This is a genomic window from Variovorax boronicumulans (genome assembly GCF_040544675.1).
In the GTDB taxonomy this organism is placed as follows: Bacteria; Pseudomonadota; Gammaproteobacteria; order Burkholderiales; family Burkholderiaceae_C; genus Variovorax; species Variovorax boronicumulans_D.
On sequence record NZ_JBEPKK010000001.1, the window covers coordinates 669,492 to 715,560 of the forward strand.

The window sequence follows — 46,069 nt, forward strand, 5'->3', positions numbered from 1 at the left end:
CGCCGTAGCCCTGGTAGAACGGCGTCTCTTCCTGCGGCTGGTTCCAGACGTGGCCCACGCCGCCGCCGATGAACATCAGGTCGCGCTCCTTCGGCGCGAGCATCAAGGTGTCCCAGTCGACGATGGCGATCTGCCCGTCGTTGCCGACGAGCACATTGCCCGCGTGAATGTCGGCGTGGCACAAGACCTGTGGCAACGCCTTCTCCAGCAGGATCGATGCGAGCTGCTCGCTGCGGTAGACGAGGGTCTCGATCTCCTCGTCGTGCGCGCCCCAGAAGGCATGAAACCGTTGGACGATGGCATCGCCCACGAAGCCGTTGATGAAGCGGCGCTGGTAGCGCCTGACGCCTTCGCGCCATTGGTGCGCGTAGCTTTCCTTGGGGACGCCTGCGAGCAGTTCGGGCGGCAACTCGGTGCGATGAATGATGCCCAGCGCTGCGCCGAGGGCCGTCCATTGCGCGGCGGTGAGGGCACGCTCGAATCCGTTCCGGCCTTCAAAGAAGGGATAGAGCATCCACTCGAAGCCGTGGCGCTGCACGCTGAGCTGATGGTCCGTTGTCGGCAGGGGTGCCATCACTGCGGCGATGCCCTTGTCGCGATGGAGAAAGGCTGGCACCGCAACGGCCGACTTCTCGAAATCGCCGCTGCGCAGCTTCAGGAAGTACGCCGTGCCGTCGTTCGCCTGCACGCGGAACACAGCGGAATGGACGTCTGCACCCAGTGGGAGAAATTCGATGCGTGTCGCTTGAAGGCCGTAGGTTTCGGCGAGGCACGCTTGAATGGCGTCGTGGGTGATATCGGGTGGTGTCAGCATGCGGCGGTGATGGCGTTCGTTCGATGGGCGCCGAAAATTGTCTCACCCGATAAGGCCACGAAAGCTGACTGCCCCGTGTCAGACGCCGTCTTTTTTGTCTTCTCTGCCGGCCTCGAAAGTGGCCAGCACCTGGTGCTCCACGGGATGCGAAGTGAACGAGCGCACCAGCACGAATTTCCTCACACGCCACGGGATCGGCGGCAGGCTCATCGGATAGGCCGCGCCCTCGGTCCGCCGGGCGATGGTGATGTGCGGCGTGAATGTCGGCGTTTCAGTGACGATGCCTGCCTTCTGCACCGCGCGGCCGATGCCGGCATGCAAGGTGCGCAAGGCGCTGTGCTCGGCGGGCTGCAGCACAGCGATGTCGTTGCGCCATGTACGTGAGCTGTCCAGCACGAGGTCCATGGGTTGCACACGAACCTGGGCGAGCGCTTCGCGCAGGCGTTTCTCCACGGCCCTGGGCTGGTCGCCGAAGCAGTGGAGCGTCAGGTGCAGTCGCGGGCTGCGAGGAAAGTAGTGGCCCCTTGGCCAGATCCAATCCTTTCGGTGTTCTTCGATCGCCGCTTGCACGTCGGGCTCGGGAAACAGCGCGATGAGAAGGTGCCGTTGCCTCTCGAAAGAAGGGGCGTCCCAGTCGGGCTCCGGCTCGTCCGGAAGATGGTCGCCACGCTTGAAGTCGTCCATTGCAGTTCTCCTGGAGAAAGAAGGATGAAAGGCGGTTCAGCTCTCCGACGGCCACCAATGCTCGGCCGTTGTCCGGATGACGCGCGCCGCCTGAACGCGGACGTCATCCTTCGCATCGATGTCGTCGTGGCCCTGCTCGCGGCCCACGCGGAAGGGCCAGGTCGAGATGCGGCCTGTGCGCTGGCGAGGTTGCAGCGGCTGCACTGCATGCAGCCGGGAGAAAAAGGGAATCTGCGCTGCCGGCGCGGAGGGCGCCGGCGGATTGGCGGTGGTCATGGAGTCGCCTCGAATGTTGCTCTAGGAGACGATCTATTCTAGAGAAAAGACTGTATTTATGTACAGTATATTTGCGGCCTATCGAGGGTGGCCGAGCAGGGCGTCGAGGTCGATCGCGGCCGCCATCGCCTTGTAGCCCGCATCGCCCGGATGCAGGTGGTCGCCCGAATCCATCGCCGCCTTCAGGCGGATCGGGCGGGCGGGGTCGCGCAGCAGGGCGTCGAAATCGACCACCGCATCGAAGGCGCCGCTTTCGCGGATCCAGCGGTTCACGGCCTGGCGCACCTTGTCTTTTTCGGGCGAGTGGTGGCCTTCGAGGCCGGTGCCTTCCAGCGCGCGCTCGTTGGGCGTGAGCGTGCCGGCCACGATGCGCACGTTGTGGGCGTGGGCCATCTCGATCAGCTGGCGGAACCCCTGAATCAGTTCTTCCGCGCGCATCGCCGGCTCCTGCGGCGCGAAAGGCCCGCCAGGCCAGCCGATGTCGTTGGTGCCCAGCAGCACGATCACCGCGCGCACGCCAGGCTGCGCGAACACGTCGCGGCCTGCGCGTTCGAGCCCGGCGCGGCCCATGCCGTCTTTCAGCAGCCGGCCGCCCGAGATGCCGGCGTTCAACACACCCACGCCTCGCTCCGCCAGGCGCTCGGCCAGCGCATCGGGCCAGCGGGTGTCGGCGCCGGGCGTCGAGCCGTTGCCGTCGGTGATCGAATCGCCCAGCGCGACGACGGTGACTGGCGGCTTGGGGGTTTCGACGACCAACCCGCTCACATAGACACGGGTGCCCCACTGCGATGCGGCGGCCGGCAGCGCGAGGGCGCCGGTCAGGTCGCCGTCGGCAAGGTACGCGGTTTCGCGCGCATCGAAATGAAAACCCGCGGGCTGGCTGGGCCTGGGCAGGTAGAGCGACACCGCGACTTCGCTGAGCGCCGGCAGCGCCAGGTCCACCGGGTCGCTGACCAGCCGCGCACCGGGCGGCACGGTCACCTCGGCCTGCCCACCGAAGCGCAGCGCGCGATCCGTGCCTTCGACGATGGCCGAGCCTTTGCCATGGCGCGCCACGCGGGCCGCACCGATGTACAGCGGCGTCGTGCCGCCTTCGTTGCTGATCACCACGCGCAGCCTTGCACCGCCGATGCTCAGGCGCGCGACCTGGCGGATCGTCTGCTTGTTGAACTGGAAAGGCAGTCCGCTGGTCAGCACGAAGTCGCCGCCCCAGATCGGCTGGACGCTGGCCATCCAGCTGGGGCTCCAGTACGCGGTTGCGGGTGGCGCGGTCTGGGCCACCGATGCGGCGGCAATGCCGGCGAGGGTCAGTGCCGCACCGCAGTGCTTGAGGATCGATCCGAAGGTCGATGCATTCATGTTCCTGTCCTTGAAAGTGAAGCGAGGCCTTCACTTTCTTCCATGCCGATGCAGATGGGTAGCTGGCAAGATCGCATCCACCACATTCCATATTCGAATACATCCATGGACACCCTTCGTGCACTCTCGGCCTTCGTTCATAGCGTGGAATCGGGCAGCCTCTCGGGCGCGGCCCGCGCGCTGGACACCACGCAGCCCACCGTCAGCAAGCTGGTCGCGGGCCTGGAGCGTTCGCTGGGCGTGCGCCTGCTGCGCCGCGCAGCCACGGGCCTGAGCCTCACCGAGGAAGGCCAGCGCTTTCACGAGCGCGCCCGCCGCGTGCTGGAGGACTACGGCGATGCGGTGGCCGACGCGCGCGAGCAGGTGCAGCAGCCGCAGGGCCTGTTGCGCGTGAGCGCGCCGGTCACCATGGGGCAGCGGCACCTCAATGCGATGGCGGTGGAGTTTCTGCGGCTGTACCCCGACATCGAACTCGAGCTGGTGCTCGACGACCGCTTCGTCGATCCGCGCGAAGAGCGCATCGATGTGTCGCTGCGCGTGGGCGGCACGCTGCCGCCCGATCTGGTTGCGAAGCACCTGGGCACCTGGCCGCGCGTGCTCGTCGCGTCGCCGGACTACCTAGCCTCACGCGGCAAGCCGCGCAAGCCGCAGGACCTCGTCGCGCACGACTACATCCGCTACGCAGCAGGCGACGACGACGGCGTGCTGCTGCAAGGTCCGGAAGGCACGGTGACCGTGCCGGTGCGTAGCCGCTACCGGGTGAACAACGCGGTGGCCATGCGCGATGCCGTGCTCGGCGGCGCCGGCATTTCGCTGCAACCTACATGGATGGTGGCCGACCATCTGGCCGATGGCCGCCTGGTGCGCGTGCTCGCGCGCCACACGGGGCCGGCGCAGGAAGTGCACCTTCTCTACGCCCCGCGCCGCCACCAGCCGCTGCGCGTGCGCGTGCTGGTGGACTTTCTGGCAGAGCGCGTGGCGCAACTGCCAGGGGCCAATCGTCAGCTGAGCGGCAGGCGCAAATAGGTGCCGCGCAGCGGCTCCTGGCCGGCGCCCGGCTTGCTCCAGTCGCACACGCCGTTCGGAAAGATCGTCTGCAGCCGCGCGAGGTCGGCGCCGGCGATGGTCACCGCATAGTCCGCGGCGTTGACGGGCTTCCGCTGGCACTTGAGCACGTCGTTCACCATCGGCGAGCCGGCCTGCAGGCGCGGCGTGGTGAAGCGCGGGTACACCACGTTGCAGCTGGCTGCCGGGTCCATCGATGCGGGTTCGTCGATGCGCGTGCCGGTCTTGTTCCAGCATGCGTCGTTGGCACCGGCGGGCTTGTTGCGCACCACCTTGTCGATCGAGGCAGGCGCGGGGTCGGCCGCCATGTTGTCCAGCCACTTGTTCATCAGGTCGATCGAGGCGGACATGTAGTCGACGCCCGAAGTGCCGCCCAGCGTCCAGATGATCTGGTTGTCGCTGCGTCCGTTGGCGCGCTCCAGGCGGGCCCGGATGATCAGGTCCTGCGTGGTGTCGTGGATGTCGCCCACCGCATCGGCATTGCCGCGCTGCGTGATGATCGGGATGTTCGCCAGGCCCGGACCCCTGAAGCTGTTCTTGAAGCCCCCGGCATAGGTGAGCTTGAGCGCATCGGGGTCGGCTTCGGAGCGCGCGGCCTGCGGGTTGCCGTCGCCGTCGAAGCCGCCGATCTTCTCGTTCAGGTCGAGGAACTCCTTCACCGAGATGTCGCCGCTGTTCAGCGCCGCCAGGCCGTACTGCAGGCCGACGTTGTCCAGCGGACGGCGCGCCTCCTGCGTGCCGGGGCGCTTGCCCAAGAGGTTCACGTTGGTCTGGAACAGGTCGCAGCGGATGCCGGTGGGGTTGGTCGCCCGGTTGAAGACGTTCGCCACGTTGGCCGGCTCGGTCAGGCCGCAACCGGGCGCGTTGTCCGACTTGATGATGCTGGCGAATGCGAAGTCCCACGACACGCAGGTGTTGGTGTTGAAGCCGTTCACCGCGTTCTGCTTGGCCGTGGTCCACGCCGCGTCCAGCTTGTAGACGTTGTTGAGCAGCCGGCACTCCATCACCTCGGGCATCAGCGTCTCGGGGAAGGACACGATGGGCTGGATGCCGTCCAGCAGCCCCGGATAGAGCTGCGCGATCAGGTACTGCTGGATGGCGCCGCCCGAGCCGCCGAAGCCGACGGTCCACTTGGGCACCTCGCCGAATTCCTCGATGACGTGCTCCTTCATCATCATCAGCGTCTCGCCCTGCAGGTGCGGGTTGGCGTGCTGGTTGTTCCAGAGCTCGGTCGAATTCATGAACGCGAAGCCGCGCGAGAGCTGGAAGTCCAGCAGCACCGTGTCGATGGCGTGCACGCCCTGGTTGTATTGCGCCGAGCCGCAGCAATCGAAGTAGGCGACCAGCTTCCTGTTCCAGCCGGGGCCGGGCTTCCACACGGCCGGCGAATCCTTGGCCGGGTTGTCGAGCACCGCGAGGCGGTACACGCCGCGGTTGATGGTGCCCGACTCCACGCGCACGATGTAGGGCACCGTGTTGCCGTCGTTGGTGGTGGTGGTCACCAGGTCGGCCGGGCGCGGGCCGGTGGGGTCGGCCAGCGGCTTGAAGGTGTTGACGTTGGTCCGGTAGAACCACGCCACCTGCGTGGTGGCCGAGCAGTTGGCGTCCAGCGGGGCGCCCAGGCCGTTCTGCACGGTGCGGCATTCGTACGGCGAGATGTGCGGACCCGAAAGGATCGGCCCTGTGATGGGGTAGTTGACCAGCCGGGTCTCGGTGCGCTGCGCGGCCACATCGGCGTTGCTCACCACCAGCGTGTTGACGCTGCCGGTGGTGCTGGCCGCATCGGTCGTGAGCCCGGTGACCAGGCCGCGCAGCGTGCGGGTTGTGGGGTTGACCGCCGGCACCTGCGAGGTCACGTCCTTGCCGTTGAGGCTTACGCGCACCTTGTCCAGCGGCACGCCCACGGGCGCGGTGATCTCGAGCAGCGTGTCGCCGCCGCTGATCATGTCGGGCGCGGAGGACAGCGTCTTCACCTGGAAAGCCGCCGGTGTCTGCGTGGGCGGCGGCGGGTTCGCGCCGGGAATGAACGAGAACCCGGAGCCGCCGCCCGACCCTCCGCCGCAGCCCGCGACCAGCAGGGCGCTGGCGAGTGCGAGCGCGGGCGAGATGCGCAGCCGGGGCCACGGAAAAACCCGCTTGTGCGAGCGGCCAGGTGTAGCGAGCATGGATGTCTCCTTCTGTTATGTGTTCGGGAAGATTAAGGATGGACGTTCCAGGCTGCGGTCGTCGCGACGACACATGAGGCGCCAATCGCTAGAGGTAATCCCTGATTCCGCGCGAGCCCAGCCGGTGCAGGCAATGGACGACATGGTGCGGCGTTCGCTATGGGCCGCGGGCCTGTCGCATGCCGACCTGGAGCATGTGCTGGGCAGCATGCAGGAGCGCCACTTCGCGCGCGGCGCCTGCATCGCGCGGGCAGGCCAACTGGTGGAGCACTGGATGGGGCTGATCGACGGCTTCGCCAAGATGTCGGTGGCCTCCGAGGACGGGCGGGTGTCCACGCTCACCGGTGTGTCGACGGGCGTCTGGTTCGGCGAGGGTTCGCTCTTCAAGCACGAGGACCGGCGCTACGACGTGTTCGCGCTGCGGCCCACGCGCGTTGCGCTGATGCCGCGCCGCACCTTCGAATGGCTGCGCGGCACCAGCGTGCCCTTCAATCACTACCTGCAGAACCTGCTCAATGCGCGCTTGAGTCTTTTCATCGGGGCGCTGGCGCATGAACGGCTGCTGGACACCGATGCGCGCGTCGCCCATTGCCTGGCGAGTCTTTTCAACCCCGACCTGTACCCCGATGCGCCGCGGTTCCTCGAGGTGGGGCAGGTGGAAATCGGATTGCTGGCGAACGTGTCGCGCCAGCGCGTGAACGTGGCGCTGCAGCGCCTGCAGGCGCTGCAATTGATTCGCCTTGAAAAGCGCGGGCTGACGGTGCTGGACCTGTGCGGGCTGGTCAACTACAAGGCCCGCGAAGCAAGGGACGGCACCGGCGACGGCACACCGCCCATCCGCTGCGCCTGATGCGCGCTTACTCCACGCGCACTTCGAAGTACGCCTCGTCGGCTTCGCCCAGCGCGCGAAAGCCCGCGGTCTTGGCCGCTTCGTAGGCCTTGGCCCAGCTGGCGGCCAGGGCGATCTCGTCCTTGGCGAGTTCGTCGGCGCTGGATTCGCTGGCGTTCTCGAACGCCTTCAGCGCGGGCTCGACGTTGTCGCCCAGCAGCTTGTCGAGTTCGCGGCGAAAGCGCGATTCGGCGGTGGCAATGACGTCGGCGGGGGCGTCGGGGAAATCGATCAGGTTCACGGTGTAGCTCATGCGCGGCATGCTACGTGAATGCCGTGAATCCCCGGCGCACTCAGAACGAATGGCCTTCGCTGCTGCGCCGCAGGTCTGCCTCGACCATCATCGTGCACAGCTGCTCCAGGCTGGTCCGGGGCTCCCAGTCCAGCTTTTCCCTGGCGTACGACGCATCCCCGATGAGCAGCTCCACCTCGGCGGGCCTGTAGAACTTGGGGTTGATCTTCACCAGCACCTTGCCGGTCCGGCTGTCGACCGCCACCTCGTCCTGCGCCGTGCCTTCGAAGCGCAGTGCATAGCCCGCGGCCTTGAACGCCATCTCGACGAACTCCCGCACGGTTTCCGTGCGGTTGGTGGCCAGCACGTAGTTGTCGGGCTTTTCGGCCTGCAGCATGCGCCACATGCCGTCCACGTATTCCTTGGCATAGCCCCAGTCGCGCTTGGCGTCCAGGTTGCCCAGCGCGAGCACATCGAGCTTGCCCAGCTTGATCTTCGCCACCGCATCGGTGATCTTGCGCGTGACGAATTCGCGGCCGCGCAGCGGGCTCTCGTGGTTGAAGAGGATGCCGCTGCAACCGAAGATGCCGTAGCTCTCGCGGTAGTTCATCGTCATCCAGTGCGCGAAGAGCTTGGCCACGCCGTAGGGGCTGCGCGGGTAGAAGGGCGTGTCTTCCTTCTGCGGAATGGCCTGCACGTTGCCGAACATCTCCGAGGTCGATGCCTGGTAGAACTTGATGCCGCGGTTCGTCAGGCGAATCGCTTCGAGCAGGTGCAGCGCGCCCATGCCGGTGATCTGCGCCGTGGCTTCGGGCTGGTTGAAGCTCACGCCCACGAAGCTCTGCGCCGCCAGGTTGTAGACCTCGTCGGGCTCGGCATCGCGGATCAGCGTGAGCGAGCTGCCCAGGTCGGTGAGGTCGTACTCCACCAGATGCAGGTCGGGGTGGTCCTGGATGCCCAGCGCCTCGATGCGCCAGAAGTTCACCGAACTGGTCCGGCGGTAGGTTCCGTAGACGGTGTATCCCTTGGCCAGCAGCAGCTCGGCCAGGTAGGCCCCGTCCTGTCCGGTGATGCCTGTGACGACGGCGCGTTTTTTCATGGGTTCGTTCGGGTGAAGAAATGAAGAGGGCTCAGGCCGGCGCGCCGGCGGTGAGCGCAACGGGAGGCTGGGGCACCGGCTGCACCGACGACGCCCAGGCGGGCACCTCGGGCACGTCCAGCACCTCCACCGCCGCGCAGCGGCCGTAGGTGTCGTCGAAGCGCACGATGTCGTCCTCGCCCAGGTAGCTCCCGGTCTGCACCTCGATCACTTCCAACATCGTTTTGCCGGGGTTCTCCAGCCGGTGGATGGCACCGCAGGGCAGGTAGATCGACTCGTTCTCCCGCACCAGCTGCACCGCGCCGCCGCAGGTGGCCTTGGCCGTGCCCCGGACCACGATCCAGTGCTCGGCGCGGTGGTGGTGCATCTGCAGCGACAGCTTGCAGCCGGGCTTGACGGTCAGGTGCTTCACCTGGAAGCGCTCGCCGTTGTCCACGCTGTCGTAGGCGCCCCAGGGCCGCACCACGCGGCGATGCTCGGTGGCCTCGGCCGTCCCTTCGCGCGCCAGCATGCGCACCACCTCGGCCACCTGTTCGGCGCAGTCCGCGCCCGCCACCAGCACCGCGTCGGGCGTGTCCACGATGATGAGGTCCTCGGTGCCCAGCGCCACCACCGGCCGGTGCGGCGCATGGACGAAGGTGTTGCGCGAATTCAGCACGCGCCCCTGGCCGCTCAGGCGGTTGCCCGCGTCGTCGGCCGCGTGCAACTGGGCCACCGCGTTCCAGCTGCCCACGTCGCTCCAGGTGCCCTCGAAGCGGACCACCGCGACATCGGCGTGCTTTTCGAGCACCGCGTAGTCGATGCTGTCGCTCGGGCAGGCCTCGAAGGCTTCGCGGTCCAGCCTGAGGAAGCTGCCGTCCGTGGTCACGCCGGCGGCCGCGCGTTCGCAGGCGGCCAGGATGTCGGGCGCATGCGTGCGCAGCGCCGCGAGCAGCGTGCGCGCCCGGACCAGAAAGATGCCCGCGTTCCAGCAGTAGTTGCCCTGCAGGATGAGTGTCTGCGCCACCGCCGCGGTGGGCTTTTCGACAAAGCGCGCCACCGCGTGGCTCGCGCCATGGCCCGTGGCCCCGGCCGACTCGATGTATCCGTAGGCCGTGCTCGGAAAACTGGGCGCCACGCCGAAGGTGACGATCCTGCCCGCCAGCGCCGCCTCGATGCCGCTGCGCATGGTGGCCGCGAACAGCGCCGCATCGGGAATGTGATGGTCGGCGGGCGCGAACAGCAGCAGATCGTCGGGCTCGGCCAGCAGGGCGGCGGCGGCCATGGCGGCGGCGGTGTTGCGCGGCGTGGGCTCCAGGATCTGCCGACCCTGCACCTGTGCGTTGTCCATCGCTTCGCGCACCAGGAAGCGATGGTCTTCCGATGCGATGCAGGTGATGGTGCGGTTCAGGCCCGACAGCCGTTCCAGCGTCAGTTGCAGCAGGCTCTTGCTGCCGATCAGCGGCGCGAACTGCTTGGGCAGCGCCTTGCGCGACAGCGGCCAAAGCCGCGTGCCGCTGCCGCCGCACAGGATCACGGGATGAATGGTGGGAGCGTTCATGTCGACCAGCCTTTGTGCAGGGGGTTGGAGAGCGATGCGGGGTGCGGCAGCTCGACCGCGCGGTCGGTCTGCGGCAGGGTCAGGCCGACCCGCAGGCCGCCCGTCGAAAGGTTCGCGATGCGGATGCCCGCGCCGATGGCTTCGGCGCGCGCCTGCATGTTGCGCAGGCCCCGGCCCCAGGTGCGCGGTGCTTCGCTGCCCACCGATTCGGGCAGGCCCCAGCCGTCGTCGCTCACCTCCAGCACCATGCGCGCGTTGCCGCGGCCGGGCGCAAGCCGCAGCTGCACGCGGCGCGCGCCGGAATGGCGCAGCGCATTGGCCAGCGCTTCCTGCACGATCTTGCAGAGCTCGCGGTGCATCGGGCCGTCGTCGGGCGTTCCGCCGTCCGGGTCATCCGCCTCCGGCAGCTCGGTCACATCCCATTGAAGTTCGATGCCCGAGCGCCTGAAGGCCGGCTCGAAGCGGTAGCGCAGGTTGCCGAGCATCTCGCCCAGCGACATGCGCTCGCCGCTCAGGCCGTCCACGGTCATCTGCAGCTCGAGCAGGCAGTCCTGCAGGCCGCGCGCGATCTCCGTGTTGGTGTGGTTGCGCACCGGAATGCTGGCCAGCAGCATCACCAGGCGCGAAGCCACGCCGTCGTGCAGGTCGCGCGAGATCCGCTGGCGCTCGGCGAGCGCGGCCGAGAGGGCATCGGGCGCAGGCGCCTGTGCGTTGTCAGGCTGCGCCGCCGCGGGGCGTGCCGGCGTGCGGGCCGCCGCCATCAGCGCGATCAGCGTGACCACGTTGATCGACTGCAGCGCGATCAGCGCAAGCGGCAGTTCCTCGGCCGGGGCGTGATCGGTGAAAAACCTCAGCAGCAGCGCACCGACGGTGGGCGCCGCCTGGATCACCACCGCCAGCAGCATCCAGCGCGTGAGGCTGCCGCCGCGCAGGCCGCCCAGCCGCCAGTTCAACATCAGCAGCGCCCAGGCCACGAAGGACAGCCAGAAGCGCTCGTCGCTCCACATCCGGAGGATGGCGTCGTATGCATCGATTGGCATGGTTTTTCCCTGTTCGTTCATGCACGAAAGACAAGAGCGCGGATTGCCGGCGCTCAGATCAGCCCGCTGTGGACCGCGTAGTTCACCGCCTGCGCGCGCGAATGCACGTGCAGCTTCTTGTAGATGCTCTTGATGTGCACGTTGACCGTCTGCCCGGTGATGCCCAGCCGAGCGCCGATCTCGGCAGACACATGGCCGCAGGCCACGAAGCGCAGGATCTCGCGCTCGCGCGGCGTCAGCGTGGCCTCGCGCGAAGAAGAAGGCGCGGCCAGCGGTGCGCTGCTCGCGGCCGGCGCATTCTGAGCAATGTGATGGTGATTGCCGTTGTGGTTGAGCCGCTGCAGCAGCCGCCGCGCGACCCGGGGCGTGATGGCGGCGCCGCCGTTCACCACCTGCAGCACCGCCTCGGCAAAGCTCTGCAGCCAGGCGTTCTTCAGCAGGTAGCCCGTGGCGCCCAGCTCGAAGGCGCGCAGCACATGCGCGTCGTCCTCCAGCGCCGAGATCACGATGATCTCGCCGTTGCTGTGGTGCCGGCGCGCTTCGTCGATCAGCTCGAAACCCATGCCGTCGCTCAGGCGCAGGTCGACCATGAGCACGTCGAACTCGTGCGTGGCCAAAAGCTTGCGGCCCTCGCGGATGCTGTCGGCCTGGCCTTCCAGCTGGATGCGCATGTCCGACAGCAGCTCCTGCGCGATCACCCGGCGCACGAACTCGTCGTCGTCGATCAGCAGCACCCGCACCGGCGCCGTTTCCTGGCCCGTCAGGAAGTCGGGCCAGGGCATCGGGGAGGGCGTGCAGACACCGGCCGGGTAGCCCGAGCGACGCTCGGCCATCACGCCGGAGGGTTTCTCCGTAGAAGAGTGGAGCGACTTGTCAAGCATTTTGGACAGCCCAGGTTGGAATTTTTTTGAACATTCGGTTTTAGCAACAAAAGGTCAACAAATGTTTACGATTTGAGAGGATTAGCGCTTTAGACCACTCGGCGTTTGGCGTACCCCGTTGGGTGTAGGACTACAAAAGTACTCTTTGTAATCGAAAGTCGTTTTCTTTCCGGTCATGTCGAGGCGCTCACAAAGCCGGCCGGAAGCGCCGGATCGGGGTCGTCGAAGCCGCGCGGATTGCCCAGCTGCCAGCGCCAGCTGTCGGCGCACATCTGGTCCAGGCCGCGGCGGGCATGCCAGCCCAGGCGGTCGCGGGCATGCTGCACATCCGCCCAGTAGGCCGGCGCATCGCCGGGCCGGCGCGGGCCGACGCGCCATGCGACGGTGCGGCCGGAGGCGCGCTCGAACGCCGAGATCACCTCCAGCACCGACGCGCCCCGGCCCGTGCCCAGGTTCACCGTGAGCAGGCCGCGGTGGGTGGTGGCATGCCGCAGGGCCGCCACATGGCCCTCGGCCACGTCCATCACATGCACGTAGTCGCGCACGCCGGTGCCGTCGGGCGTCTCGTAGTCGTCGCCGTGCACCACCACATGGCAGCGTTCGCCCGCCGCCACCTGCGACACATAGGGCAGCAGGTTGTCGGGCGGTCCGTGCGGGAGTTCGCCCAGCAGGCCGCTCTCGTGCGCGCCGATCGGGTTGAAGAAGCGCAGGCAGGCAATGCCCCAGCGCCCGTCGGCCCGGGCCAGGTCCGCGAGCAGGCGCTCCACCATCACCTTGGTGCGGCCGTAGGGGTTGACCGCGGCATAGGGCGCGCTTTCGCGGATGGGCGAGCGCTGGGTGCTGCCGTACACCGTGGCCGAGGACGAGAAGATCAGCGTGCGCACCCCGGCGCGCTCCATGGCGCGCACCAGCGCCAGGCTGCCCGCCACGTTCACGTCGTAGTAGCCGATCGGGTCGCTCACCGACTGGCCGACCGCCTTGAGCCCCGCCAGGTGCAGCACCGCGTCGAAGCCGTGCTCGGCGAAGGCGCGGTCCAGCGCCACCGCGTCGCGCACGTCGCCGCGCACCAGCGGCGGCTCCACCCCGGTGATGCGCGCCACGCGTTGCAGCGAGCGCGGGTCGCTGTTGACCAGCGTGTCCATCACCACCGGCCGCAAACCCGCCGCGATCAACGCCACGCAGACGTGGCTGCCGATGAAGCCCGCGCCGCCCGTCACCAGAATCTTCGGCGCGCTCATGCCTTGGACTCCACGGAAGCCTGTGGCTCCAGGGAGGGACTTGGCGCTTGCGTGCCGACGCCGGCGCCAGTAACGCAGCGCAGCAGTTCCTGCTCGAAGCGCGAGAGGATGGCGTTCTGGTCCAGCTCCGCCTTCGCGAATGCGCGGCCCGCCGCGCCCAGTGCCGCGCGCACGGTGGGCGCCAGCGCCAGCTCCTCGATGGCCCCGGCCAGCGCCTCCGCGTCGCCGGGCGGCACCAGCAGGCCGCGGCCCGACACCGCGCGGGCCAGTTCGGTGCCGGGGTGCGCCGTGGCCACCACGGCCTTGCCGCTTGCGAGCATGCCGGCCAGCTTCGAGGGCATTACCAGGTCGGCGGCATCGGCGCGCTGCGGCAGCACGTGGATGTCGGCCATGCCCAGCAGTTCGTTGAGCCGCTCCATCGGCTGCAGGTCGAGAAAGTGCACGTTGGACAGCCGGACGCAGGCGGCCATCAACGATTCGCGGCTCGGCCCGTTGCCGCAGATGACGAAGTGGATGTCCCGCGCATAGACCAGCAGGCGCGCCGCCTCGGCCAGCAGCTCGATGCCCTGCTTGCTGCCCAGGCTCCCTGAATAGAGCACCACCAGGGCGTTGTCCGGAAGGCCGAGCTCGGCGCGGTAGCCGCCGTTGCCGGCCGGGGCTGCCGCCGGGTTGGAGGGGTTCGTTGGGCTCGCCGGCTCCACCGGATGGATCGCCGACACGTCCACCCAGTTCGGAAACATCACCAGCCGGCTCTCGTCCACGCCCTTGCCGCGGGCCATGTCGAGCATGGCCGTCGAGATGGTCGACACCCGGTCGAAGCGGCTGAACAGCCAGCGCTCGGCCGCGAGGGCCATGCGCCGCGCGCGCGCCCCGCGCAGCCAGCCCAGGCTGAAGGCGGCATCGATCTCGTAGTCGTGAATGTGCAGCCACGACTTGCTGCCCACCACCTTGGAGAAGAGCAGCGCCGCGGGCGTGCAGAACAGCGGCGGCTCCACCACGAACACCACGTCCGGCCGCCAGCGCAGCTGCGTCAGCAGCAGCGGCATGCTCGACAGCATGAAAGAGAACAGGTGCGCCATGCGCGACACCCCCCGGGGCCGCGCGGGCACCCAGGTGGGCGCACGCCAGACCTTGACGCCGTGGTGTTCGCTCTTGCGCCAGGCCCAGGCCGAATACCCCTGAAACACCTTCCAGTGCGGGAACGAGGGCGGCGCGGCAATCACGCGCACCTCATGGCCGCGGGCCGCCAGCCACTCGGCCATCTCGCCGGAGTACTTGCCGATGCCCGTGACCTCGGGCGTGAAGTTCATCGAATACATGAGAATTTTCACGGGGTGACCCTTCAGTCAATGAGCCGGACGCAGCAGGCGAACGAGCGGAAAGAAGCCGAACTGCGCGCGCATGCGCAGCTCGTACAGCAGCAGTTCGGAGAAGAACGCAATGAAGAACACGTAGTGCGGCTTGCCCGGAAAGAGCAGCATCACCACGCCGTAGGCGGCCATCCGCAGCACCACCTCCAGCAGCGCCCAGCGCCCCAGCGAGCCCATCGAGGTGTTGAGCGACAGCAGGATCTCGTGGTGGACCGTGTAGGTGCGCAGAAGGAAGTAGGGCGCGATGCACACGAAGATGTCGCGCGCCTGCTCGCCCACCTTGAGCAGCGGCGCCGCAACCGCCAGCAGCGCCGCCAGCGCCGCAAAGAGCACGCAGCCCAGCAGGAACGCATGCCGCGCCAGGCGCAGCTTCTCGGTGCCGAAGTTGCTTGCGTTGGCGTCCAGCATCGCCGGCGTCTTGGTGACCAGGAAGGCCTGCACGAACTGCGAGGGCGCTTCGGCCAGCAGAAAGGCCAGCTTGAATGCGCCCACGTAGCCGAGCGGCATGAAGAGCGCCACGATCAAGAGGTCCGACTTGCGCAGCAAAAAGCTCAGCAGCGCATACACCGTCGCGCTGGCCTGCGCGCCCAGTTCGAGCACGGGCTTTCCGCGCGGCGGCGCCACGCCGCTGGCCGGCAGGGCAATCGCCGCGCCCACCATCGCGAAGGCCAGCAGGTTGATGACCAGCAGGTGCACCACGCCGATCTCGAAGCCCAGCGACGCGAGCGCCGCCACGCCCAGCACCAGCAGCGTGGAGCGAAGGCCGGACTCCAGGTTGAGCAGGCCCGCATGGCCCAGCCCCCGGCTGTACGACAGGCGCAGGCTGTTGAACGCAAAGACCGCCAGCGTCACCGCGATCAGCGCGAGCGGCAGGCCGATCACCGGCAGGCGCTGCGCCGCGATGATGGCGGCGGCGAGCCCCACCGCCAGCGGCAGGCCGATGGCCAGCGTGCGCGCCAGGTCGCCCCGGGTCACGCCCGGCGGCACGCGCGCGGCATTGCGCGAGAACAGCAGCGAGCTCCCCAGCGTGCCCACCACCAGCGCCACTTCCAGCACCGACTGGTAGATCGAGTACTCGCCGAAGCGCGCCGGCGCGACCTGGGCCGCCAGCAGAAAGATCGCCAGAAAGCCCGACAGGTACACATACAGCCGCGACGCGAGCGCCCCCAGCCCCAGGCGCTGCGCCAAGCCGGCACCGGGCAGGACGAGGCGCATGGCGATCGGCTGCTTCATGGCGCTTTCCGGTCGGCCGGGACCTTGGCCGAGGGCACGCCCGCCAGGCGAAGGCCGTCCATGAGGCGGCGTGTGCGCGAAGCGATGCCGTGCGCGTTGTTCCTGGCCCTGCGCGCCATCCGCAGCGCCCAGGTCAGCGCCGCCATCGTGCGCACCCGGCCGTGCAGCGCATGCGGCATCGCCATCTTGGCGGCGCCCTGGAAGTGCAGCGCCAGCACGCGCACCGCGTCGCCCCCGGCCGTCTGCAGGCAGGGCTGGCCGTCGATGAACGCAAGGCGCTTGGCACCGCCCCGAACGCGAAACTCGCCAGGCAGGTGGTTGGTGCCGCCGTTGATGTTGTGGTCGATCACCCGGCCGTCGAACACCCGGTTGATCGGCGCGGTGTTGCCCGAGGCCTCGGCCCACAGGTAGAGCAGCGTCATGTCCGAGACACCGCCGCGCATGTTGCGCAACGCAAAGCGCTCGGCAATCTCGCGCAGCCGCGCCACGCCCGCGGGCGTGGTGTAGGTCTCGATCACGCAGGCCACGAAATCCCGCAGGCCCGCCGCCGTCCAGTAGCTCACATGCGGCGAGATCTCACAGGGGTTCCAGCCGTCGGTCGGGCGGATGAAGGAACCCGAGAAGTCGGCTTTGCCCACCAGCCGCGCAATGTGCGCGCCGGCGCCGCGAAACAGCAGCACGTCGCTGTCGATGAGCACGAATTCGCTGCACTCGGGGTTCGCCGCCAGGTAGTCGGCCAGGAGGAAGTAGCGCCGAAAGCAGATCTTCTCGAACGCCGGCGTGTTGCTCGACAGGTGCACGTACGCCTTGCGGAAGTGCTCGTAGGCGTAGCCGGTGTCGGTGCCGGCCAGCACCACCAGGTTTTCCTGCGCCCGCGCGGCGGCCTCGCGGCACTGCAGCAGCGTCTTGTTCTGGCGGTCTTCGACAACGATGAAGGCGAGGGCTTGGGTCATGGTGTGTGTGTTCCGGTGTGCGGGTCGCCGAGGCGATCAGGGCCTGGGCGGGGTGGTGGCGCTGCGCACCAGCGCCACATGCGAGGGAAGAAAGCGAAAGTCCTTGTCCAGCGGCATGTCCAGCGTGAACATGCCGCGCCTGGCCGCCGCGTCGGCGAGCCATCCGCGCAGTTGCGCGCTGGAAAAGCGCGGTGCGCTGGTCCGGGCCCACGAGGTGCCCAGCGGCGTGAGCACATGCAGCCGCAGATCGGAAGGCGGCGAGCTCAGGCGCTCGGGCGGCTGCATGAGTTCGCCCGCCATGAGGTTCTGGCAGGGCGCGCTCTTGAGGCTGAAGCGCGCCGCGCCTTCGCCCGCGTTGAAGGCCAGCCACCGGTTGGAGGCCCCGCTGCGGGCGGCCGCGCACAGCGTGCCCCAGTCGTCGGCGTTCATGTCCGTGGTGTTGTAGACGCCGTCGAACCACCAGCCCGTGACCATCGCGCCGTAGTGCTCCGACCAGTCCTTGACCACGGCCGACCAGCCGGTGATGAAGCGCCTGGGCGGCGGCAACTGCTCGGACACATCGCCCAGGCAGTCCATCAGGTAGGCATCGCCCTGCGGCGCGCGGAACGGCAGGTACAGCATCAGCGCGATGCCGTGGCGCTGCAGCGCGCGGCCGATGTCCAGCGGCAGGTCGCGCGGCGAGCGGTTGCGGGCGCTGCGCGGGCACAGCGCCTCGAGCGCGGCATTCGGCGCGATGAACTGGCCGTTGTTCTGCCCCAGCGTGAGGATCAGGTACGTGGCGCGCATCTCGGCCAGCGAGGCGGCGAAGGCCTCGGCGTCGAAGCGGCCGATGTCGCCGATGGACTGCTTGTCGGGCAGGTAATGCACCATCACACCGAAGCCGGGCGCGGCGGCCGGTGGCGCCGCGGCGAACGCCTGCGGCCCTGCGGCGGCCAGCGCCAGTGCAGTGAGCATGAGCCGGCGAAGAAGACGGGGAACCAGAAGAGAAAGCTTCGTCATTGCATGGCTCCGGTCATCGAAGGCGCGCGGCTGCGCTTGAGCGTGAGGTAGCGCGCGGCCACCGCGCCCGGCGTGCAGTCGCGCGCATGCAGCCATGCCGGCCGCGCGCGCCGGTGCCCTTCCAGGTAGCGCGCGATCTCTTCCAGGTTGCCGGCTTCGGCCTTCTCCGCGGCTTCGATGCCGATCAGCAACCCGTAGCCGGCAAACAGCTCGCGATGCACCGGAATGTCCGACAGCAACAGCGGCACACCCAGCGTCGCCGCCTCGGCGGCCGAGAGGTTGAAGCCCTCGAAGGTGGAGAGCGAGATGAAGGCCGTGGCGCCGCGGTACAGCCCCAGCAGCGCGTCGCGCGACACCAGCCCGCGGTGCCGCACGCAATGGCGAAGGGCAGGCGCCATGCGCGCCACCATGCGCTGGACCTCGGCCGCGCCGTTGCCCGTGATGTCCAGGTAGTCGACCAGGCCGTGGCGCTTCATGCGCTCGAACAGCGCCAGGATGCCGGCGAAGTTCTTGTGCGGGTAGTAGTGGTAGGCCGCGATCAGGTAGCGCCCGGCGTTGCCGGATGCACCCGCGGTGCGAGCGGCCCCGGCGCTTGTGTCCACCGGGTTGAAGATCACCGAAGTCCGCTCGCAGCGCGCGAAGTGGCGCTCGAAATCGTCCTGGCTGCTGCGGCTGATGAACACCACGTCGGCCGCGCTGCGCGAAACGCGGCGCAGGTTCCAGTCCAGCCACCCGCGCTTGTGCGCCGGGAAGTACTGCGGGTAGGCCTTGTACTGCAGGTCGTGCACCACCACGATCGAATCGCGATGGCGGCCCAGCGGCGCAAAAGGCAGAAAGTAATTGGGGAACAGCGAGAACAGCTGCTCGCCCGTCACCCACGCGCGCGCCCGGTGAAAGTTGTAGAGCAGCGTGTCCAGCACGAATCGGCTGATGCCCAGCCGCCGCGCGGCCTCGTAGATGCGCGGATGGCGCTCGCTGACGGCCTGCACCCGGTCGTCGGGCGATGCGCGCATGCTCTCGAGCAGCACTGCCGAGACGTTCAGCACACCGCCCGCCGACGGGTTCAGCCGGATGGTGTCGTAGAAAAGGTAGGTGGCCATGGCGTTCTCAGGCGGTGGGGATGCCGGTGTGCGCCGGCCGGCTCGAAGGCTCCTGCGACTGACGAGGCGACGGGTCCGTCAACGGGCGCATCGCCCGGTGCGTCCGCCTGCGGAACCAGGAGCTCAGCCCACCGGCCACCAAGGCCGCGATCAGCCCCGATGCGGCGAACGGTCCCCAGCCCAGGATCGGGCCGCGCATGAAGGGCACGTACGCGGCCAGCAGCACCAGGGCGCAGAGGTACGACGCCGTCAGCGTGCGCTGCGGGTTCACCACCCGGTCGACGATGCGAAAACCCGCCGAGACCGCAAAGCCCAGCAGCACCGGGCCGAGCAGCCCGAAGTCGAAGTACGCGGTGGCAAAGGGCGGCAGCGACAGGTTGGTCTGCGAAAAGTTGGCCGCCACCGCCGACCAGCCCAGCGGGTCGAACTCCGGAAACATCTTCAGATCGCGCGGCAAAAAGAACGACGCGGCCGACAGCAGGTAGCGCCCGAAGCCGGGCTCCGGCGAAGGCGCGCGTTCCAGCAGGCCCGCAATCACGAACATCGCGTCGAAGTCCTGGCTGAACGGAAAGGCCTCCAGCGATGCGCCCCACATGGCGTCGCGGGAGATCAGGTTGAGCACCGGGCCCAGGCCCGCGATGGCGCCGAAGACGATGGCGGCCAGCGTCCAGCGGTGGCGGCGGCCGATGGCATGGATGAGCAATGGCAGCAGCCCGATCAGGATCACCTGCCGCGCCGTGTTGACCGGGTTCGCCGCAATGGCGGCCAGCGCGAGCGCCAGGCCCGCGGCGCACCAGGCCCACAGCGTGCGGCGGCGCGCGGCGTGGATGGCCAGCGCCACGAAGCACATCAGCACCACCAGCTTGGGGATGGTGGAAAACACGATGTAGTCGATGGGCAGGCTCGCCTCTTCGCTCACCACGCCGCGCGCCACGAAGTTCAGCTCGGGCCGGATGAAGAGCGTGGCGAACGCCGCGAGCGAGCAACTGAGCAGCAGCAGGAACGGATGCGCCACGCCGCGTGCCGCGGTGTACGGGCCGCCGCCATGGACCGCCGGCCGCTCGCTCATGCCCAGCCGCGCGGCCTCCACGCCGGCCATGTACAGCAGCAGCAGCATCAGCGCCTGCGTGTGCGCCGCCGTGCCGAGGATGCCCACCTGCCAGAAGTCCACGTCCGCGGCGATCTGCATCGCAGGCGCCAGCGAGAAGTAGATGAGCAGCACCGTGTAGTGAATCAGCAGGAACACGCTGTCGCCCCTGGCCCCGAGCATCGACAGCTGCACCGCCGCAAGCACGAACACGGCCGCGTAGCCCCACACGGGGTCCACCAGCCCGCACAGCAGGGCGCAGGCAATGCCGAACCAGAAGGCCAGGGTTCTCATGGCGGCGTCCGGGGCGTCAGGCCAGCTCGACCAGCGTTTCAGCCGTGCGGATGCACTTCTGGTAGTCCGCGTAGGTGCGTCGCAGCCCTTCGTCGAGCCGCACACCGGCGCGCCATCCGAAGGAAGCGGCGCGCGACACGTCCAGCAGCTTGCGCGGTGCGCCGTCGGGCTGCGCCAGGTCGTAGCGGATGGCGCCCTCGTAGCCCACCACCTCGCGGATTTTTTCCACCAGCTCGGCGATGGACACGTCCTCGCCGGTGCCCAGGTTGATGTGGCCGCGCATCGGGTCGGTGTGCTGCTCGTACGCGGCGCGCGAGAGTTCCATGACGTCCAGGCAGCCCTGGACCATGTCGTCCACATACAGGAACTCGCGCCGCGCGCGGCCGCTGCCCCAGATCAGCACGCTGGGCGCATGGCTGATCTTGGCCAGGTGAAAGCGCTGCACCAGCGCGGGCACCACATGGCTGTTTTCCAGGTGGTAGTTGTCGCCGGGGCCGTACAGGTTGCTCGGCATCACGCTGCGGTAGTCGATGCCGTGCGTGGCGCCGTACTGCCGGGTGTAGCTCTCGCACAGCTTGATGCCCGCGATCTTGGCGATGGCGTAGGGCTCGTTGGTGGGCTCCAGCTTGCCGGCGAGCAGCGCCTCTTCGCGGATCGGCTGGTCGGCCAGGCGCGGATAGATGCAGCTCGAACCCAGGAACAGCAGCCGCTTGACGCCCGTGGCAAAGGCCTGCTGCGTGATGTTCGCCGCGATCATCAGGTTCTCGTAGATGAACTGCGCGGGGTAGGTCATGTTGGCGTGGATGCCGCCCACCTTGGCGGCCGCAACGTAGACCTGGTCGATCTGTTCGCTGGCAAAGAAGCGCGCCACCGCGGCCTGGTCCAGCAGGTCGAGTTCCGCGCGGCTGCGCGCCACCACCTCATGGCCGAGCTCGGCCAGCCGCCTTGTGAGCGACTGCCCCACCATCCCGCGATGACCTGCAACATAGATACGCATATCGTTCTTTCGGTAGAAGGAGTTGATGAACTGAAGAGGAGGAGGAAGAAGAAAAAAGGGGTGTGCCGCGCCCGGTCAGCGCGACCCGCGCGCGCCGGCCACGACCGCGAAGGTCTTGAGCACGATCCCGATGTCGCGCAGCACGGAGAGCGTGGCCACGTACTCGGCGTCCATGGCCGCGCGGCGGCGGTAGCTCACCTCGTTGCGGCCGCTGATCTGCCAGAGGCCGGTGATGCCCGGGCGCACCGCGCAGTAGTGCTCCCAGTAGCGGCCGTACAGGTCCTTCTGCGCGAACATGCAGGGGCGCGGGCCGACCATGCTCATGTCGCCCACCAGCACGTTCCAGAACTGCGGGAACTCGTCGATGCTGTATTTGCGAAGGAACGCGCCGAAGCGGGTGATGCGTGGGTCGTGTTCGAGCTTCTGGAACACCTCCCACTCCTGGCGGGCCGCGTCGTTCTCGCGCAGGTGCCGGGCCAGCACGGCCTCGGCGTCCGGCACCATGGTGCGGAACTTGAGAAAGCGGAACACCCGGCCGTCCTTGCCGTAGCGCGGCTGCATGTAGATGGCGGGGCCGCCCGAGGTCAGCAGCACGCCGGCCCAGACGAGCGCAAAGGCCCAGCCGAAGAACACGAAGAAGGCAGTCGCCATGACGACGTCCACGGAGCGCTTGGCGGCCTGCAGCAGCGGCGAGCCGCCCACGCGGGCCCGGCCTGCAGTGCGTGCCTTGCCTGTCCGATCGGCTCTGCCTGCGCGAGCGGCCGCGCCTGCGTTCGAAGAGCGCGCCTGCGCGCGTGTGTTCGAAGGGCGCGCCTGCGCGCCCGTGCGAAAGGTGTTCATGGTGTGGCGTGCTCCGGTTCGTTGCGCGGGGTGTGGCCCACGGCGGGGTAGGTGTGCTGGCGCACGCGGTACAGGCCGTACCCGTAGCCGTAGCTGCCGTAGTGGCGCTGGCGCGCGTCCAGCGCGTTGAGCACCACGCCGTGCGGCGCCGCACCCACGTGCGCCAGGCGCTTGGCGCTTTCCACCAGGTCGCCCAGCTGGCTGTCGTCCGCGCGGGCCAGCAGCAGCAGCGTGCCCATGGCCGAGGCCATCGCGACGGTCTCGGTCGCCAGCAGGATGGGCGGTGCATCGACGATCACGGTGTCGTAGCGCGCCGACACGGTTTGCAGCAACTCGGCAAAGGCTTCGCCGGCCAGCGCCGTGGCCGGGTCCTGCGGCAGCGTGCCCGCGGTGATCAGGTCCAGGTTGGGCAGCACATGCGTGTGGATCGTGCGCATCAGCGGCGCGCCGCCGGCGATCAGCTCGGCCAGGCCGTCGGAGTGCTGCGCCAGCCCGAACTGGCTGGCCAGGCTGCCGCGGCGCAGGTCGGCGTCGATCAGCAGCACGCGCTTGCCGGTGGCCGCGAGCACCGCCGCGAAGTTGGCCGACACGAAGGTCTTGCCCGCGCCCGGCGTGGCGCTGGTCAGCATCACGCGGTTGTTCGGCGCGCCCAGCATCAGGAAGCCCAGCGTGGTGCGCAGGCGCCGCACGCCTTCCAGCGCCGGGTCGTCCGGATGCAGCGCCGCGAGCAGCTGGATGCCGGGCTTGCCGATGCGCACCGCGCGGTCCAGCCTGGCCTGCTGCGTGCTGAGCGCGATGGTGCTGTACACCGCCAGGCCGGTGTGCGCCTCGATCTCGTCGGGGTTGGCCACCGTGCTCTTGAGCGTCTTGCGCAGGATGGCGGTCACCGCCCCCAGCAGCAGCCCGGCGGCCAGCGCCAGCGCCATCACGATGGCGGCTTTGGGCCGCACCGGCTTCTCCGGCAGGAGCGCGGCGTCGAGCACGCGCACGTTGCCGATGCGGCCTTCGCGCGCCAGGCGCGCCTGCAGCGAGCTGTTCAGCAGCGAGGCATACAGGTCGGTGTTGACCTTGATGTCGCGCTGCATGCGCACCGAGTTCTGCTGCAGCATCGGCATGCGGCGGATGCGGCCGTCCACCTTGCCCAGTTCGTTGCGCAACGCGCCGATCTGCGTGTCCAGCATGACCACGGTCGGATGCTGGGCGGTGAAGCGGCTCATGAGGTCCAGCCGCTTCAGGCGCGCATCGAAGAGCTTGGATTGCAGGTCGACGTTCTGCGCCAGCGCATTGCGGGCCTCGTCGTCCAGGCTCACCGTGCCGTTCTGGTTGCGGTACTGGTTGTAGACCTCTTCGGACTTCTCCAGCTGCTGGCGGAACTTGGGCAGCTCGGTGTTCAGGAAGTCGAGCGTGCGCTCGGCCTGCGCGGTCTTCTGGTCGATGTTCTGCCGCACGTAGAGGCGCGAGACCTCGTTGAGCAGCTCGGGCAGCTGCGCGCGGTTGCCGGTTTGCCAGCTCACGTCCATCACACCCGACTGCTTGCCCTTTTCGATCACGCGCAGGTCGCGCTGCAGGTCCAGCAGGGTGAGCTGCTCGGAGCGCCGGGTGAGCTCGAAGGCGCCGCCGGGCCGCGCTTCGAACGAGCCCACCAGCAGGCGGATGGTGCCGCCCGGCACCGCGGCCTCCAGCGGCACGCCGGCACGGCCTTGCAGCGGCGACTCCAGGTCGGGGTGCGTCAGCGTGTAGTTGCCGTCGGTGCCGGCGGTGAGCAGGAAGCGCTCGCCCTCGAAAGCCTGCGGCACGTCCATTTGCGCGACCGAGATCCGCTCGGTGCCCGACACATAGCCGCCCAGCCCCAGGAAGCCGGGCTCCGACAGCCCCTTCGAATGCCGCGCGATGAAGCCGCCCACGAGCGGCAGGTAGTGCGGCTGCGCGGTGATGAACAGCCGCGTGTTCTCGATGGCCTGGCCCAGCACCAGCCGCGACTTCAGGATCTCGGCCTCGCCCGAAGTCGGCGTCTTCACGCTCACGCCGTTGACCGCGGCGTCGCCCGGACTGCCCGAGCGTTCGGCGTCCTCGAGCTGGATCAGCACGTTCGCCTCGTACACCCGCGGCCCGAAGAGCGCGTAGCACGCCCCCAGCAGCAAGGCCGCGGCGGTGATCGCGGCGATCAGCCATCGATGGTCCAGCAGGATGTCCAGGTATTCCTTCAAGCCGGAGCGGGGACTGTCGGGTTCCGCGCCCAGGGGCACGGGTGCGGGGAGCGGGGGATACCAGCGCGCGTTCATGGAGGTCACCTTTTTCCGGATGTCGGGGGCGGGGGGCTTGGCGGGAGGCAGGCGGGGCTCTGCCGGACTACCTGCTGCGGGCGGTATCGCGCGCCAGGTTCGCGACCTGGGCGGCGGGCAGGATGAGGTTGGCAACGCGGTTCCACGAGACCAGCGGCACGCGGTCCACGTAGACCACGTCGCGCGGCTTCAGCTCGAAGCGGTCGGCCAGCGCGAGCGCGACCGGGTTCTTCGCGTTGATGTTGAAAACCTCCGGCGTGCCGGGCGAGCCGTCGGCCTGCGACACGCTGCGGATCACATAGATCTGGCCGGGGTCGGCGGTGAACAGGTCGGGCCCGCCCGCGTCGCCCAGCGCTTCGTTCAGGCTCAGGCGGCCGTTGCGCATGAAGAGCGCGGAGGGCCGCAGCACCTCGCCCATCACGTAGACGCGGCTGTCGTCGCGGGCGCCCACGTACACGATGTCGCCGTTTCGCAGCGGGATGTTGTTGCCGTCGGCGCCGAAGCGCTTGAGCAGCGGCAGGTCGATGTTCACCGTGCGGTCGCCGCGCGAGAGCGCCACCTGCGAGCGGTCGCCCGAGGCGGTGATGCTGCCGGCGCGGTTCAGCGCCTCGGCCAGCGTCATCGGCACGTCGGTGAAGATCTGCAGGCCCGGGGTGCGCACCTCGCCTTCCACATACGCGCGCTGGCTGCGGAACGACTGGATGCGCACGCTGACCTGCGGCGCCTTGATGAACGCGCGGATGCGCCTGGCGATCAGCTCGGACGCGCTGCTCTCGGTGAGCCCCTGCAGCTTGGTGCGGCCGATGTAGGGAAAGCTGATCTCACCCGCCGCATCCACGATGAAGCCGGGCGCGACCGTCACGCCGGTGGGGTCGCTCTGCTGCGAGATCACCGCGCCCGCGTTGGGCAGGAGCTCCGGATGGTCGTAGACGATGACGCCCACCACGTCGCCGGGGCCGATGGTGTAGGCCGAGGCGCGCCCGAACAGCGCCTTCACCTCGGCCGGGATGCCCGTGTTCGCGGCGTTCTGCGCGCGGATGAGCTCCGGCGTGATGGTCTTGACCCTGTTGGTGCCGACCGCGCCGCCGGAGCCGTCGTCGGGTTGCAGCAGCGCCGGCGTGCCGAAGCCCGGCACGCAGCCGCTCAGGCCCAGCGACAGCAGCAGCGACATCGCGAGCCATCGCAGCCGGGGTGCGTTGAAGCCGGTGGCGGCTTGCAGGGCGGCGGGGGGCATAGCGTGCGCGGCTTGCGGCGCGCTGGCGGAATGGGTGCGGATCATGAGGGTTCTCCTTGGCTGAGGCCGGGCTGCGGCTGTGGTGGTCATGGCGCAGCCCAGGTGGTGGGCATGGCGTGCGCGGTTCCCGCGGCGGTGGCAGGGCGGCGCGTGCCGCGCCGTCCGGTGCCGGTGGCGAGGCAGCGTTCGGCGACCCAGTCGCCCACGGCCTCCAGGAACAGCAACTGCCCCTCGGCCGTGCAGACCGTGTGGTCCACCTCGCGCATGAATTCGTAGTCCAGCGACGGCGCGAACGGGGCGTGGCGAAAGGCGCCAAGCTGGTCGCGGCCGCGGTCGCTCACGTGCAGCGAGCCCGAATACAGCAGCTGCATCGCCACGTCGCGCTCGAACAGCCGCTGCATGGTCGCGTCGAACCAGACGGCGTTTTCTTCGGTGGTGCGCCTGTCCGGGAAGAAACCGGGCAGCGGCTTGGCGGCCTGGCTGCGCAGCAGGTGGCGCCGAAGCCAGCGCCATGCCTTGCCCGGAAACGAGGGGTGCGTCGGGGCCGCGAGGGCGCGGCGCAGCGTGCGCTCCCAGCGCGAGCGCCGCTGCGGAAACGCAAAGCCGTCGAACAGCGACAGCGCCACCACGCGCGTGTCCGTCACTGCGGTGGACATGGCGTGCTCCACGCCCGAGCACATGCCCGCGAGCACGAAGCGGTGCACGCCCAGCGTGCGTTCGCACTGGTCCATGGCGGCCTGCAGGCTGTGCACGGCGCGCGTCTGCAGGTCGGGGGCCGTGTCCAGCGCCTCGCTGTCGCCCACGCCGCCCAGGTCGAAGCGCAGGCTGCTCACACCGCGCGCAGCGAGGGCATGCGCCAGTTTCACGTTGATGCGGCGCGGGCCCACGCGGTGGTTGGCGCCCATGTTGAACATCAGGCAGGCGGCGGGTGCCGGCGGCGCGCGCCGCGCGGGCACGGTGAGCATGCCTACCAGGGCATTGCCGGGGCCGAAGCGCACCGGTGTCTGCGTGATGTGCGTCGAGTCATTCATGGACGGCCCCCTGCAAGCGGGTGAGCGCCTCGGCCGGAACCATGGCGCTGTTGGGGTAGGGGTCCGCCGTCCAGTCCAGCGGGTGCCGGAAGTACGCCAGGCGCACCGGCATGTGACGCGACTGCTGGTCGGCGGCCCATTGCGCGGTCTGCGTGTCGTCGGGCGAGGCCAGCACCAGCGTGTCGTGCAGCGCGGTGAGCGGCAGCGATTCGGGCGTGAGCGCGTGCAGCTGCGCGCGCAGCGCCGGTGAGAGGCTGGCGCCCAGCGCTTCCTCGGGCAGGGCGTCCGGGTTTCGCGCGAGGTTGCGGCGCCACGAGAGGTCGGGGATGCAGAAGGTGGTGTCGATCGCCGCCACGTGCTGCTCGCGCAGCAGGCGCGCGTAGCGGCGGCCGTCGATCACCGGCTCCCACAGCACCAGCCGCACCGGGTCGCAGCGCCCGTTGCGCGCGGCCAGCACGGCGAGCGTGGCGCCCAGCCGCGCGCCGATCCACACGATGCGGGCCTGGGGCGCGCGAAGTCGCAGTTCTTCGTGCGCCGACCACAGGTCGCGGCGCCAGCCGTCCATCTCGCCCCCGCGCTCGTCGCCGGGCGAGTCGCCCGCGCCATGAAAGTCGAAGCGCAGCGTGGCGACGCCGGTGCGCGCCAGCCGTTCGGCCAGCACCTTGTAGAAGCGATGGGTCCGCAGGCCTTCCTGGCCGAAGGGCGCGCACAGCAGCACGGCGCTGTCCACCGTCCTGGCGCTTTCCGCGGCGTGGAAGATGCCGAAGAGCTGGCGCGAGCGGGGGCCGAACATGAAAGGCTCGGGCGCGGTGCGGCCGTTCGGCGCCTGGGGCGAGTGCGGGGCTTGCGGCTCGTTCGGCGCTTCGGGCGATGTCCCGCGAGCGGTCGTCGGGAGTGTTCCCGAAGGCGCCGCCGAAGGTAGCGAAGAGGGCGTGAAGGCAACGATGGCCATGGCGTTCATCCCCTGCGCAGCCAGCCGCCGAAGGCGCGGCTCAGCAGGCCTTCGCCGCGCGCAGGCACCCCGGCATCGCCCATCGGGAGGCTGGCGAATTCGGAGGTGTCCATGTCGGACGCGGTCTTGGGCGCCGAGGCGATCTGCCCGAGGTTCTCGAACAGGTAGCGGCGCGAGTTCACGCGCACGCCCGTCGCCTGCTCGGTCTGCTGGATCGCGCGCAGCACCAGCAGCGAATCGCCGCCCAGGTCGAAGAAGTTGTCGCTTGCGCGGATCTCGTTGACGTCGATGCCGATCACCGAGGCCCAGATCTGCGCGAGCTTCGCGTGCTCCGGGATCAGGATCGGGTCTGCCTGCGCATGGCCGTTGGCGTTTCCATTGGCGTGTCCATTCGCGAGCCCGTTCCCGTTCGCACGCACCGGCGCCGCGGCCTGGTCCGGATCGGCCGCCAGCTTGCGAAGGTACGCCGCGCTGTGCGAGTTCTCGTCGCTGGCGAGCCACTCCAACTTGGCTTCGGGGCGCTCGATGGCCCGTTGCAGCAGCTCCAGGTAGCGGTCGCGCAGCTGCGCGCCGGTTTCGCGCACGTACAGGTCGGCGTTGTAGATCAGCGCGCCTTCCAGGCCGTGGGTCTTGTCCATCAGCCACACGCCGATGTCGTCGGTGGCGCCGCGCTGCATCACATGCAGCTGCCGGGTCTTCAGGCTGCCGAGCCGGCGCGAGCGGTCGCGCGCATCCTGGAACGAAAACATCGACTGGTAGGCGGCGGTGATGCGCGCCTCGCCGCCGGTCGTGGGCTCGGTCATCAGGCTCTCGAAGGGCACCTGCTGGTAGTTCATGACCGCCAGCAGCTCGCCCTTCACGTAGCGCATGAAGTCGGGCAGCGACTGCCCAAGGCGCACCTCCAGCGAAATCGGCAGCACGTTGTTGAAGAAGCCCATCACGTCTTCGGTCTCGGGCTGCTGGCGGCCGCGCACCGGGTTGGCGATGACGACGTTCTCCGAGCCGATCACGCTGCGCAGCGTGACCGCATAGAGGCCGAAGGTGAGCATGCTGAGCGTCACGTCCATGTCGCGCGCGGCCTTGCGCAGCGCCTGCGTGGTGGCCAGGTCGATGCTGATCCAGTGGGCGCCGCCCTGGCCGCTCTTGCCCGCGCGGCGCGGCATGTCGGTGTTGGGAAGGCGCGCCCGCGAAGCACCCGCAAAGCGCTGCCGCCAGAAGCCCAGCTGTTCCTGGAACGCGGGCTGTCGCATCCATTGCGCCAGCCATTCGGCGTAGTCGCCGTGCGTGGTGGCGATCTCCGCCAGCCCGTGCGGGCGGCCGCGCTCGGCCGCGTCGTACAGGGTGGAGAGCTCGCGCTGCAGCAGGTCGAAAGACCAGCCGTCCCACACCAGGTGATGCGGCACGAACACGAACACATGCTCCTGCGCATCGAGCTGGAACACCGCCGCATGGGCCATGGGCGCCTGGTGAATGTCGATCGGCCGGTCGGCCAGCTCCTGCATGCGTTCGGTCAGCTCGGCCTCGCGCTGGTCGGCCGGCAGGCCGCGCAGGTCGATGAAGGGCAGCGGGAAGTCGGCCGTCTTCTGGATCAGCTGCACCGGCTGCCCGCTGTCGGGGTCCGTGCCCATGCGGGTGCGCAGCGCGGGCTGGCGGCGCACGATCTCCTGCAGCGCCGCTTCGAAGCGCGCCGCATCGAAATCGCCCGACAGGCGCTGCGCCGAGGGCGCGTTGTAGACCGAGCGGCCGGGGTGCAGCTCTTCCATGAAGCGGATGCGCTCCTGCGAAGGCGTGAGCGGGGCGGCGTGGCGGTCGGGCCGGTACGGCAGCGCCGCTTCCGAGCGGGTGCCCGCGCGCTGCAGCCCTTCGAGCACCGCGGCCAGCTTCTCGGCCGTGGGCGCCTCGAACAGCGCGCGCAGCGGCAGCGTCATCTGGAACTCGCGGCTGAGCAGCGTGGTCAGGCGCGCGGCCAGCAGGGAGTGGCCGCCCATGGTGAAGAAGTCGTCGTGCATGTCCAGGCCCGGCAGGCTCAGCACCTGCTCCATCGCCGCGAGCACCTTGCGTTCGCAGTCGTTGCGGGGGCCGGCGCCGCGCTGCAGGTCGCCGCGCTGCAGCGCCTGCGGGGCCGGCAGCGCGACGCGGTCGACCTTGCCGTTGGGCAGCGTGGGCAGCGCCTGCAGCATCACCACGTGCTGCGGCAGCATGAAGGCCGGCAGGTGTTCGCGCAGGTGGCGCATCAGCGCTTCCTGGTCGAAGGGCACGCCGGGGGTCTGGCCCAGGTAGGCCACCAGGCGCACGTCGCCGGGGATGTCCTCGCGCGCCACGACCACGCTGCGCGAGACGCCCGCCACCTCGCAGCAGCGCGCCTCGATCTCGCCGGGCTCGATGCGGTAGCCGCGCACCTTCACCTGGAAGTCGAGCCGGCCCAGGTGCTCGATGAGCCCGTCGTTGCGCCAGCGGCCGCGGTCGCCGGTGCGGTAGACCGGTGTGTTCACGCCGAAGAGGCGCGTGGTGACGAAGCGCTCGGCCGTCAGTTCGGGCCGGTCGAGATAGCCCAGTGCCAGGCCCTCGCCGGAGATGCAGATCTCGCCCGGCACGCCGATGGGGCAGGGCTGCAGGTTGGCATCCAGCATCCAGATGCCGGTGTTGTCGACCGGCAGGCCGATGGACACGCCGCGCTCGGCCACCAGCGCAGGGTCCACCCGCCAGGCCGTGGAGTACACGGTGGTCTCGGTGGGGCCGTAGCCGTTCCAGATTTCGGCGCAGCGCTCGCACAGCGCGTAGGCCAGCGCGGGCCGCAGCGGCTCGCCGCCGGTCCAGCCGCGCAGGCCCGGCTTGCCCGCCCACTGGGCGTCGATCAGCAATTGCCACATGCCCGGCGTGGCCTGCAGGAAGGTGATGTCTTCTTCGTCCAGCAGCTTGTGCAGGCGCAGGCTGTCCATCGCGGTATCGCGCTGCACCATCACGATCTCGGCGCCGGCCGCCAGCGGCAGCAGCACGTCGGGCACCGCCATGTCGAAGGACAGCGTGGTCACCGCGGCGACCCGGTCGTCGGCGTGGATGCCCGAGGTGCGCTGCATCCACTGCAGCAGGTTGGCCACGCCGCGGTGCGCGGTGCATACGCCCTTGGGCACGCCGGTGGAGCCCGAGGTGTAGATCACATAGGCCATGTCCTCGGCGCCCGGGTCGTCCTGGCTGGGCGCGAGCGGCTCGCCGGATTCCTCGTGCCATGCGGTGTCGCGGTCGATCTCGAAGACGTCGCCGGCTGCGTCCGCGCGCCAGGCGCGCGGCGCGGTCGCGATGTCCGAGGTGGTGAGCATCAGCCGCAGCTGCGCGTCGCTGGCGTAGTGGTCCAGCCGGGCCTGCGGAAACGCGGCGTCCAGCGGCACATAGGCCGCGCCGCTCTTGAGCACGGCCACCACCGCGATGATGGTTTCCAGGCTGCGCTCCAGGCACAGCCCCACGCGGTCGCCGCGCCGCACGCCCCGCGCGCGCAGTGCGCGGGCCAGGCGGTTGGACATCGCATCGAGCTCGCCGTAGCTGCAGCGCCGGGCGCCGTCGCGCACCGCAGGGCTGTCGGGCTGCAGCGGCGCGCGCGCCATGAAGGCGGCATGCGCGAGCGGCGCGCCCTCCAGCGCCACCGCGCGCGGCTGCAGTGCCACCAGCTCCCGCGCCTCCTCGGCCGACAGCACATCCAGCCGGCTGATCGACTTGGCGGGGTTGCGCACCGCCGACTGCAGAACGCACTCGAACATGTCCAGCCAGCGCGAGACGCTCGCGTCGTCGAACAGGTCGGTGTTGTACTGGGCCTCGATCTGCAGGCCGCCGTCCAGCGGGCGCAGGTTCAGGAAGAGCTCGAAGTTCTCGTACTGCCGCGCGATGGTGTCCTGCGCGACCTCCAGGCCCGGAAAGTTGCGCGCACCGGTGGACACGTCGGGGTCGACGTTGAACAGCACGTTCACCAGCGGCACCCGGCTCGGGTCGCGCTGCAGCGAGAGCTTGCCCAGCAGCGCGCCGTAGGTGAGCGCCTGGTGCTCGAAGGCGTCGAGCACGGTGGTGGCGCATTCGCCCATGAGCGTGTCGAAGCGCACATGCGCCGGCGCCGCCAGCCGCAGCGGCAGCAGGTTCACGCAGTGGCCCACCAGGCCGGGCATGTCGCGTGCGAGCTGGCCCGAGGTCGGGATGCCGACCACGATGTCGTCCTGCCCCGTCAGGCGGTGCAGCGTCGCGACCAGGCCGGCCAGGAGGCCCGCGAACAGGCTGGCGCCGGTCTTGGCGCTCACCGAGCGCAGGGCGCCCACGAGCCGGCGGTCGAGCATGCGCACGGCGCGGCGCGAGCCGAAGGTGCGCACCGCCGGACGCGGGTGGTCCGGCGGAAGCTCCAGCATGGGCAGCGTGCCCGAGAAGCTCTTGAGCCAGTAGTCCACATGGGCCTGCATGGCGGGGTCGGCGGCTTCGGCGGCCTCTTCCGCGGCAAAGTCCGCATAGGCGGGCGCCGCCTTCAGCGGCAGGCCCTGGCCGATCTGCGCGGCGTAAAGGTGGCCCAGCTGCTCGGTGATGACCGCCCACGACCAGCCGTCGCACACCACATGGTGGGCCGACATGACCAGTTCATGCTCGGCTTCGCCCAGCCGATACAGCGCGGCGCGAAACAGCGGCCCGTGCTCCAGCGAGAACGGCGTGCACACGGCCTCGTCGTGCGCGGCCTGCAGCGCGTCCGCGCGGGCCTCGGGCGAGAGGCTGCCCAGGTCCTTGTGCACCAGCACGTCGCCGATGGGCTCGCCCACGAGCATGCTCCTGCCGTCCGGCGTGATGCTGGCGCGCAGCGACTGGTGGCGCTCCACCAGCTTTTCCACCGCCCGGGCCAGGGCGTTGCGGTCCAGCGGCCCCTGCATGCGCAGCAGCACCGATTCGTTGTAGGCCAGCGAGGCCTGGGTGCTGAAGGTGGCGCCCAGCCAGATCTCGCGTTGCGACTCCGTCGTCGGGATCACGCATTCGATGAGGCCGCTGGCGGCCGAGGGGCGTAGAACGGCGTTCATGCTGTGGTCTTTCCGTTGATGACAGGGGTCGGGGCGGGGGCGTTCGGCACGTACCAGAAGGGCTGGCCGTCGACATCGCGGGTGAGGATCGAGCCGTCCTGCGCGGGCTTGCGCACGTCGAAGTGCGTCGCCGGCGGCGCGCGGCGGGGCAGGAAGCCGGACTCCTGCAGCTCGGCCACCGATTCCTTGAAGGCGCGCTGGATCGTCGCGACGTCTTCCTGGCTGTGCGCGGTCGTCAGGAAGCACGGGAAGTTGTCCAGGATGTGCACGCCGCGGCTGCGCATCATGGCGAAGAGCAGGTCTTGCAAGGGGTGGTCTTCCAGCCAGTTCACGCGCCAGAGCGAGGCGAAGTGGCGAATGGCAATGGGCGCGCCCACTTCGGCGCACCAGGCGGTGAGCTCCTCGGCCATGGCGGTGGTGGTGGCGCCCAGCGCTTCCTGCAGCGCGGGGCCGGCCGCCTTGAGGTGTTCGAGCGAGGCCTTGCACGCGGCCAGCGCGAGCGGATGCCGCACGAAGGTGCCGGCGAAGTAGGTCACGCCCACGCCCGGAATCGAGTCGTCGCCGTACTGCCAGGGGCCGCCGTCCAGCGCATCCATGAAGCTCCGCTTGCCCGCGACCACGCCCACCGGAAAACCGCCGCCGATGACTTTGCCGTAGGTGGCGAGGTCGGCGCGCACGCCGAACAGTTCCTGCGCACCGCCCAGGCCCGTGCGAAAGCCGGTGATGACCTCGTCGAAGATGAGGCAGGTGCCGCTCTGCGTGGTGATCTCGCGCAGTTCCTGCACGAACTCGCGCGGCTGGAAGTCGGGGCGGCGGCTCTGCACCGGCTCGACCAGCACGGCGGCCAGGTCCTCGGCGTTCTCGCGGATGAATGCCAGCGCTTCGGGCGTACCGTAGTCGAGCACGCGCACGTCGCCGAACATGCCGCTCATCACGCCCGGCGCGGCCGACAGGCCCTTGCCGCCCTTGCCGGCGCGCACCAGCACTTCGTCGAAGGTGCCGTGGTAGGAGCCGGTGAACACCGCCACGGTGCTGCGGCCGGTGACGGTGCGCGCAATGCGCAGCGCCGCCATCACCGCCTCGGAGCCGGTGTTGCACAGGCCCGCGCGCTCGCAGCCGGTGAGCTCGCACAAGAGGCGCGTCACATCGGCCGCGAGCGGATGCTGCGGACCGATCTCGTAGCCGGCGTCCAGCTGCTTCCTGACGGCCTCCTGCACGAAGTCGGGTTGCCAGCCGAAGAGGTTGAGGCCGAAGCCGTTGAGCGCGTCGACGTACTCGTTGCCGTCGATGTCCCACATCTTCGAACCCTTGGAGCGCTCGATGACGATCTGGTAGGTGATCTCCTTGGTGAGCGGGCGAAAGCCGTTGACCACGCGGGGGTCGGCCATGTGGGCGCGGTTGTCTTCGGTGAAGCGCTTGCTGTTCTGCGTGCGCGCGACATAGCGGCGCACGAACGCGGCCAGCCGCGCCTTCTGCCGCGCGCTGGGCTCGGCGGTGTGCTGGGTGTGGATGCGGGCGATGGCGCCGAAGGCCTTGGCGACGTCGTAGCGGAGCGGCTCGCGCGGGGCCTCGGGCTCCTGTGCCGGCGCCTGGAGCGCGGGCGGCACCGGCTGCTGCGGCTGCACCGCCGGGACGGCAATTGCCGCCGACACAGCGGAAACAGGCGCGCCGGACAGCAATGCGAGCTGTTGGCGCATCAATTCCATTTGCTGCGCAATCAACTGGTTCAGTGCGCCGGCCGGTTGCGGGGGCACGGCCGTAGCCATGGGCGCCGCTTCATTGACAACTCGCATCAGGACCGGCGCGGCGGCGGCGGCGGGCGTTGCCATCGCGGGCTCGGGCTGCGGTGCGGCTTCAGGCGGCAGGCTCTGCTGCAGGAACGCCGAGAGCGCGTCGAAGCTGCGGTAGTTCTCCATCAGCTGCCGGAAGCTGAGGTTGACCTTGAAGCTCTTCTTGATCTGCGTGGCGGCCTGGGTCAGCGTGAGCGAGTCCAGGCCGAGTTCGGCGAAGGCCGCGTGGCCCGGCGCCTTGGCCATGTCGATGCCCGAGATGTCTTCGAACAGGGTGCGCAATCGCAGGTCCACCGACGGCGCGCGCGACGCCGGGGGCACGAGGGGCGAAAGGGGCGGGGGCGCTGCAGCGGTCACGGTCGGCTCCAATGAAACGGGTGGAACAGGAAGGGCTGTCGAAAGGGCGGGAAGCTCGGCAAGGGCAGCCGGAGCGACAGGCGCGGCCGCCACCGGCGCACCGGGCGCGATGTCGACCCAGAAGCGCTTGCGCTCGAAGGGATAGGTGGGAAGGCACACGCGGCGCGCACCGTCACGGGCGGCCAGGTGGCCCAGTTCGATGCCGGTGCCGCAGGTCCATAGGCGCGCGGCCGCCAGTTGCAGGGAGCGGGCCTCGTCGGCCGGCTCGCCCTGCAATAGCGAGACGGCGGTGAGGCCCGTCTTCGATGCCGGGGCCAGCGCCTTCGCGCCGTGCTGCCGAACCAGCGTGGCGAGCGTGTTGCGCGGGCCGACTTCCACGAACACCGGATGCGCCGCCGCAGACGCCGCGCTTTGCAACGCGGGCGAGAAGCGCACGGTGCCGCGCAGATGCCGGGCCCAGTAGGCGGGGCTGGTGGCTTCGGCTTCTTCGAGCAGGCGGCCCGTGAGCGTGGAGTAGATGGGGATCTGCGGCGCGTGCAGCACGACCTGGCCGACCAGCGCCTCGAAGGGCGCCACGGCGCCGTCCATCATCGAAGAGTGGAAGGCGTGCGAGGTCTGCAGCGCGCGGCAGGCGATGCCTTCGGCTTCGAACGCGGCCTGCTGTTGGGCGATTGCATCGGTGGGGCCTGCCGCCACGCAGGCGCTGGGACCGTTCTCCGCCGCGAGCGACACCGAAGGCGAGGACGCGAGCCGCGCTTCCAGTGCAGCCGCGCCCAGGCGCACCGACAGCATCGTGCCCGCGGGCAGTGCCTGCATCAGCGCGCCCCGGCGGGCGACGAGCCGCACGGCGTCTTCCAGGCGCATCACGCCGGCGACGACCGCCGCGACGAATTCGCCGACGCTGTGGCCGACCAGCGCATGCGGCCGCAGGCCCAGCGACAGCAGCCGCCGCGCGAGTGCGTATTCGAGCGTGAAGAGCGCGGGCTGCGTGACGGCGGTGGGGGCCAGCGCGAGCGGGTCGTCGCTGAACATGCGCTCGCGCAGATCGAAGCCGAGCACATCGGCCATGCCGTCCAGCGCACGCAGGCACTCGTCGAAGGCGGCCGCGAACACCGGGTCTCCCGCATGCAGCGCCCGGCCCATGCCCGCGTACTGCGCGCCCTGGCCCGGGAACATCAGCACGGGCTGCGGCGTGCGGGTGCCGATGCTGCCGCCGGCGCGCCACGGCGCGTCGTCCGTTGCGTCCGTGCCGTTCATTCGCAAGGCTGCGATGGCTTCTGTGGTGTCGGCGGCCACGATGGCGCGGCGGAAGGCGTGCGCCTTGCGGCCGACGCAGAGGGTGAAGGCCGCGTCGCCCAACGACAGGGCAGGGTGCGCTTCGAGGTGCGCCGCCAGTTGCTGCGCTGCCACCGCGAGCGCGGCCTCGGAGCGGGCGGACAGCGGCAGCAGCTGGATGGCGCCTTCCGCCGATGCGGTGCGCGATGCGGCTTGCAAGGGCGCTTCTTCCAGCACCACATGCGCGTTGGTTCCGCCCACGCCGAACGAGCTCACACCCGCGCGGCGCGGCAGGTCGGTGCGCGGCCAGGGCTGCAGCTGGTTGCTCACGTAGAACGGCGTGCGCTCGAAGTCGATGCCCGGGTTCGGCGCTTGGTAGTGCGCCGTGGGCGGCATCAGTTCGTGGTGCAGCGACAGGGCCGTCTTGATGAGCCCCGCTGCCCCCGCGGCCGTGACCATGTGGCCCACGTTGCTCTTGAGCGAACCCAGCGTGCAGTAGCCGCGCGCATCGGTGTGCTCGGCATAGGCGACGGCCAGCGCCTCCACTTCGATGGGGTCGCCCATCGGCGTGGCCGTGCCGTGGGCTTCCACGTACGAAATGCTCTGCGCATCGACGTCGGCCGCCGCCAGCGCGGCGCGGATCACCGCGGCCTGGCCGTCCACGCTGGGCGCGGTGAAGCTGGCCTTGGCGCCGCCGTCGTTGTTGACCGCGGCGCTGCGAAGCACCGCGTAAACGGTGTCGCCATCAGCCAGCGCGTCGGACAGGCGCTTGAGCAGCACCACCGCCGCGCCGTCGCTGAACACGGTGCCCCGGGCCTCGCTGTCGAAGCTGCGCGTGCGGCCGTCGGGCGAGAGCATCGAGCCCTCCTGGTAGAGGTAGCCGCTGCGCGGCGGGCAGGTGACCGAGGCGCCGCCCGCGAGCGCCATGTAGCACTGGCCGGTGCGCAGCGCATGAAAGGCCTGCGCCACCGCCACCAGCGAGGTGGAGCACGCGGTGTTCACGCTCACCGCCGGCCCGCGCAGGTTGAGCTTGTTGGCCACGCGGGTGGTGATGTAGTCCTTTTCGTTGGCCAGCATCACCTGGAACTCGCCGACGGCTTCGATCAGGTCGGGGCGGGGCGCCACATGGCGCTGGAAGTAGGTGGCGTTGTAGGAGCCCGCATACACGCCCACCGGGCCGGGCGCTTCGTCGGGCACGTAGCCCGCGCGCTCCAGGCACTCCCAGCAGATCTCCAGGAACACGCGGTGCTGCGGGTCCATGAGCGTGGCTTCCTTCGGGGAGATGCCGAAGAAGGCGGCGTCGAAGTTCTCGATGCCCTCGATGACGCCGCGTGCGCGCACGTAGGCCGGGTCGCGGCGCAAGGCCTCGCTCACGCCGGCGTCCAGCGTGGTGTTGTCGAAGAAGCTCACGGTGTCGCGGCCGGCAACCAGGTTGTCCCAGAACTGCTCGACGTCGGCGGCGCCGGGGAAGCGGCCGGCGGTGGCGATGAGGGCGATGGGCTCGGGAGCGTTTGCGCTGTCGGTCTTTCCGCGCTGGCGGGTTTCGAAACGATGGTCCGGCGCGGATTGCCCGGCCTCGTCGGCCGGTACCAGCTGCGCCGCGATGGCGGCCGGCGTGGGGTGCCGGAAGAACAGGTTGGTCGACAGCGGCTGCACATCGTCGCGCTGCAGGTCTGCCAGCACCTGCAGCACCAGCAGCGAATTGCCGCCCAGGTCGAAGAAGTTGTCGTTACGCCCCGCCCGGTCGATGCAGAGGGCGCGCGCGAAGGCCTCGCACACCTGCTGCTCGATGTCGTCGCGCGCTTCCTCGAAAGGCTGCGCGAGCTCGGGGCGCTCGGCGGCGGGCTCGGGCAGGGCCTTGCGGTCCAGCTTGCCGTTGGACGTGACGGGAAGTTCGGCGAGCCACACCTGTGCCGAAGGCAGGAGGGCCGCAGGCAGGCGGGCCGCAAGGTGCGTGCGCAGCGCGTCCCACGAGATCGGCTGCCCGCGTGCGACCAGATACGCCACCAGGCGCAACTGCCCATCGGCCCCGGGCCGAGCGACCACCGCGCACGACTGGATGGCCGGATGCGACAGGATGGCCGCCTCCACCTCGCCGGTCTCGATGCGGTGGCCGTGGATCTTGACCTGGCCGTCGATGCGGCCGATGAATTCGACGGTGCCGTCCGGCAGCCAGCGCGCGAGATCGCCCGTGCGGTAGAGCCGGTCTTCCGGCCCGCCGAAGGGGTCGGGCACGAAGCGCGCGGCGCTGAGTTCGGGTTGCCCCAGGTAGCCGTTCGCCAGGCCATGGCCGCCGATGCACAGCTCGCCCACCAGGCTGGTGGGCAGCAGCGCCAGCGACGGGCTCAGCACCCGCAGCACGGTGTCCTTGATCGGGCGGCCCAGCGGGATGGAGCGCAGGTCGACCGCGAGCTGGGAGCGCTCGATGCGGTGCGTGGCCGCGAAGGTGGTGCACTCGGTCGGGCCGTAGCCGTTGCTCAGCACGAGGCCGGGCAGGGCCTGGAGCGCGCGGCGCACATGGGGCACCGACAGCGCCTCGCCGCCGGTGATGAGGTGGTCCAGGCCGGCGAGGTGCCGCGGATCGCCGTCGATCACCGCGTTGAAGAGGGCGGCCGTGAGCCAGGCCGTGCGCACCTCGTGCCGGGCGATGGTGCGCGCGAGGCCGGCGCCGGTGGGCACGCGCTCGTCGTGAATGACGCAGACGCCGCCGTTGAGCAGCGGGCCCCAGATCTCCAGCGTCGAGGCGTCGAAGGCGAGCGGTGCCGCGTGAAGCACGGCGCGGCCGGGGGCGAAATCGACGTAGTCGACATCGACCACCAGCCGCAGGATCGCGCGATGGCTGATCGCGATGCCCTTGGGTACGCCGGTCGAGCCCGAGGTGTACATGACATAGGCCGCCGATTCGCCGTCGATGGCCGGTGCATTCTGAAAGCCACGGTTGGCATCGTTCTCGGACGCTGTCAGGCCGTCGATCGGGTCCATCAGCACGGCGCTGCGGCCGGCCGGCACCAGGTGGGCCAGCGCGTGGGCGGTCAGCACGCGGGTGGCGCCTGCCTGATCGAGCATGTTGGCGATGCGCTCGGGAGGAAAGTCCGTCGCCACGGGCACGTAGGCGGCGCCCGCCTTCAGGATGCCGAGCGTGGCGACGACGGCGGCCATCGAACGCTCGAGCAGCATGCCGACGTTGTCGCCCGCGCACACGCCCAACTGCCGCAGCTGCTGCGCGAGCCGGTCGCTGCGCGCATCGAGTTCGGCGTAGCGCATCGTCTGCTCGCCTTCCGCCAGCGCCACCGCATCGGGCATGGCCGCGGCGCGGCGGCGGAAGACCGAGGGCACGGTGAGGGCGCGGTCCAGCGCGGCGGGCGGGGTGTTCCATGCGGCGAGCTGGTCGCGGCGGTCGGCGTCGGGCAGGGTGCGGATGTCGGCCAGCGGTGCGTCGGGGCGGGCGAGCAGATCGGCGGCGGTGCCGGCGATGGCCGCGAGCAGGCGCTCTGCCGAGGCGCCGTCCATCAGGCCCGCGGCGACGTCCAGGTGCAGGCGAGCCGGTCGGCCGGGCTCGGCGTCGAGGCGGAGGCACACCGGCGTGTCTGTTTCGGTCGGCAAGTCGTCAGACGAGGTGGCCGCCCTTCGGGCCTGACCGATTTGCGCCAGCCATGCGCCCACCGTGCCGTCGGTCGGCATTGCCGGGGTGGTGCCCAGCCAGCGCGACTGCAACAGCAGCCATGCGGCCTGGAACAGCGTGTCCGGCACATACCCAGTGGTACCCACGAAAGCCAGCCATCGCTGCGTGGCACCCGCATCGAGCGTGAGCGAGGCGCCGAGCCGCTCGCTCGCCGCTGCTGCGGCCGCGGGAGCCCGCGCCACGAACAGGTCGGCCAGCGAGAGCCCTGGAGGGGCTGCCTGCACCGGCGGAGCGAATTGGGTTTCCATGTAATTACCAAGCTTTAATGCAATCGATAATTCTTGAATTTGAATTGATGGGTCAATTTGAATTCAAGCCGGGATCTGCTTTTCGCGATCCTAGAAGCATGGGGTCGAGTTTGTCTTCGGGTTTTTTAGGCCGGTTACATTCGGATATACATATTTCCGGATTCAACTACCTAAAACGGGTGAGTTTGAGGTACCCAACCTATGAATCTGCATAATTTGCCGTCTGATTGACCGACGAATTTACGGATGCGCGTTATTGAAAGAGCGTTTCGATAAAGGGTGCGCAACGTTCAGTGCAGCCCAGTGGCCGGGCGGCAAGGCATGTTTCCCACAGGCTCCACGAGTGACAAAACGACCTGCCACCACCTTGCGTGGGCCGATGGATGAGGGATTCGGATTTGCCGGAGGGCGGGGCGTGAAAACGTGCGAGCTGGTATTCAATCCAGCCAAAAGAATGTTGACTCAGGCGTTAACAAGTCCAAAAAATACAGATATTTTTGACGACACGATGTTACTGGTCGATGATTTCCTGTATTGATTTGAGTTATTTAAATTGATGATTGCCGCGCGCCAGTTCAAAATGGAATTGAATATTCCGGCGAATTTATAGATGGACGCAGAAGAATTTATCTCTCGCAGCCGCAAATCGCGGTTCACAAAAGCCGCTGGCGGACAGGGTCGACGAGCTGACGGCACGGTGGCCGTCAGTCGTGGTCACGGGTGGTTTTTCCTTCGGCAGCAGGCATCGGCTGGATGGCTGCGCGGGGCCGATCCGACAAGCAAATGCCCTGGTTTCGCCAACCAACGAAGCCGCAACCTGCAATTGCGGCACTGCACCATTGCGACCAGATGCAAGCGGTGTCGCCCGAAGGTTCGCAGCCGGGTAGATCGAATGAACTACTTATTTGTGCGGACGTGATCCGTAATTACCGGGTCAGGTCCCATTCAGGGACTGCTGTCAGTGCATGAAACACCCACGGCTTATCGTTATATTCCCAAACCTCTTGAAACAAAGTCAAATAGAGTGAATCCGACTTACTGAAGGCGTGCGTACTACATACAGGCTGGCGCGATTGCTCGACCTGTACGACGTCCCGGAAAAAACATGCCGGTTGTTTGAGGTTCGAGCGCTGCGATGGGTGCTGGGGCCAAGGGAGTCACGATTGGGCCATGCACTGATTGTTGAAGACGACGAAGACTCGGCACGAATGATCGCCGCGCTCGTCGTCCGCGAAGGGCACACTGTCATGTGTGCCCATTCGCTGGCCGCGGCGCGGCGCCTCATCGCCATGCAGCGGCCCGACCTGCTGCTGCTGGACCTGCACCTGCCCGACGGCAGCGGGTTCGACCTGCTGTCCGGTCCCGAGGTGGTGGCCGACACCATGCTGGTGCTCATGACCGGGCAGGCGAGCCTGGAAACCTCGCTTCGGGCGTTGCGCCTGCGGGCCGCCGACTACCTGGTCAAGCCGATCAATCCGCAGCACCTCAAGGGCTTGCTCTCGCGCTTGGTGGCGCCGTCGCAGTTGCGCGCCGAACTGGACGGGGTGCAGGAGCAATGGCGCAAGACTGGCTCCTTTGCCGGCCTGATCGGGCGCTCGGCCCCGATGCAGCGGGTGTACCGCCAGATGTCGCGCGTGGCGGGCACCGCGGTCACCGTGTTCATCCAGGGCGAAAGCGGCACCGGCAAGGAACTGGTGGCGCACGGGGTGCACGACCTGAGCCGGCGGCGCGACCAGCCCTTTCTGGCGGTCAACTGCGCGGCGCTTTCGCCGCATCTCATCGAGAGCGAGATCTTCGGCCACGAGCGCGGCAGCTTCACCGGCGCCGAGCGGGAGCACCGCGGCTTCTTCGAGCGCGCGCACGGGGGCACGCTGTTCCTGGACGAAGTGACCGAGATGCCGCTGGAGCTGCAGGCCAAGCTCCTGCGCGTGCTGGAAAGCGGCACCTTCATGCGCGGCGGCTCGGCCCAGGTGCTTCAGACCGACGTGCGCATCATCGCGGCCACCAACCGCGACCCAGCGGAGGCGGTCACGCTCGGCAAGCTGCGCGAAGACCTCCTGTACCGCTTGAACGTGTTTCCGATCGCGCTGCCGCCGCTGCGCGAGCGCGGCCAGGACATCCAGCTGATCGCCGAGAGCTTCCTGCAGGACCTGCACCGCGCGGACGGCGGCGCGCAACGCTTCAGCCCCGCGGTGCTCGCGCGGCTGGGCGCCTACCACTGGCCCGGCAACGTGCGCGAGCTGCGCAACGTGGTGCAGCGCACCTGGGTCATGGCCACCGAGCCCGAAGTGACCGAGGAATGGCTGCCGCCGCCCGATGGCGCGCAACGCGCGCGGCGCCGCGAGGCCGTGCCTTCGCGCGCGACGATGGCGGGCTTCGACGAGACGGTGCCGGGCGCGCTGGAGACGGGCAGCGGCGACCTGCTGGTCGAGATCGGCAGCCAGCTGGCCGACGTGGAGCGGCGCGTGATCCTGGCCACCTACGAGAGCTGCGGCGGCAACAAGGAGCGCACGGCCGCGGTGCTCGGCATCAGCATGAAGACGCTCTACAACCGGTTGAAGGAGTACCGACTGTGACGCGGCGCCGCGATGCGGCCGCCGTGCGCATCGGCTGGATGCTGGGTGCGGGGATCGCGATCGTGGGCTTGGCCTTTTGCGTTCGGCGCGCCGCGGGCGGGGCGGGGCATGCGCCGGCGAACGAGGACGCGCTGCGCGAGCTGCACTCGCTGGATGCCCCCGATAACCTTCGGGCACTTGAATCCCTCCAGGCGCTCAAGTCTCTTCAGGCGCTCCAGTCCCGCCTTGTGCTGGAGGCCCGCAGCATCGACCATGACCTGCGCAGCCCCATCGGCGCCGTCGCGACGGCCCTGGAAGTGCTGCGCACGGCGGACGACCCCGACACTTGCCGCGAGGTCGCCGACGTGCTTCAGCGGCAGATCTTGCGCATGACCACGCTCACGGAGCGCGTGCACGGCCTCGCGCAGGCGCTGGCCGATTGAGCCTGGCGGCGGGATGCATCTTGGATGAGCTGACACCCGCGTTTCCGGAGCCCGCACCGTTGGCTGCCGCCAGCGCGCTGGAGGCCGTGCAGGCGGCGCTGCGCGAGAGCGATGAGCGGCTGCGCCTTGTGCTGGAGAACGCCGTCGACTGCGCGGTCTTTTCGATGGACACCGAAGGCCGGGTGCGCAGCTGGAACACCGGCGCCCAGCGCCTGCTGGGCTACGGCGAAGACGAGATCCTGGGCCGCTCGGCCGACATCTTCTTCACCGACGAGGACCGCGCGACGGGCGCGCCCGAGGAAGAGTTGCGCACCGCGCTGGCCACCGGGCGCGCCGCCGACGACCGCCTGCACCGGCGCAAGGACGGCGCGCACTTCTGGGCCGGCGCGGTGCTCATGCCCATCCGGGACAGCAAAGGCGAAGTGACCGGCCTGCTCAAGATGCTGCGCGACCAGAGCGAGCACCGCGCCTCGCAGCAGGCGGTGGCGTACGGCCGCGCCGAACTGCTCAACGCGCTGCGCGCCACCGAGTCCGCGCGCCAGGCACTGGAGGCGGCGGACGCGGCCAAAGACCGCTTCCTGGCGGTGCTTGCGCACGAGCTGCGCAACCCGCTCGCTTCGATCAGCGGCGCGGCGCAGTTGCTGGCCGCCGAGTCGCTGCCCGCGGAGGACCAGGCGCGCGCCTCGCGCGTGATCCGGCGCCAGGCCGCCACCATGCAGGTGCTGCTGGGCGATCTGCTCGACGTCTCCAGCCTGCGGCGCGGGAGGCTGGTGCTCAGGCGCGAGCGCGTGTCGGCACAGGACATCGCGGATGCGGCCGTGGAGGCGACGCGCCCGCTCATCGACCATGCCGGTCACGCGCTGGTGCTGCGCATCGCCCCCGAGACGATATGGCTGCACGCCGACCCGATCCGCTTGACGCAGGTGGTGTCGAACCTGCTGTCGAACGCCGCCAAGTACACGCCGGACGGTGGCACCGTGACGCTGGAGGTGCGCAGCGAATGGCGCGAGGCGGTGTTCGAGGTGTCCGACAACGGCATCGGCATGGAGCCGCACACGGTGGAGGCCATGTTCACGATGTTCATGCAGAGCGCGCATGCGCACGCCCGCGCGGCCGGCGGGCTGGGCATCGGCCTGGCGCTGGTGCGCAGCATCGCCGAAGTCCACGGCGGCACCGTGCGGGGGCACAGCAACGGGCGAGGGCAGGGCAGCCGCTTCACCGTGCGCATTCCCCAGATCGAGGAACACGCGAGCGTGGTTCCGGCGCCGCCGCCGCGGCCTTCGTCATCCGAGGTAGTGCCGGATGAAACGGGCGAAACCGTCGGCGTGCAGCGCGTGCTCCTGGCGGACGACAACGTGGACGCCACCTGGGGGATGGCCCGCATGTTGTCGCGCGCCGGCTTCACCGTGGAGATCGCGCGCAGCGGCGCCGAGGCGCTCGCGCTCGCCGAGCGTTTCAGGCCCGATGCCGCGGTGCTGGACATCGGCATGCCCGACCTGGACGGCCGCGAAGTGGCGCGCCGCATCCGGGCAGAGGCCTGGGGCAGCGGCATGTACCTGGTGGCCGCGACCGGTTGGGGCCAGCCCGACGACAAGCGCACCGCCCTGGAAGCCGGCTTCGACGAGCACCTGGTCAAGCCGGTGGCCGCGGCGGAGATTGCGCGATTGCTGCGTACGCGCGCGGAGGCGGTGCGCAACGAGGGTGCGGGGGGCGAGGACTGGCGTTGAGGGGTGAGGGGGCAAGCTCGGGCTTGGCCGGTTGTGTCCGCGAGGGGGTGCGCGAGAAGGGGAAATCGGACGGTCGGCTCGTTCGGTACACAGACTCAGTACGCATGCAGCGAAAAGTCGGCAGATATCCACGTCAGGTAGAGATTGACAACTTCCTTCTCATCGACACTCCAACTGGCTGCTGCTAGATTGCCGAGAGGCGAGGATGGGTGCAGCGAACGAATATCGCGGTCCTGTGCTCGCGCTCTGGACGCCATATTTTCAGCTTCCACCCTGACTGGAAATCATGCAACCATCTTTCGCGACCCTCTGGGCGAACCATCCCAATATCAAGGGTGACGACGCGCTACTGGACAAGAACGTGTACAAAGATCAGTGCGCGATCAATGTGGGCGCCGCCTTTATCCGGTCGAGCGTGGACCTGAGCAGTTTTCGAGGTGTTTACTCCTGGCAGAAGGACAGCCCAAAGTATCCGATTCGGGCTCAGGAGTTGGCAAACTAGATGTAGTCAAGTGATTTTTCAATCAAAGTGAGTCAGGTAGCTGCGGCCACCCGACTCACTTTGATTTCCTTCTCGACGTTTGGGACATTACGGCCAGAGACACCGAATGCTGTGTGTGGGTCGGCCGATTGAATCGGTGACCAGTTTTTTATGTCTTCTGGCCCCTGCCAGGCCGCCGGAGGCACCCCGGTCGAGCCATGTACTCATGCTCAACCTTGCACGCAGAGATCCGGACAGGCTCTTGCAGCTCGCCCAACGCAATCAACTGCCCTTTGGCACTGAGGTGGGGCCGGCTTGGTTTGCATCCGGTGCGCCCATGGCGCGCGACGAGCTCGCTTGAATGGCCTCGCTATAGGTCATGCGCCCGTCCACCACGCTCTCGCAATCCGAGAGAAATTCCGCCGTCGGTCTATGGCCCTCAATACGAGTGTTCGCGAGAGCCTGAGCTATCGCGGATCGCCGTTCTGCCTTCGTGCTCATGTTCGTCGATCCCCTGGTTTCGGCACACTCTGCCCCTTCCGGACTACCATTGCACGGTCGTTCCCGATGTCTTTCCAGCGTAGCGTCTTGTTCGCGTGGCGCAACGAGACCTCGTCATCTTGGGGATCAATAAACGGGCCACGATCAGTTTCAAACAGCCAGCCAATTTGCCCATCGTTGTCGATTGCACAGCACTCCCACAGCGCATCGCACCGAGCTAGTGTCCTGTCCCGTTAATTCGTAGGCACGAGAACTGCTTGTGGTGAGGCATCCTTGGAGATGCTGCCATGCCCAACGCCCACGTACGCACTGAGATCACA

Annotated in this window: 33 protein-coding genes (1 of these 33 running past the window's edge); 7 read left to right on the plus strand and 26 right to left on the minus strand. The window is 69.0% G+C overall.

The window, feature by feature from the left end:
• The 4 genes from ABIC90_RS03105 to ABIC90_RS03120 all read right to left on the minus strand — a co-directional run.
• A protein-coding gene (locus ABIC90_RS03105; protein ID WP_354352565.1) for a phosphotransferase enzyme family protein crosses the window boundary here: on the minus strand, positions 1-814 show its 5' portion. The gene continues 200 nt to the left of window position 1, outside the view; only the first 814 of its 1,014 coding nucleotides appear in the window; its start codon is at positions 812-814; the stop codon falls past the left edge of the window.
• A 78-nt stretch (positions 815-892) separates the two neighbouring features.
• Entirely contained in the window at positions 893-1,498 is a 606-nt protein-coding gene (gene thpR / locus ABIC90_RS03110) for an RNA 2',3'-cyclic phosphodiesterase (protein WP_354352566.1), read from the minus strand.
• A gap of 36 nt (positions 1,499-1,534) precedes the next feature.
• Positions 1,535-1,774, minus strand: a complete 240-nt coding sequence (locus tag ABIC90_RS03115) for a hypothetical protein (protein ID WP_354352567.1) — start codon at positions 1,772-1,774, stop codon at positions 1,535-1,537.
• 78 nt (positions 1,775-1,852) lie between these two features.
• Positions 1,853-3,133: an SGNH/GDSL hydrolase family protein gene (locus ABIC90_RS03120; protein ID WP_354352568.1), complete on the minus strand. Its 1,281-nt coding sequence runs from the start codon at positions 3,131-3,133 to the stop codon at positions 1,853-1,855.
• Positions 3,134-3,238: 105 nt separating this feature from the next.
• Here ABIC90_RS03120 and ABIC90_RS03125 point away from each other — a divergent pair, with 105 nt between their 5' ends.
• Positions 3,239-4,159, plus strand: a complete 921-nt coding sequence (locus ABIC90_RS03125) for a LysR family transcriptional regulator (RefSeq protein ID WP_354352569.1) — start codon at positions 3,239-3,241, stop codon at positions 4,157-4,159.
• Here ABIC90_RS03125 and ABIC90_RS03130 read toward each other — a convergent pair.
• Positions 4,135-6,363, minus strand: a complete 2,229-nt coding sequence (locus ABIC90_RS03130; protein ID WP_354352570.1) for a DUF6351 family protein — start codon at positions 6,361-6,363, stop codon at positions 4,135-4,137. The genes ABIC90_RS03125 and ABIC90_RS03130 overlap by 25 nt on opposite strands.
• 133 nt (positions 6,364-6,496) lie before the next feature.
• Here ABIC90_RS03130 and ABIC90_RS03135 point away from each other — a divergent pair, with 133 nt between their 5' ends.
• The gene (locus tag ABIC90_RS03135; protein WP_354352618.1) at positions 6,497-7,213 is read left to right on the plus strand and encodes a Crp/Fnr family transcriptional regulator; all 717 of its coding nucleotides are present in this window, start codon (positions 6,497-6,499) and stop codon (positions 7,211-7,213) included.
• 7 nt (positions 7,214-7,220) lie between these two features.
• Here the strand turns inward: ABIC90_RS03135 and ABIC90_RS03140 are convergent, their stop codons facing one another.
• The 20 genes from ABIC90_RS03140 to ABIC90_RS03235 all read right to left on the minus strand — a co-directional run bounded on the left by ABIC90_RS03140 (position 7,221) and on the right by ABIC90_RS03235 (position 40,042).
• Positions 7,221-7,505, minus strand: a complete 285-nt coding sequence (locus tag ABIC90_RS03140; protein WP_354352571.1) for a hypothetical protein — start codon at positions 7,503-7,505, stop codon at positions 7,221-7,223.
• A gap of 40 nt (positions 7,506-7,545) precedes the next feature.
• A complete protein-coding gene (gmd, locus tag ABIC90_RS03145; RefSeq protein WP_354352572.1) occupies positions 7,546-8,583 on the minus strand; it encodes a GDP-mannose 4,6-dehydratase in 1,038 nt (345 codons plus the stop codon).
• Positions 8,584-8,614: 31 nt separating this feature from the next.
• Complete coding sequence (locus ABIC90_RS03150) at positions 8,615-10,123, minus strand: mannose-1-phosphate guanylyltransferase/mannose-6-phosphate isomerase (RefSeq protein ID WP_354352573.1); 1,509 nt, start codon at positions 10,121-10,123, stop codon at positions 8,615-8,617.
• Positions 10,120-11,163, minus strand: coding sequence for a sensor histidine kinase (locus tag ABIC90_RS03155; RefSeq protein ID WP_354352574.1), 1,044 nt, complete (start codon positions 11,161-11,163; stop codon positions 10,120-10,122). The genes ABIC90_RS03150 and ABIC90_RS03155 overlap by 4 nt, the downstream gene beginning before the upstream one ends.
• Before the next feature lie 53 nt (positions 11,164-11,216).
• A complete protein-coding gene (locus ABIC90_RS03160; protein ID WP_354352575.1) occupies positions 11,217-11,996 on the minus strand; it encodes a response regulator transcription factor in 780 nt (259 codons plus the stop codon).
• A gap of 221 nt (positions 11,997-12,217) precedes the next feature.
• Positions 12,218-13,282 carry a UDP-glucose 4-epimerase GalE gene (gene galE, locus ABIC90_RS03165; RefSeq protein WP_354352576.1) on the minus strand — a complete coding sequence of 355 codons (1,065 nt, stop codon included), beginning with the start codon at positions 13,280-13,282 and terminating at the stop codon, positions 12,218-12,220.
• On the minus strand, positions 13,279-14,613 hold the full coding sequence (locus ABIC90_RS03170; protein ID WP_354352577.1) for a glycosyltransferase WbuB: 1,335 nt from the start codon (positions 14,611-14,613) through the stop codon (positions 13,279-13,281). Before ABIC90_RS03170 ends, galE begins: the two co-directional genes overlap by 4 nt.
• A gap of 15 nt (positions 14,614-14,628) precedes the next feature.
• Positions 14,629-15,885 (minus strand): polysaccharide biosynthesis protein, encoded by a 1,257-nt coding sequence (locus tag ABIC90_RS03175; RefSeq protein WP_354352578.1) that lies wholly within the window; start codon positions 15,883-15,885, stop codon positions 14,629-14,631.
• Positions 15,882-16,838 (minus strand): hypothetical protein, encoded by a 957-nt coding sequence (locus ABIC90_RS03180; RefSeq protein ID WP_354352579.1) that lies wholly within the window; start codon positions 16,836-16,838, stop codon positions 15,882-15,884. Before ABIC90_RS03180 ends, ABIC90_RS03175 begins: the two co-directional genes overlap by 4 nt.
• Positions 16,839-16,874: 36 nt before the next feature.
• Complete coding sequence (locus ABIC90_RS03185) at positions 16,875-17,837, minus strand: hypothetical protein (protein WP_354352580.1); 963 nt, start codon at positions 17,835-17,837, stop codon at positions 16,875-16,877.
• The gene (locus tag ABIC90_RS03190; RefSeq protein WP_354352581.1) at positions 17,834-18,937 is read right to left on the minus strand and encodes a glycosyltransferase; all 1,104 of its coding nucleotides are present in this window, start codon (positions 18,935-18,937) and stop codon (positions 17,834-17,836) included. Before ABIC90_RS03190 ends, ABIC90_RS03185 begins: the two co-directional genes overlap by 4 nt.
• Before the next feature lie 7 nt (positions 18,938-18,944).
• Positions 18,945-20,318 (minus strand): hypothetical protein, encoded by a 1,374-nt coding sequence (locus ABIC90_RS03195; protein WP_354352582.1) that lies wholly within the window; start codon positions 20,316-20,318, stop codon positions 18,945-18,947.
• A gap of 16 nt (positions 20,319-20,334) precedes the next feature.
• Positions 20,335-21,315 (minus strand): GDP-L-fucose synthase family protein, encoded by a 981-nt coding sequence (locus ABIC90_RS03200; protein ID WP_354352583.1) that lies wholly within the window; start codon positions 21,313-21,315, stop codon positions 20,335-20,337.
• A gap of 75 nt (positions 21,316-21,390) precedes the next feature.
• Positions 21,391-22,155 (minus strand): sugar transferase, encoded by a 765-nt coding sequence (locus tag ABIC90_RS03205; protein WP_354352584.1) that lies wholly within the window; start codon positions 22,153-22,155, stop codon positions 21,391-21,393.
• Positions 22,152-24,437, minus strand: a complete 2,286-nt coding sequence (locus ABIC90_RS03210) for a polysaccharide biosynthesis tyrosine autokinase (RefSeq protein ID WP_354352585.1) — start codon at positions 24,435-24,437, stop codon at positions 22,152-22,154. Before ABIC90_RS03210 ends, ABIC90_RS03205 begins: the two co-directional genes overlap by 4 nt.
• A gap of 67 nt (positions 24,438-24,504) precedes the next feature.
• On the minus strand, positions 24,505-25,716 hold the full coding sequence (locus ABIC90_RS03215) for a polysaccharide biosynthesis/export family protein (protein WP_436318164.1): 1,212 nt from the start codon (positions 25,714-25,716) through the stop codon (positions 24,505-24,507).
• 41 nt (positions 25,717-25,757) lie between these two features.
• A complete protein-coding gene (locus ABIC90_RS03220; protein WP_354352586.1) occupies positions 25,758-26,702 on the minus strand; it encodes a hypothetical protein in 945 nt (314 codons plus the stop codon).
• Positions 26,695-27,654, minus strand: a complete 960-nt coding sequence (locus tag ABIC90_RS03225) for a serine aminopeptidase domain-containing protein (RefSeq protein WP_354352587.1) — start codon at positions 27,652-27,654, stop codon at positions 26,695-26,697. Before ABIC90_RS03225 ends, ABIC90_RS03220 begins: the two co-directional genes overlap by 8 nt.
• Before the next feature lie 5 nt (positions 27,655-27,659).
• Positions 27,660-32,690: an amino acid adenylation domain-containing protein gene (locus ABIC90_RS03230; RefSeq protein WP_354352588.1), complete on the minus strand. Its 5,031-nt coding sequence runs from the start codon at positions 32,688-32,690 to the stop codon at positions 27,660-27,662.
• On the minus strand, positions 32,687-40,042 hold the full coding sequence (locus ABIC90_RS03235; protein ID WP_354352589.1) for an amino acid adenylation domain-containing protein: 7,356 nt from the start codon (positions 40,040-40,042) through the stop codon (positions 32,687-32,689). The genes ABIC90_RS03230 and ABIC90_RS03235 overlap by 4 nt, the downstream gene beginning before the upstream one ends.
• 256 nt (positions 40,043-40,298) lie before the next feature.
• Between ABIC90_RS03235 and ABIC90_RS03240 the strand changes: the two genes are divergently transcribed.
• The 5 genes from ABIC90_RS03240 (at position 40,299) to ABIC90_RS03260 (ending at position 45,269) form a co-directional block, all read left to right on the plus strand.
• Complete coding sequence (locus ABIC90_RS03240; protein ID WP_354352590.1) at positions 40,299-40,580, plus strand: hypothetical protein; 282 nt, start codon at positions 40,299-40,301, stop codon at positions 40,578-40,580.
• 625 nt (positions 40,581-41,205) lie between these two features.
• Positions 41,206-42,618 carry a sigma-54-dependent transcriptional regulator gene (locus ABIC90_RS03245; protein ID WP_354352591.1) on the plus strand — a complete coding sequence of 471 codons (1,413 nt, stop codon included), beginning with the start codon at positions 41,206-41,208 and terminating at the stop codon, positions 42,616-42,618.
• Complete coding sequence (locus ABIC90_RS03250; protein ID WP_354352592.1) at positions 42,615-43,040, plus strand: histidine kinase dimerization/phospho-acceptor domain-containing protein; 426 nt, start codon at positions 42,615-42,617, stop codon at positions 43,038-43,040. The genes ABIC90_RS03245 and ABIC90_RS03250 overlap by 4 nt, the downstream gene beginning before the upstream one ends.
• A gap of 59 nt (positions 43,041-43,099) precedes the next feature.
• Entirely contained in the window at positions 43,100-44,767 is a 1,668-nt protein-coding gene (locus ABIC90_RS03255; RefSeq protein WP_354352593.1) for a hybrid sensor histidine kinase/response regulator, read from the plus strand.
• A gap of 286 nt (positions 44,768-45,053) precedes the next feature.
• On the plus strand, positions 45,054-45,269 hold the full coding sequence (locus ABIC90_RS03260) for a T6SS effector amidase Tae4 family protein (RefSeq protein WP_354352594.1): 216 nt from the start codon (positions 45,054-45,056) through the stop codon (positions 45,267-45,269).
• Positions 45,270-45,530: 261 nt separating this feature from the next.
• Here the strand turns inward: ABIC90_RS03260 and ABIC90_RS03265 are convergent, their stop codons facing one another.
• Complete coding sequence (locus tag ABIC90_RS03265) at positions 45,531-45,749, minus strand: antitoxin VbhA family protein (protein WP_354352595.1); 219 nt, start codon at positions 45,747-45,749, stop codon at positions 45,531-45,533.
• Positions 45,750-46,069 lie beyond the last annotated feature (320 nt).

Coding starts and splice junctions, on each gene's coding strand:
- ABIC90_RS03135 (WP_354352618.1), top strand. CDS start 6,497: ATGGACGACATGGTGCGGCGTTCGCTATGGGCCGCGGGCCTGTCGCAT.
- ABIC90_RS03140 (WP_354352571.1), bottom strand. CDS start 7,505: ATGAGCTACACCGTGAACCTGATCGATTTCCCCGACGCCCCCGCCGAC.
- ABIC90_RS03205 (WP_354352584.1), bottom strand. CDS start 22,155: ATGAACACCTTTCGCACGGGCGCGCAGGCGCGCCCTTCGAACACACGC.
- ABIC90_RS03150 (WP_354352573.1), bottom strand. CDS start 10,123: ATGAACGCTCCCACCATTCATCCCGTGATCCTGTGCGGCGGCAGCGGC.
- thpR (WP_354352566.1), bottom strand. CDS start 1,498: ATGGACGACTTCAAGCGTGGCGACCATCTTCCGGACGAGCCGGAGCCC.
- ABIC90_RS03200 (WP_354352583.1), bottom strand. CDS start 21,315: ATGCGTATCTATGTTGCAGGTCATCGCGGGATGGTGGGGCAGTCGCTC.
- ABIC90_RS03230 (WP_354352588.1), bottom strand. CDS start 32,690: ATGAACGCCGTTCTACGCCCCTCGGCCGCCAGCGGCCTCATCGAATGC.
- ABIC90_RS03225 (WP_354352587.1), bottom strand. CDS start 27,654: ATGGCCATCGTTGCCTTCACGCCCTCTTCGCTACCTTCGGCGGCGCCT.
- ABIC90_RS03160 (WP_354352575.1), bottom strand. CDS start 11,996: ATGGCCGAGCGTCGCTCGGGCTACCCGGCCGGTGTCTGCACGCCCTCC.
- ABIC90_RS03215 (WP_436318164.1), bottom strand. CDS start 25,716: ATGATCCGCACCCATTCCGCCAGCGCGCCGCAAGCCGCGCACGCTATG.
- galE (WP_354352576.1), bottom strand. CDS start 13,282: ATGAGCGCGCCGAAGATTCTGGTGACGGGCGGCGCGGGCTTCATCGGC.
- ABIC90_RS03265 (WP_354352595.1), bottom strand. CDS start 45,749: ATGAGCACGAAGGCAGAACGGCGATCCGCGATAGCTCAGGCTCTCGCG.
- ABIC90_RS03195 (WP_354352582.1), bottom strand. CDS start 20,318: ATGAGAACCCTGGCCTTCTGGTTCGGCATTGCCTGCGCCCTGCTGTGC.
- gmd (WP_354352572.1), bottom strand. CDS start 8,583: ATGAAAAAACGCGCCGTCGTCACAGGCATCACCGGACAGGACGGGGCC.
- ABIC90_RS03220 (WP_354352586.1), bottom strand. CDS start 26,702: ATGAATGACTCGACGCACATCACGCAGACACCGGTGCGCTTCGGCCCC.
- ABIC90_RS03235 (WP_354352589.1), bottom strand. CDS start 40,042: ATGGAAACCCAATTCGCTCCGCCGGTGCAGGCAGCCCCTCCAGGGCTC.
- ABIC90_RS03115 (WP_354352567.1), bottom strand. CDS start 1,774: ATGACCACCGCCAATCCGCCGGCGCCCTCCGCGCCGGCAGCGCAGATT.
- ABIC90_RS03180 (WP_354352579.1), bottom strand. CDS start 16,838: ATGACCCAAGCCCTCGCCTTCATCGTTGTCGAAGACCGCCAGAACAAG.
- ABIC90_RS03155 (WP_354352574.1), bottom strand. CDS start 11,163: ATGCCAATCGATGCATACGACGCCATCCTCCGGATGTGGAGCGACGAG.
- ABIC90_RS03125 (WP_354352569.1), top strand. CDS start 3,239: ATGGACACCCTTCGTGCACTCTCGGCCTTCGTTCATAGCGTGGAATCG.
- ABIC90_RS03210 (WP_354352585.1), bottom strand. CDS start 24,437: ATGAACGCGCGCTGGTATCCCCCGCTCCCCGCACCCGTGCCCCTGGGC.
- ABIC90_RS03175 (WP_354352578.1), bottom strand. CDS start 15,885: ATGAAGCAGCCGATCGCCATGCGCCTCGTCCTGCCCGGTGCCGGCTTG.
- ABIC90_RS03120 (WP_354352568.1), bottom strand. CDS start 3,133: ATGAATGCATCGACCTTCGGATCGATCCTCAAGCACTGCGGTGCGGCA.
- ABIC90_RS03190 (WP_354352581.1), bottom strand. CDS start 18,937: ATGGCCACCTACCTTTTCTACGACACCATCCGGCTGAACCCGTCGGCG.
- ABIC90_RS03260 (WP_354352594.1), top strand. CDS start 45,054: ATGCAACCATCTTTCGCGACCCTCTGGGCGAACCATCCCAATATCAAG.
- ABIC90_RS03130 (WP_354352570.1), bottom strand. CDS start 6,363: ATGCTCGCTACACCTGGCCGCTCGCACAAGCGGGTTTTTCCGTGGCCC.
- ABIC90_RS03185 (WP_354352580.1), bottom strand. CDS start 17,837: ATGACGAAGCTTTCTCTTCTGGTTCCCCGTCTTCTTCGCCGGCTCATG.